Source organism: Streptomyces sp. BBFR2 (assembly GCF_044497305.1).
In the GTDB taxonomy this organism is placed as follows: Bacteria; Actinomycetota; Actinomycetes; order Streptomycetales; family Streptomycetaceae; genus Streptomyces.
Window position 1 is genome coordinate 2,296,842 of sequence record NZ_CP172415.1, and the last position, 56,830, is coordinate 2,353,671.

The following is a 56,830-nucleotide window of genomic DNA, read 5'->3' on the forward strand; positions in this document are numbered from 1 at the left end:
GGCGGTCATGGCGGGGGCGCCGGGCGGGGCGGTCGCGGGGGCGCGGCCCGCTAGATGCCGACGACTTCGGAGATCTTGTCCGCGATGGCGTTCGCGATCTGACTGCCGAAATCCGTGGTGGACAGCACCAGGACGATCGCCACGACCACCGCGATGATGCCGAGGTACTCGATCGAGGTCTGCCCCCGGTCGTCGTTCCCCACAATCCGCTTCGCCATCGTCTTCTCCTCCATGGGCCCCCGTACCGCTCTGGTCCGGCTGGGCAGTCCCCGTGGTGTCGGCGCGTAGTCCCGCGGTCACGACACGAGAAAAGTACGCCGGGAGAGCCCTCCCGGAACAGGGAATCCTTACCCCAACCTGTTCGGAGGACACGACGGAGGCCCGGAGCGAAAGAATCCGGCCATCCGGCGTGCGTGGCGGTGGCGACGCCGCTCGCACTGCGTTCACCCCCGATCCGCCTGCGGTCCCCACGCGGGACACCCCGTACCCCGATGGCGGCTCCACTGTGACACAACTCGTTGCTGGAGCGAAGGAGTTGGGGACAAGCGGCCGCCGTCCGCGCACGGTTTCGGACGCGTGCCCACATCCGGTACGGGGCGCTCCGCCGGGGGCGGGGCGGAGCGGACGGACGGGGTGCGCGGCGGCGCGCGGCCCGGGGGTGCGGGCGGCGGTGGTCATCTGCCCGTCAGGGCGCCGAAGTCGGTGCCGGAGCCGAGGAAGAATCCGGCGAGCAGCAGGATCATGGTGGCCGGGACCATGAAGGTGGTGACGACCATGGTGGCCTTGGGGACGGCGCGGGCGGCCCGGCGACGGGCGTTCTGCGCGTCGGTGCGCCGCATGTCGTCGGCGATCTGGATGAGCGTGTCGACGATCGGCGCGCCCAGTTCCTCGCCCTGCTGGAGGGCGGTGACGAACTGGGCGACCTGCTCGGAGTCGTTGCGTTTGCGCAGTTCCTCGAAGGCGGTGCGGCGGCTGACGCCCATGTCCATCTGGCGCAGCGTGATGCGCAGTTCGTCCGCCCAGGGGCCTTCGTAGCGGTCGGCGACGCGGTCGAGTGCCTGGCGGAAACCGAGCCCCGCGCTGACGACGACGGCGAGGACGTCGAGGAAGTCCGGCAGGGTCCGTTCGATGGTGTCCTTGCGCTGGCGGATGGCGGCGCGGATGCCGACCTCGGTCCAGAAGCAGGCGAACAGCACCATCAACACGCCGAGCAGCGGCTGGCCGCGCAGGAACATCACCAGCGCGCCGAACAGTCCGAGCGCGCCGTAGACCGCGCGGCGGGCCGCGTACCGGTCGACGGTCAGTCCGCCCGGGTTGCCCGCCAGATCGATGCGGCGGCGCAGCCGGGAGACCCGGTCGGGGCCCATCAGCCGCAGCACCAGCGGGGCGTAGCGCATGCCCGTACGGTCCACGGCGGAGCCGACGGCGGTGGTGCGGCGGGCGCCGACCTCCAGGGAGAGGGCGAGGTCGGGCGGGAGTTTCGCCTCGCGGCGGTAGAGCGCGAGACCGCCGCAGACGCCCGCGACGGACAGCGCGCAGAGCAGCGCCAGCAGGATTCCGATTCCCATGGGGTCCCTAGACGTCGATCTTGGAGAGCCGGCGGATGAGGAAGAAGCCCAGCCCGTAGAGGACGAAGGCGGTGACGACGGCGAGTTGGCCGAGGAAGGAGGAGGTCATCCGGTCGATGGCGCCGGGCGCGATGCGGTTCATCAGCAGCAGGGTGCCGACGCCGAGCAGCGGGACGACGTACGCGGTGACGGTGACCTGGGAGAGCTGGGTGCGGACCTCGCGGCGGGTCTCCTTGCGCTCCTCCAGGGTGCGGGTGAGGTTGCGCAGGGAGCCGACGACGGTGCCGCCGGCGCGGTTGGCGAGGACGAGGGTGGTGACGAGGACGACGAGTTCGCGGGAGGGAAGGCGTTCGGCGAGTTCCCCGAGGGCTTCCTCGACGGAGTGGCCGACGGCGAGTTTGTCGGACACCTTGGCCAATTCCTGACCCGCCGGTGCCTCCAGTTCCTCGGCGGCCATCCCGAGGGCGGTCCGCAGCGCCAGACCCGCCTGGGTGGCGTTGGCGAGGATGCGGGACAGCTCCGGGAGCTGGTTGATGAACTTCTCGGTGCGCTTGCGGCGCTGCCAGTCGAGGAAGGCGAACGCCGCCCAGACGGCGGTGAGCGCGGCGATCGGCCCGAAGAACGCGGCGAGGACGGCGTGCGCGATCAGCCAGAGTGCGACGACCGTCCCGGCGAGGTACGCGGTGAACTCACCCGGCGTGACGTCGAGCCCGGTGGCGGCGAGCCGTTTCTCCAGCCGCCGGCCGTAGCGGGTGGCGCGGACCGTGCGGTCGAGGGCGGCGAAGCGGCGGCCCCGGCCGGTGACCGGCAGCCGGTCGTCGGCGAGCCGGTCCACGACGGCGCGGCGCCGGTCGCGCCCGGACGCGTAGAGCTGGAGCCCGGCGACCGCGAGGACGCAACTGAGCAGGGCGGCGCCGACGGTGAGGAGCGCGGGGTCGAGGGCGCGCGTCATCGGGCCTCCCGGGTGGCGAGCTGATCGTCGGTGGCGGCGACGCCGAAGGCGGGCGGCACGGATTCGCCGGCCATCCGCAGCCGTTCGGCGGTGCGGCGCGGCAGCGGGAAGTGGCGGACGCTCCCGTGGACGCGCCGGTCGGCGGTCATCGGTTCGGTGTCGAAGCGGCAGACGGCGGCGAGGCGGTACGCCTGGTGGCCGCGGGAGTCGAGGAGGGCGACCTCGGTGATGCGGCGGGCGCCGTCGGCACCGCGTCCGAGCTGGACGAGGCAGTCGACGGCGCTGTTGATCTGGTCGCGCAGCGCCTCGAACGGGATCTTGACGTCGGACATCGAGGCGAGTGTCTGGAGCCGCATCAGGGCGTCCTCTGCGCTGTTGGCGTGGACGGTGGCGAGCGAGCCGTCGTGGCCGGTGGACATCGCCTGGAGCATGTCGAGGGTCTCACCGCCGCGGACCTCGCCGACGATGATGCGGTCCGGCCGCATCCGCAGCGAGTTGCGGACCAGATCGCGGATGGTGATGCGGCCCTTGCCCTCGACGTTGGGCGGGCGGGACTCCAGGCGGATGACGTGGCTCTGCTGGAGCTGGAGTTCGGCGGCGTCCTCGACGGTGATGATCCGCTCGCCGTCCGGGATGAGTCCGGAGAGCGCGTTGAGCAGGGTGGTCTTCCCGGCGCCGGTCGCCCCGGAGACGACGATGTTGAAGCGGGCGCGGACGAGGGCGGCGAGCAGCAGCAGCGTCTGTTCGTCGAGGGTGCCCATGCCGAGGAGTTCGGCCAGGGCGTACGCGCGGGGGAAGCGGCGGATGGTGAGGACGGCGCCGTTGAGGGCGAGCGGCGGGATGATGACGTTGACGCGTTCGCCGGTGGGCAGCCGGGCGTCGACCATCGGGTTCGACTCGTCGACGCGGCGGTTGACGGTCGAGACGATCCGCTCGATGGTCTGCATCAGTTGCTCGTGCGAGGCGAAGCGGACGGGTACGGGCTCGACGCGGCCGTGGCGTTCGACGTAGATCCGGTCCGGGCCGTTGACCATGATCTCGGTGATGGAGGCGTCCTCCAGGAGCGGTTCGAGGACGCCGAGACCGAGCGCCTCGTCCACCACGCGGCGGATGAGCAGATCGCGTTCGGCGGTGGAGAGGACCGGGCCCTCGCGGCTGATGATGTGGCCGAGGACGCGCTCCAGACGGGAGCGGCGTTCGGCGGCGGTCAGCGCGGACATCTCCGCGAGGTCGATCTCCTGGAGCAGCTTGGCGCGGTAGACGGGCACCAGGCGTCCGTCGGAGCGGGCCTCGCCCTCCGGTTCCGGGGCGGTGATCCGGCCTTTGAGGCTCATGGCGCGAGGGCTCCTTCGGGGGCGGCGCCCGGTGCGTGCGCGACCGCGGGGCGGGGCATGGTGGCGCTGCGGCTGACGGAGCCGAGGGAGACGCCGGGGATGAGGGACGGCAGGGAGACGGTCGCGGTGGCGCGGACCGCCTCCCCCGCCCCGGCGACGCCGATCCGGGCGCGGTCGGCGACCCATCCGGTCATCGCGGCGCGCCCGGCGGCCGCCGGATCGCGCTGCCGGTCGCGCGGGTCGAGCGAGGCGGTCCGGGCGGCGGCGCGCGCCCCCGTACCGGCCTGCTGCACGGTGAAAGCGGCCAGGCCCAACTGGACGACGGCGAGCGCGACGATCAGCAGCAGGGGAAGGAAGCCGAGGAATTCGATGGATGCCTGGCCACGGTCGCGGGCGGCCGGACGGGTGCGGGGACGGGCGGGGGCGCGGAGGCGGGCGGCACCCACGGGGCCGAGGGGCGCGCGGCGGCGCGGGGCGGGCGGCCGCGCGCAGGGAGCGGAGGCGGAACCGGGGAGCCGAGCCGCGCCGGACGCGTCGCAGGCGAGGCCGGTGCCCGGCCCGGTGCGCCGGGTCCGGTCCGTACGGTGCGTCCCGTCGTACGTGGCCGCGCTCATCGTCCCTCCTCGTCGACGGCTCCGGCGGTGCCGCTGACCGTCCAGGGGAAGGCGGCGGAACCCGGGAAGAGGACCGGGACCTTGAGCTGTACGGTCGCGCGCCACAGCCCGGAGTCGGTGGCGCAGGAGGCGGTGGCGGCGGAGCGCCAGGCGGCGGGCAGCTCGTCGGTGGCGGCGGTGCGGCAGGCGCCGGGGCCGCCGCCACGCAGGGCGACGGCGGCCCGCGCCCCCCGGTCGGCGGCGTGCGCGGCGAGCGAGAACGTGTAGCCGACCAGCACGAACTGCCACAGCAGGACGAGGACCAGCAGGATCAGCGGCAGCATCCCGGCGAACTCGACGGTGACCTGACCGCGGTCCGGGGCGCGCCGGGCACGGTCACGGCGGCGGGGCGACGCCGCTTCGGCCGCCACCGCCCCGCCCCGCCCCGGGCACCGGTCGGCCCCGGGCGCGCGCTCCGCGCTCCCCGGGCCGCCGCGTACCGCGTCCCTCGGACGCCGCCCCACCCCGTCAGCCCTCCTCGTACGGGCCCGCCGGGGCCGCGGGGGCGGACGTCGGGCCCGGGGCGGGCTGCGCGGCGGGGCCGGCGGTCAGGGCCTTGCGGCGGCGGCCGGTGAGGGAGGGGCGGGTGCGGTGGCCGGACTTGGGGCGGGGGGCGGCGGGGGCGCCCGCCACCAGGCCCAGTTCGCCGGCGAGCGCCCACAGGGCGGCGCGGACGGTGGAGCGGGCGTCGAGGTCCTGCATCCGGCCGGAGTCGACGCAGGGCTGGAGTTCCTTGAAGGCGGCGGGGACGGTGGCGGCGGCGACCGCGGTGCCGGTGGCCTTGGCGATCAGCGGCGGCTGGATCTCGGTGTGCCGGGTGAGGCGGTTGACGACGGTGAGGGTCGATCCGGCCTTACGGATCCGCAGCCGGTCCCAGAGCCGTACCTGCCGTTTGGCGGCGCGTACGGCGACGACGTCGGGGGTGGTCACCAGCAGGGCGGTGTCGGCGAGTTCGACGGCGGCGGCGTTGGCGGACTGCATCTGGGAGCCGCAGTCGGCGATGACGACGTCGTAGCGGGCGCGCAGCGCGGTGACGATCTGCCGGGCGGCCCGGTCGTCGACCTCCTCGCCGCGCTCGCCCTCCTCGGGCGCGAGCAGCAGCGCGAGGCCGGTGGGGTGATCGTGTATGGCGTCGGCCAGCACGCGGGCGGAGAGGTCGGCGATCCCGGCGAGGTCGACGACCGAGCGGCGGAACTGCACGTCCAGGTACGAGGCGATGTCACCGGACTGGAGGTCGAGGTCGACGAGGGCGACGCGGCGGCCCGCCTGACGTGCGGCGAGGGCGAGTTGGACGGCGGTGACGGTGGTGCCGGTGCCGCCCTTGGCGCCGGTGACGGTGACCAGCGTCCCGGCCGGTCCGGGCGGGTGCTCCCGGCCGCCGCCGAGGTGGACGCGGACCCCGGCGGCCCACTGGGCGGCGGCCCGTACCCGCGCGGTGAGTTCGTCGTGACCGAGCGGCAGCCCGGCGATGCCACGGGCCCCGGCGTCCATCGCGGCGGAGTACAGGGCGGGCCCGGCGTCGGCGGTGAGCAGGACGACGCCGACGGCGGGGAAGCGGAGCGCGACCTCGCGGATCAGGTCGAGGGCGGGCAGCGGCCCGATGCGTTCGTGGACGAGGACGACCTCGGGCAGCGCCTCCACCGCGGCGGGCCCGGCGGCGTCCGGCGGCGCGGCCCCGGCCAGCGCGTCGAGGAGCGCGGCGGAGTCGGCGACCGGCGGCACGGCGGCCGCGTCGGGCACCTGGGCGAGCAGGGTGCTCAGGGCGCGGGCGGCGTCGGGGTCGCCGGCCGCGGGCAGGATGCGGATGGTCACCGGGGCCTCCGGGTCACTTGTCGCCGTCGAGGGTGTAGGTGCGCTCGCCCGGCGGGATGGCGCGGTCGGAGCCGGGGGCGAGCAGGGCGAGGCGTACGTGGGAGGCGAAGGACTCGGCGTAGGCGACGCGTTGGGCGTCCTTGGTGTCGAGCGAGAAGGTGATCGGGACGGCCTCGCCCTCGCGGCGGGCGGTGGCGGTGTCGCCGGGGTCCTGCGCGGCGAGCGGGGTGAGCTTGCCGACGTCGATGACCTGGGCACCGGCCACGATGACCTTGGAGACCGGCTTGTCCTCGGGGCGCTTGCCCTCGAAGGTGGCGTAGATGTTGACCCGGGCGCCCGGGGTGATCTTCCCGGCGACACCGGTGGCCGCGTCGATCATGATGGCGATCTCCTGGCGGCCGGGCTGGAGCGCGGGCCGGGCGACGATCATGTCGTTCTGGAGCAGCGAGCCCTTGTGCAGCGGGGTGACCGCTATCTTCCCGCTGAGCGCGTCGAGGTCGGTGACGGCGGTCGGCGGCAGCCACCGCTCGGGCATCGCGACCTTCTCGAACTGCCCAGGATCCAGCGGCGTGTAGGCCGCCACATCGGCCTTCAGCCGGTACGCGGTCCGTTCCGGGCCGACCTTCGACTCGACGTTACGGATGACGGAGAGCACCCCGGCGAAGGCGCCGGCCGCGCACAGGACCGACAGCAGGAGCAGGATCAGGCCGCGGCGCTGACGTGCGTTCATGGGTGGGGGACCTCGATCGGGGCGGGACGGGGCTGCTGCGGACGGGGCACGCCCCCGGGCACGCCGGGCGGCGCCACCGGGGAGAGCCCGAGACCGTACGGGGGCCCGGCGGGCGGCGGAGGTACGGCCGGACCGGCGGGCGGCGGCCCGGCGAACGGGCCTCCGGGGCCGGGGGCCGGGCCCGGGAACGGCGGGCCGCCGGGGAGCGGACCGGAGAGGGGCGGCCCGCCCGGGAGCGCCCCCGGGTGGTGCGGGCCCACGGGCGGTGCGTCCGGCGGCGACGGCGCGGCGGCCGCCGGCGGCGCTCCCCCGGGCGGGACCGCGGCGGGCGCCGCCGCGGCGGGCGGCGGTCCGGGCAGCGCCGGCGGGCCGCCCGGCGGCAGTGCGGCCGGGGTGCTCCGGGTGCCCGTCGCCCCGCCGGTCACCGCGCGTCCACCTGCGGCGACGGGCTCCCCGGCGCGTCCGGGCGTACCGCAGAACGCGCAGCGGTCGCCGAGGAGTTCCAGGCCGCACCAGGCGCACTCCTCGCGGCGGACGGAGGAGACCAGGCGGTGCAGCAGGGCCGGGTCGGGGATGGCGGCGGCGAACTCGACGAGCTTGCGGGTGCCCCACCAGTGGGCGGACTCGGCGGGCAGCGGGACCTCCTCGGCGCCGCGCACCTGCCAGGCGGGGGCGAGGACGGAGCCGACCCAGTCGCCGGTGAAATGCCCCCTGGCGAGCGCCAGTTCCGTGGCGTACGAGGGGGCGGGAAGGCCGACGTCGGTGCTGTGGCGTTCGACTCTGACCAGGTGCGGCGCGGGGGCGGCGAGGACCGCGAACTGCACGCCGGGCAGCCAGGACGCCATATGGGCGCGGAGATCGACCTCGACGCGGTCCAGTCCGCCGACGGTGGCGAGCAGCGCCCCGGCGTGGATGTAGTGCGCCAGCAGCCGGGCGGCGCAGGCGAGGACGCCGGGGCTGAGCGCCGAGCGGGAGAGTTCCCGTAGCTGGCGGGCGAGGACGGCGAGCCCGAGCGGCGGCAGGTCGACCTTGACCAGGGCGATGCGGTCGCTCTCCAGGAGGGCGCGCAGGGTGTGCAGCCGCCGTACGTGCTCCGCCGGGCAGGCGTCGGAGTAGAGGACGACGAGGTGGCCGTGGTGTTCGAGGACCGCGGCGGTCCGCGTCAGCGCCTCGTCGAGGGGCTGGAGGTGCGGCGCGGGGAGCACCACCGCCGCGGGGGTGGTGCGGTCGGCGGCGGGCAGCGCGAGATCGGAGCCGGTGACGGCGATCGCGGTCGGCACGCGCTTCCCCCCAACTCCTTCCGGCCTCCGGGGGCCCCGGGGCCGCGGATCGGCACTGCTCGCGCTCCCGCGGTCGCTCCGCTGCTCCCTCACGGGCGCGCGGGGCGGCCTCTTCGGCGCCGTACGTCCAGCACTTTATCCGCGAGATACGCCCGGGAGAACACGTTCCGGACCACTCGCCCCGGGCCTGCGGCCCCCGCGGAAGGGCCACTTCACCTCCCCGCCATCGTCACGCCCGCCACCCGCACGGGGCAACGGGTGGCGTCGGAAACCTTGACAGAGGCATTGGTCTGGACCACGTTGTACGGCAGCGCAGGGGCCCCTGAGCGCGCATCCGCACCCCCCAACTCCCCCACAGACGGAGGCAGTCGTGGTTCGCGCACCATCGAGGAACGTCCGATCCCGTACGACGAGGAAGACGCTGCTGGCCACGGCCGCCGCGACCGCGCTGCTGGCGGCCGGCGCGCTGTCGGCGGGCACCGCCCAGGCGGCGCCGGCGAGCCACCGGGCGCCCGCCCCGGCCGCGGGCGCGTCCGCCGTCGCCAAGCACGCGGTGACCGGTTACTGGCAGAACTTCGACAACGGCGCCACCGTCCAGAAGCTGAAGGACGTCGACGACGCGTACGACATCATCGCGGTCGCCTTCGCCGACGCCACGGGCAAGCCGGGCGAGCTGACCTTCCACCTCGATCCGGCGCTCGGCTACGGCTCCGTGGACGATTTCAAGGCCGACATCAAGGCGAAGCAGGCCGCGGGCAAGTCGGTGATCCTCTCCGTCGGCGGGGAGAAGGGGTCGGTGTCGGTCGCCGACTCCGCCTCCGCGGACGCCTTCGCCGCGTCGCTGAACAAGCTGATGGACGAGTACGGCTTCAACGGTGTCGACATCGACCTGGAGAACGGCCTGAACTCCACCTACATGTCCCAGGCGCTGAAGGCGGTGCACGCGAAGCACCCCGATGTGGTGGTGACGATGGCGCCGCAGACCATCGACATGCAGTCGCCGCAGAACGAGTACTTCAAGACGGCGCTGGCCATCAAGGACTTCCTGACCGTCGTCAACATGCAGTACTACAACAGCGGTTCGATGCTCGGCTGTGACGGCAAGGTCTACTCGCAGGGCACGGTGGACTTCCTGACCGGGCTGGCCTGCATCCAGTTGGAGAACGGCCTCGACCCCTCGCAGGTGGGCCTCGGCGTCCCGGCGTCCTCCAGCGCGGCGGGCGGCGGCTACACCGCGCCGTCGGTGGTCAACGACGCGCTGGACTGCCTGACGAAGGGCAGCGGCTGCGGCACGTTCAAGCCGTCGAAGACGTATCCGGGGCTGCGCGGTGCGATGACCTGGTCGACCAACTGGGACGCGAAGAACGGCAACGCCTTCGCCACCCAGGTAGGCGGCCACGTGCACGGGCTGCCGTAGCCACCCGGCGCGCGGGCCCGGATGCGGCGGGCCCGGCGCCACCCCTCATACGGGCCGGGCCCCGCGTAGCGTGCGCGCGGGGCCCGGTCCTTTCGCGGGTGTCAGCCTTGCCGCAGGTGTCAGCGGCGGACGCCGGACGGCTTGGGCAGTTCACAGCCCGAAGCGTTCAGGTCAAGCTTGTTCCCGGCGGTGAAGCACTTCGCGATGCCGTAGGTCTCCTGGCCGTAGGGCGTGCCCTTGTGGACGGAGACCTGGCCGTTCTCGTCGACCTCGCACGGGTTGTTCATCGTGCACTTCTCACCGTCCTCGTTGACGGTGTTGTTGATCGCGGTGACCTTGCCGGTCTCCTCGTCGATGACCGGGGAGCCGGAGGTGCCGCCGATGGTCTTGCAGTCGGTGGTGTAGCGGACCGAGTCCTTCCAGGTCCAGTCGCCCTCCTTGAGCTGGGGGACGAAACCGTCGATGGAGCAGGAGTAGGTCTGCTTCCAGTAGCCCGACACCACGGTGATCTTGTGCCCGTCGGTGGGGTGCGCGGTGTCCAGCTCCAGCGGCTCGATGCCGTACTTCTGCTGGATGTCGGCGTAGCTGGAGCCGGTCTCGTAGAGGGTGACGTCGGTGTCGGTCATCGTCGCGTAGACGACCTTGGTGGCCTTGAGGGTGCCGAGGTCACCGGCGTTCGCGTCCAGGACGGTGAAGCCGCGGCTGGAGGGCTGGTCGGTGATGACCTCGCCGGCGCCGGGCATCCCGGACTCCAGGCAGTGCCCGTTGGTCATGACGAGCGCCGGGTCGGTGTCCTTGGACGTGGGGAGCTTGATGATCGAGCCCGAGCAGTTGTCGAGCGCGACGGTGCCGGCGAAGTTCGCCGTCTTCGTGTGGACGCCGGACGCCGCCGGGGCGGATATCGCGCCGGGCGCACGGAACGTGCTGGTGGCCTCCGTGCCGGACCGCGGGGCGGCGCCGGCCGTCCCGGCGGTGCCCACCAGGGCGGCGGCGCCCAGGACGACGGTGGCGAGGGTGCCGACGAGAGGTCGGTTCATTGTGGGGTCCTCTCACGCTGCGTACCGCAGGGCGAACAGCCCTTCGGTTTGTCGTGCGCATTGTTGGCGCACGGAGGCCCCAGGGCAATGAATCGGTCCGGATCAACCGGAAGTTGACGTACCGTGCCCCCTTGTGGCGCCCGGAGTGGCGGGGTTGTCCGGGTTGTTCCGGGGGCGCCGTGCCACGCTCCCCGGACGCGGGAAGGCGGCGGCACGCACCCCGTACGGAAGCACCCGCCGCCTCCGGGCGGCCCGCCCGGACCGCTACACGACCAGGCTCACCAGCGCCGCCACGGCGAAGCCGGCGACCGAGAGGACGGACTCCAGGACCGTCCAGGACTTGAGGGTGTCGCGTTCGGAGATGCCGAAGTACTTCGCGACCATCCAGAAGCCGCCGTCGTTGACGTGCGAGGCGAAGATCGAACCGGCGGAGATCGCCATGATGATCAGCGCCAGGTGGGGCTGGGAGAGGCCCTGGTCCTGGACGAGGGGGAGGACGATGCCGGCGGTGGTGACGATGGCGACGGTCGCCGAGCCCTGGGCGACGCGCAGGACCAGCGAGAGCAGCCAGGCCAGCACGATGACGGGCAGGCCCACGCCGTGGAAGGTGTCGGAGAGGGCGGTCGCGACGCCGCTGCCCTGGAGGACCGCGCCGAAGACCCCGCCGGCGCCGACCACCAGCAGGATGTTGCCGATCGGCTTGAGCGAGGCGGTCGAGACCCGCTCCAGCGACTTGCGCGACCAGCCCCGGCGGATGCCGAGCAGGTAGTACGCGGCGAACAGCGCGAGGGTCAGCGCGACGAACGGGTTGCCGAAGAACTCGATGACGGAGCGGAGCGTGCTGGGGTCCAGCACGATGGACGAGAACGTCGACAGCAGGATCAGCACCAGCGGGATCGCGATGATCGTCAGGACGGCGCCCAGGGAGACCGGCTTCTCCCGCGGGGTGACGCCGGCGGCGCGCTGTTCGGCGAGGACCGCCGCCTTCGCCTCGTCCGCCGCCTCGGCCATGTCCTGCGGCAGTTCGACGAAGATCCGCTTGCCGATCCAGGCGGCCCACGCCCAGGTGGCGAGGACGGCGGGGATACCGCAGATCAGGCCCATGAGGATGACCCAGCCGAGGTCCACGTGGAAGAGTCCGGCGGCGGCGACGGGGCCGGGGTGCGGCGGCAGGAAGGCGTGGGTCATCGACAGCGAGCCGAGCAGCGGCAGGCAGTAGAGCAGCATCGACTTGCCGCCGCGCTTGGCCGCCGCGTAGACGATCGGCGCGAGGACGAAGATGCCGATGTCGAAGAAGACCGGGATGCCGAAGAGGAGGCCGGTCAGGCCCATGGCGAGCGGGGCGCGCTTCTCGCCGAAGAGGTTGAGCAGGCGGGTGCTGAGCACTTCACCGCCGCCGGAGACCTCCAGGATCGAGCCGAGCATGGTGCCCAGGCCGATGATGATCGCGATATGGCCGAGGGTGCCGCCCATACCGCTCTCGATCATGGACTTCACGTCGGACTTCTGGACGGTGCCGAAGAGTTCGGTGACCGAGAGTCCGGCGCCGAGGCCGACCGCGATGGAGACGGTGAGCAGCGCGACGAACGGCTGGAGCCGGAACTTGATGATGAGGAGCAGCAGCAGGGCGATGCCGAGGACGGCGACGGTCAGCAGTCCCGGGGTGCCCGGTATGAGGGCGAGCAGCCCGCCGGTGTGCGGAGGCGGTGGCGGCGCGGGGGCGGTGGCGGCGGCGAGGAACATCGTGTGACTCCGTTGTCGGCGGGGGCCCGGAGGCTCCCTGGAATGCGTCTCGGGGCAGGGCGGACCGCGGCACGGCGCCCCTGCGGTACGGGGCGCCGCGCCGTGCGGCGGGTGGTGCGGGTGGAGGCTCTTTAAGGGCAAGGCGGTTGCTCGTGGGGGTGGTGCGACCGGGCGGCCCCTGCGGCGGGCTTCCGGGCGCGGGCCCCGTACGGCGTCCCTGCGGTGGGCGCCGTACGGGTGGCCGGCGGGCCCGGTGCGGGCGGGTGGCCCGCACCGGGGCGGACGGTGGCCGGATGGCCGGGCCCGTGGGCTCAGCCGAGGACGGCGAGCGCGTCGATCTCGATGAGGAGGCCCTTGGGCAGGCCGACGTAGACGGTGGTGCGGGCGGCGGGCGGGGCGGTCAGGCCCTGCTCCTCGAAGTAGGCGTTGTAGATCTCGTTCATCTCGGCGAAGTGGTCCACGTCGGTGAGGTAGACGCGCATCATCATGACGTCGTCCCAGGTGGCGCCGCCCTCTTCGAGGATCGCCTTGACGTTGGCGAAGGTCTGGAGGGTCTGCTCGCGCAGGGTCGGACCGGCCGGGGTGGGGGCCTGGCCCTCGACGGCGGGCAGGAAGCCGACCTGGCCGGCGACCTGGAGGATGTTGCCCTTCTTGACGCCGTGCGAGAACTTCGCGGGCGGCGTGGTGTGGGTGGCCGGGGTGAGCGCGGTCTTCTCGGTCATGGTGTTCAGGCTTCCTGTGCGGGGCCGGCGGGGGGCCGGGGGATTGCTGTTCCGGAGTACTCCCGGCTGATGGCGTCGGCGGTGCGGCGCAGCAGCGGCAGGAGGGTGAGGAGTTCGTCGGCGGTGACGACGACGTTCGGCGCGGAGACCGACATCGCGGCGACCACCCGGCCGTCGGCGCCGTGGATCGGGGCGCCGACGCAGTTGATGGACTCCTCGTGGCCGCCGAGGTCGGTGGCCCAGCCCTGTTCGCGTACCTTCTCCAGCTCCCGCAGGAAGGCGGGGGCGTTCGGGGTGGAACGGGGCGTGTAGAGGGGGTAGTCGAGCTTCTCCGCGAGGGCGCGGCGCTCGGGTTCGGACAGGTCGGCGAGGAGCAGTTTGGCGACGGCGGCGACGGTGATCGCGACGGGCTTGCCGATCCGCGAGTACATCCGCACCGGGTAGCGGCTCTCGACCTTGTCGATGTAGAGGACCTCGTTCTCCTCGTAGACGGCGAGGTGGACGGTGTGTCCGCAGCTCTCGTTGAGGGCGACGAGGTGGGGGTGGGCGATGTCGCGGATGTCGAGGTTCTCGACGGCCTGCTGGGCGAGGGCGAAGAGCCGGGCGCCGAGGCGGTAGCGCTGGTCGGGCTGGCGGTAGACGATGCCGTGCTCGTGCAGGGTGCGCAGCAGCCGCAGGGCGGTGGATTTGTGGACGCCGAGGCGGACGGCGACCTGTTCGAGGCCCGCCGGTCCCTCCGCGAGCAGCGGCAGGATGCTCAGTGCGCGGTCGACTGTCTGGCTCATGTCTGGGGGACCTCCACCCGTGCGTCGTGCGGCTCCGCCGTCCAGCCGGGGCCGAGTCGCAGTCTCCCCCAGTCCTCGGCCGGGAGGGCGGCGAGGCGGTCGGCGAAGGCGCGGCGCGGCGGTGCGGCGAGGTCGCCGGGGACGGTGAGGGCGGCGGCGGCCATGAGGTGTCCGTGCCGGATCCGGTCGAAGACCGGCAGCCCGCGCAGCGTCCCGGACAGGAACCCGGCGGCGAACGCGTCCCCCGCCCCGACCGGCGCGACGACGTCGACGGTGAGGGCCGGGGCGTAGGTGACGGTGTCGGGAACGGGCGTGTCCGCGGCGGGGCGCGGGCCGGGCGTGCCGGGGCGCGCGCCGCCGCCGGAAGCCGCGGCGGCCCCGGAAGCCGCGGCGGCCCCGGAAGCCGTGCCGCTCCCGGCGGCCGCCCAGCCCTCCCGGTGCAGCACCGTCACCCCTTCCGATCCCTGCTTGACGACGAGGACGGCGGGCTCGGGCAGGGCCGCGCGGATCGCCTCGGGCCCGTGCAGGTCCCAGGCGGCGGCGGCCTCGTCCTCGCCGACGAAGACGAGGTCGGCGCCGCGGGCGAGGTCGAGCAGGATCTCCGGGCCCTGGGGGCGGCCCTGCCACAGCCCGACGCGGTAGTTGACGTCGAAGGAGACGAGGGGGCGGTGCGGGGTGCGGCGGGTGAGGGTGCGCAGCAGGTCCAGGCAGGTGTCGGAGAGGGCGGCGGTGATGCCGGTGAGGTGCAGGATCCGGGCCCCGGCGAGGGCGTCGGGCTCCGGGGCGCCGGGCGCCATGGCGGAGGCGGCGGATCCGGCGCGGTGGTAGACGACCTCGGCGGTGCCGGGCTCCTCGCCGTCGGCGCCGGTGGCCCGCTCCCCCGCCGTACGGAAGTAGATGCCGGTGGGGCGGTGCGGGTCGCGGGCGACGTGGCCGGTGTCGACGCCGTGGGCGGCGATGGCGTCGAGAAGGTGGTCGCCGAAGCCGTCGGTGCCGACCCGGGAGACCCAGCGGGCGCGGTGTCCGGCGGCGGCGAGCACACAGGCGACGTTGGACTCGGCGCCGCCGATGGCGCGCTCGAAGGAGGGGACGTCGGCGAGGCGCCCGGGGCGGGTCGGCAGGAAGGTGACCATGGACTCGCCGAGGCAGACGACGTCGGCGGGGCCCGCGGGGAGTCCGGAGCCGCCGGCCGGGAGCCCGGAGCCGTCCGCCGGGAGCGCGGGACCGCCCGCCGGGAGCCCGGTGCCGTGCGGGGCGGCGCCGCCTTGGCCTGCGGTGCCGCTGGCGTTCGAGGGCCTGGTCACGAGGGTGGTGCTCCTTAGCTGTGCCGTGTGGGGGGGAAGCCATGGCGGTGCCGGATGCCGGGGCGGTCCGTCCGGCGCGCGTCGCGGTGGGGACGGTGCCGGGCGGCGGCTCGGGGGGGGACGAGGCCGGGCGGCGGTTCGCGGCGCGTGCGGGCAGGAGTGCCGGGGCGCCGGCGGCGAGGCGGGGCGGACCGCCGCGACCTCCGGTTTTCCGGCCCGGGTCCGGCGCGTGCCGGTGCCGTTCCGGCCGCCGACGCTCACCATTGACCCGGTGCTGGCTCGGATGTTAGACAGCATTAAGCGATATACGCAATGGGTGTTGCAGAATGCGCAACGCACCCAGCGGCGCCCGGCCCGTATCGCCCCGGCATCCGCCTCGTGCACCCCCGCACCACCGCCCCGGTACGCCGCGACGCAGCCCGCGCCCGGCGCCCATCCTTCGAGGAGGCCCCATGGCCGACGACCGGCTCACCGACCGGCCCGCCGCGGACCCGCACACCCCCGCCCCCGCGGCGGCCACCCGGGCGCTCGCCGACGAGCGCGTCGATCACCGCTTCAAGGCGCTCCCCCCGGACGCCGAGGGCCGCACCGTCGGTGAGCTGGCCGCCGAACGCCGCAACCTCTTCGACGGCGGTTTCACCACCCCGGTCCTCGCGCTCTCCGCCGAGTCCGTGGAGCACAACCTCGCGCTGCTGGAGACGTACGCGGAGCGCCACGGTCTGGCGTTCGCGCCGCACGGCAAGACGTCCATGGCGCCGCAGCTCTTCGACCGGCAGCTCGAACACGGCGCGTGGGGCATCACCGCCGCCGTCCCGCACCAGGCCCGTGTCTACCGCGCCCACGGCATCGCCCGGATCTTCCTCGCCAACGAGCTGGTGGACCCGGCGGCCCTGCGCTGGCTCGCCGCCGAGCTGGACGCCGACCCGGAGTTCCGCTTCGTCTGCTACGTCGATTCGGTGCGCGGTGTCGCGCTGATGGACGAGGCGCTGCGCGCCGCCGGTGCCCGCCGCCGGGTGGACGTCGTCGTGGAGCTGGGCGCGGGCGAGGGGGCCCGCACCGGCGCCCGGACCGACGGCGAGTGCCGCCGGGTGGCCGACGCCGTCGCCGCGACCGGCACGCTGCGGCTGGTCGGTGTCGCCGGTTACGAGGGTGAGGTCCCGGACGCCGACCACGGCCGCGTCACCGCCTGGCTGCGCCGCCTCACCGCGCTGGCCCGCGCGTTCGACGCCGAGGGCCGGTTCGCCGGGCTGGACGAGATCATCGTCAGCGCCGGCGGCAGCGCCTGGTTCGACGCGGTCGCCGAGGTCTTCGCGGAGATTCCCGAGCTGTCCGCCCCGGTGTTGAAGCTGCTGCGCTCGGGCGCGTACGTCTCGCACGACGACGGCCACTACCGCCACCTCACCCCGTTCAACCGCGTGCCCGAGGAGGGCGCGCTCCAGCCCGCGTTCCGCCTCTGGGCGCAGGTCGTCTCCCGGCCGACCGCGCACCAGGCGTTCGCCAACGCCGGGAAGCGGGACGCCGCCTACGACCTGGACCTGCCGCAGGCGCAGGTGATCCGTTCCGTCCGGGACGGCGCCGAGCGGCCCGCCACCGGCGTCACCGTCACGGGCCTGTCCGACCAGCACACCTGGCTGGCCACCGAGGACGCCGGTGCGCTGGAGGTCGGCGACTGGGTCGGGATGGGTCTGTCGCACCCCTGCACCTCGTTCGACAAGTGGCAGCTCATCCCCCTCGTCGAGGCGGACGGCACGGTCACCGACTTCATCCGCACCTTCTTCTGACCCGCGGCCCCGCCGCCCGGCGGCCCGCCCCCGGCCCCCGGTGGTACGCACCGATCCCCCGCGACGCGTACCACCGGGCCCCCTTCTCTCCCCCCCCCGACCGGCGCACCGACCCGGACACCGGCCGCACGCGGCGACCGCAAGGCCGACGTACCGAAAGGCAGCCCCTCATGGACACCGTGTTCCGCGACGTACGCGTCATCGACGGCTCGGGCGGCCCGTCCTACCGCGCCGATGTCGCCCTGGACGGCGGCCGGATCGCGGCCGTCCACCGCGAGGGCGACGCCGGTCCGCGCCCGTCCGCCCGCCGCACGGTGTCCGCCGACGGGCTCGCGCTCGCCCCCGGCTTCATCGACATGCACGCCCACAGCGACCTGGCGCTGCTGCGCGACCCGTCGCACGAGGCGAAGGCGGCGCAGGGCGTCACCCTCGAAGTCCTCGGTCAGGACGGCCTGTCGTACGCGCCGGTGGACGACCGCACGCTGGCCGAGGTCCGTGCGCAGATCACCGGGTGGAACGGCGACGGCGGCGACATCGACTTCTCCTGGCGCTCCGTCGGCGGCTATCTGGACCGCCTCGACCACGGTTTCGGCGGCGCCGGCATCGCCGTCAACGCCGCGTACCTCATCCCGCAGGGCACCGTCCGGATGCTCGCCCTGGGCTGGGACGACCGCCCCGCCACCGACGCCGAACTGACCCGGATGAAGCAGCTCGTCGCCGAGGGCCTTCAGCAGGGCGCCGTCGGCCTCTCCTCCGGCCTGACCTACACACCCGGCATGTACGCCTCGGACGCCGAACTGACCGAGCTGTGCCGCGTGGTGGCGGCGTACGACGGCTACTACTGCCCGCACCACCGCTCGTACGGCGCCGGTGCGCTCCAGGCGTACGAGGAGATGGTGGCGCTCACGCGCGAGGCGGGCTGCGCCCTGCATCTGGCGCACGCCACCATGAACTTCGGCGTGAACAAGGACCGCGCCCCGGAGCTGCTGGCCCTGCTCGACGCGGCGCTGGAGGGCGGCGCGGACATCTCCCTCGACACGTATCCGTACACGCCCGGCTGTACGACGCTGGTCGCGATGTTGCCGAGTTGGGCGAGCGAGGGCGGGCCGGAGGCGATCCTCGCCCGGCTGCGGGATACGGAGGTGGCCGCCCGCATCCGGCACACGATGGAGGTGGAGGGCGCCGACGGCTGCCACGGCGTCCCCATCGAGTGGGACACCATCGAGATCTCCGGGACGACCGATCCGGCGCTCGCGGCGTACGTGGGCCGGACCGTCGCCCGCAGCGCCGCCGAGCGGGGCGAGGAGCCGTGGACGGTCGCCCGCCGCCTGCTGATCGAGGACCGCCTCGGCCCGACGATCCTCCAGCACGTCGGCCATGAGGAGAACGTCCGCCGGATCATGCGCCACCGCGTCCACACCGGCGGCTCCGACGGCATCCTCCAGGGCGCCAAACCGCACCCGCGCGCCTACGGCACCTTCCCGCAGTACCTCGGCCGGTACGTCCGTGAGCTGGGCGTTCTCTCCCTGGAGGAGTGCGTCGCCCACCTCACCTCCCGCCCCGCCGCCCGCCTGCGGCTCCCCGACCGGGGCCTGATCCGCGAGGGCTACCGCGCCGACCTCGTCCTCTTCGACCCGGACACCGTCGCCGCGGGCTCCACCTTCGCCGCCCCCCGCACCCTGCCCACCGGCATCCCGCACGTCCTCATCGACGGCCGCTTCGTCATCGAGAACGGCCGCCGGACGGACACCCTCGCGGGCCGGGCGATCAGGCGCGCAGCGCGTCGGTCCTGACCGCCGTGACGAAGCGGCCCCAGGCGCCCGCGCCGAAGATCAACGTGGCGCGGGCGCGGTCCTTGGTGTCACGGACGGGGATGATGCCGGGGAGGTCGTCTCCGACCTCTGTTCAGCCGCCGCCGTCGCCGTTGGTGTAGGTGCTCATACGCCGCACGGCATCGGTCAAATCAATTCCGTTGCTTGCCGTTCCGGAAGTCCTCTGCCGTTGCCTGGATCATCTCCAGGGACGCCGCCGGTGGCAGCGCGGCGGCCCTCACCAGGTCATATGCCTTGAGGTACTGGTCCACGATCTCCGGATCATCGATAGTGTCACCGCTGTACGCGGACTCGATATAGATCAAAGGCGGCTCGTCCCGGAACCGCATCGTCTTGACCGAGCCCATCATCAGCGGGTGTGGCGCGCTATTACACGGAAGGATCTGTGTAACGACCCGACGACGCCGACCCAACTCCGCGATGTGATTCAACTGTTCCGCCATCTCACCCAGCGGCAGCAGGGGATGGTTCAGTACGGACTCGTGCAGAATCATCCAGTACGCCGGAACCTTGTGATCCGCTTCGAAGAGCTGCGCCCTGTCCAACCGCGCGGAGACTTTCTCCTCCACTTCCTCTTCGGTCGAGAGCGGATTCACCCCCAACACCAACGCCCGTGCATACGAGGCTGTTTGCAGCAGCCCCGGAACGAGGCCGGGATACCACTCCTCCATACCCGTGGCCTTCCCTTCCGCCTCCAATGCCCGCTCGAAGTAATGGGCATGGCCGCCCCTGCGCGACCTCCGGACGTCGTCGCATCGCCGCGTGAAGAATCCGTCCGTGCCGAGTACACGATCCACGTGCAGGGCCAATTTCCGCGGCATCCGCCGGTATCCGCGCTCGATCTCGCTCAGATAACTCACCGAGAAGTAGCAGTCCTTCACCACATCTTTGAGGGTCAGGCCCGCCTGCTCCCGCTTGTAGCGCAGCTCCGCGCCGTAGAAAGCGAGGACACTCTCCGAACCATCAATTTCGTTGCTCACCGGCATAGTTCACCGCTCCACAGATTCCGCACCGAAAGGGAAGGGGCTTCCACGCTACGCCGATCAGCGCCACTCTGTGCATGGCCCGTCACAGAACGCACAGAAAACCGACGCCCATGCCGCACGCCTACCACTGCCCCCGCCACGACGACATCGACGACTGCCTCACGGAACTCCGCACCGCGCTCGCCGCGCACGGCATCACCCTCCCCTCGCTCGGCATCGATCTGCCGTCGTACGCCGGGAGTTACACCGCCCCGCTCGTCGCCCTCGGCAACTGCAACACCGCCACCGCCCGGCGCCTCTCCACCGTCCTCCACCAGGCCGTTTCCGGGACGGGTACGGAACGGTGACCGCCGAGCGGAACGGGGAACGCGCCCCGAAGCCACCACCGCCCGGCCCCGAGGACACCCGCCGGGCGGAGCTGGCCGAGGACGTCCGGCGGCTCAACCGCTGGTCGTCCGGCGGGGGCGGGCGCCGCTGCAGCGCGCGCCCCGTACGCCTCGGTGCGCGGGGGCGCGCCCGTCACTCCGCGTGAGCATCGCCCTCGGCGGCGCGGCGGCGCGCCGCCTGCGTCTCATCGATCCAGTCGAGCAGCGTCCCGGCCCGGTCGGTCACGCCGAGCGCACCGACCTCGGCCGCCCGCCGCTGCCGCTCGGGGGTGACCTGTCCGACGAAGAAGCCGATCGGGCCGTCGTACAGCCCCTCGTCCCGCAGGCGGCGGGCGAGGGCGAAACCCGCGTCCGGGTCGCCGTCCCGGGTGGCGTCGGAGAGGAGCAGATCCACCCGGCGGGCGGCGACCCGCGCCAGCACCTCCGCGTCGGTGGTCACCACCTGGAGGTCGGCGCCCCGGCGGCGCAGCTCGGTCATCCCGGGCAGCGCGTCGGGCTCGTCGTCCACCCACAGGACCGCGAGGTCCAACTCGGGAACCTCGGGCGGCGGCGGGCCCGTCAGCGGGAAGGGCGGGCCGGTACTGGGCTGAGGAAGGGGGAAATTCCTGGTCAGGGCCGGATCCGGAGCCGGGAGAGGGAAGTCGCCCGCCGGGCCGTCCCCGGGGCGGTTCGCCGCGCGCCACCTCTGGTACAGCTCCTCGTCGTATCCGGCGGGCGGCTGGTCCGGTTGCCCCTGCCGGCCCATGGTGCGGCGCCGGTCCTCCAGAACCTCCAGCACCAACTCCCGCAGCCTCGCCTCCTGATTGGTGAGACCGGCGCCCAACGACGCGGCCCGGTCCTCCCGTTCAGGGCTCTGCCGGATCGTGTAGAAGATCACCGGCCCGCTGTACAGCCCCTCCGCCTGGAAGCGCTCGACCATCGTGAACCCGGCGGTGTGATCGCGGCGGCGGCTGATGTCGGAGATCAGCAGATCGGGCTTACGTGACCGCAGTTCGGCGACCGCCTCCCGGCTCGACTCCGCGTGCCGCACCCGCACCCCTCCCAGGTTCCGCAGCACCGTCGTCACCTCGGCCTTGCGGTCGGGCTGATCGTCCACCCACAGCACATCGAGCGGCGGCCAGGGACGCCCGGCTTCGCCGTACGCCCCGGGCCTGGCCCCGAACCGCTGCCCCCGCCCGTCCGACGCCCCCTGCCCCTGCGGCACGGCACCCGGGCCGGCGCTCCCGTAGGGGCCGTCGTCCCGGTACGCCGCCGCCCCGGGGTACGAGGCCGATCCCGGCCGGAACGGCTCCGGCCGCTGCGCCACCCGGAACTCCGGCGGCAGCTCCGGATACGCCGCCCCCTGTTCCGGGACGGCGTCCGGGCGCCCGCCCTCCGGCGCCGTCACCGGCCAGGCCAGCGGCGATCCGTCGGCGTCGAGCCCGTCCCGCATCCCGGCCAGCACCTCCCGCAGCGGCTCCCAGGCGGCCGACATCCGGGCCGGGCCGTCCCCGGAGAGCACCGGGCCCTCCCGCAGCCGCAGCAGCAGCGCGGCCGCGTCGTCCAGCCCGGTCAGCTCGTCGATCAGCGAGGTGAACCCGGCGTTGAGCACCAACTCAGGGAATTCGCGCGGGAGTTGATGCTCCAGCGCGGCAAGCGTCTCCGGCCCGAGCGTGTCCGGCCCGTCCGGCAGCACCAGGTCGTACCGGGCGACGAACTCCGCCGCCTGCGCCGCCTCCTCCTCGGGCACCGACCCGCGCGGCGTCAGCAGCGTCCGCCGCACCTCCCGGTACGTACGGAACTCCGCGACCACGTCGCCGTCCACCGTCCCCGACGGGCCGGTCATCATCCGGTAGAAGTCCGGATAGAAGTACTGGAGCAGCAGCGTGCGCAGCACCGCGTCCGGCCCGAAGTCGCGCCAGACCGGGTTCAGCGTCGCTTCCAGCACGAAGCCGTTGACCAGGCGTTTGATCCGTCGCGGATTGCGTGCGCTGCGCTGCGCCAGCAGCTTGACCAGCGCGTCGTCCAGCAGCGGCGCGACACCCGCGGTCCGCGCGCACCAGCGGATGTACTCCTCGACGCCCCGGCCGTCCGGCGCCGGGATCCGGAAACTCGTCTGGAAGATCTTCTCCATGAACGCCGACCCGGCGGGCGACAGATCCCGCAGCAGCCCGTTCGGCCCCATCGCGGACCGGTCGCAGCCCACGACGAACGCCAGCCCCGGCACGTCGAGGTAGACCTTCACCGCCTCGCAGACCGCGAGCACCGTCTCCTCCGAGCAGCGGTCCAGGTCATCGATGAACACGACCAGCATCCGCCGCAGCTCGCCGGGGCGCTGCGCCCACTCCCCCACCAGCTCCCCGATGGCCGTCCGCATCTCGTTCCGCGCCTGCGAATTGACCGACAGGCTCTTCCACAACTCGTCCACCAGCCCGGCGACACCCAGCGGCCCCGCCGCGACCGTCGTGACCGCCCGCACCGCCCGCCACAGCGCCCGCTGCTCCGTCGCCCGCTGGAGTCCGCGCCGCAGCACCCGCCGGTCGAACCGCATCAGGACCGACTTGATCAGCCCCTCCAGCGCGTCCGCGCCGGTCGACGTCCACGCGTTGTACCAGACGGTGTGCACCTCGGGCTGCGCCGTCAGCTCCGCGTCCACCAGCCGCATCAGACTGCTCTTGCCCATCCCCCATCCGGCGTCCACCGCCAGCGTGAACGGCGTCGCCGGACGCGAGGCGACCAGCAGCCCCGCCAGCCGCCGCGCCGCCGCCTGCGCCCCGAGCAGATCCCCGCCCGCCTCCATCACCGGCTCATCGCTGAGCAGGGAGAACGGGGTGGCCCCGCTCCCCGGGAGATCGCCCCCGCTCCCCGGACGACCGCCCCCGCCGTCGCCGCTGCCGCCGTTCCGCCCCGCCGCCATTCCCGCCCCCGTACCGCTGTGCCGTACCGCTGTGCCGTACCGCTGCCACGTCCGCCCCGCGCGCCCGTACCCGTCCACCGCGCTCCGCGCACCCGGCCGGGCGCCCCGCCGCCGGAGCCCGGAGCGTACCGCCGGACCGGCCCGCCCGCCGCCACCCGACGAAATCCGCAGGTCAGCGACGGCCGGACGGAGCCCGCCGCCCCGCCCGGCCCCTTCTTCCCCACTGGCCCGAACGTGGGCAAGAACACCGGGCGGCCGCCCCCGGGCGCCCGTAAAGTGGCGGACATGCAGGTCATCCAGTCAACGAAGCTCGCCAACGTCTGCTACGAAATCCGCGGCCCGGTGCTGGAGGAGGCGATGCGGCTGGAAGCGGCAGGCCACCGCATCCTCAAACTCAACACCGGCAACCCCGCCGCGTTCGGCTTCGAATGCCCGCCGGAGATCCTGGAGGACATCCTCCGCTCCGTCGGCACCGCCCACGGCTACGGCGACGCCAAGGGCCTGCTCTCCGCCCGCCGCGCGGTCATGCAGCACTACCAGACCAAGGGCATCGAGGTCTCCGTCGACGACATCTACCTCGGCAACGGCGTCTCCGAGCTGATCCAGATGTCCATGCAGGCGCTCCTCGACGACGGCGACGAGGTCCTCGTCCCCGCACCGGACTACCCGCTGTGGACCGCCTCGGTCTCCCTCTCCGGCGGCACCGCCGTCCACTACCGCTGCGACGAGCAGGCCGACTGGATGCCCGACCTCGCGGACATCGAATCCAAGATCACCGACCGCACCAAGGCGATCGTCGTGATCAACCCGAACAACCCCACCGGCGCGGTCTACGACGAAACGCTCCTCAACGGCATCGCCGAGATCGCCCGCCGCCACCACCTGATCGTCTGCGCCGACGAGATCTACGACAAGATCCTCTACGACGGCGTCACCCACACCCCCTTCGCCGCCCTCGCCCCCGACCTGCTGACGCTCACCTTCAACGGCCTCTCGAAGGCGTACCGCGTCGCCGGCTACCGCAGCGGCTGGCTCGCCGTCTGCGGCCCCAAGGCCCACGCCACCTCGTACATCGAGGGCCTGACGATCCTCGCCAACATGCGCCTCTGCGCCAACATGCCCGCCCAGCACGCCGTGGCCACCGCCCTCGGCGGCCGCCAGTCCATCAACGACCTGGTCCTCCCCGGCGGCCGCCTCCTCGAACAACGCGACACGGCCTACGACCTGCTGACCCAGATCCCCGGCGTCACCTGCGTCAAGCCCAAGGGCGCGCTGTACGCCTTCCCCCGCCTGGACCCCAAGGTCTACAAGATCACCGACGACCGCGAACTGGTCCTGGACCTCCTCCGCGCGGAGAAGATCATGATCGTGCATGGGACCGGGTTCAATCACCCGACGCCGGATCACTTCCGGCTGGTGACACTGCCCAACAAGGACGATCTGACGGAGGCGGTCACGCGGATCGGGGCGTTTTTGGAGGGGTACGGGAAGTAGGCGTCGGAGGCGGGCTAGGCGGAGAGAAGTCGCAGGTCGGGGAGGGTGGGGCCCGCGGGTGCGGGAATGGCCCCTTCACCGTTTGCTTCGGCGGAGGGTGGCAGGCGCGGGGCCCGCGTGTGCGGGCATGGTCCCGAGTGCTGGTGGCTGACCTCGTCGGCCGAGGGTGTCCCCGCGTACGCGGGAATGCCCCCTACCAGATCCGCGTCGATCAGGAGAGCTTCGAGCACACCCGCGATCGCGGGGATGCCCCCCACTGCAACGCGTTCGTCATCGTCGACGAGGCATGCGCCCCGCGAGACGGGGAGGGGCCGAGCAGGTCGCCGGGCCGGAGTGGAGACACCGTACGCCCCGCGACGCGGGGGTGGACCCGCCTCGCCACCGGTCTCCGGCTCGGCCCGCAGGTAGGCCCCGCGACGCGGGGATGCCCCGTGAGTGCCGTATTCGTTCACGGTCTTCACGAGACGCCCCGCGGCCGCGGGGATGCCCCCGACATCGCGGCCCTTCGCGGTTCACGGTTGGTCCGCGCCCCGCACCCGCGGGGGCCCCGGCGAGGCACGGCGGGCCACCGCTCTCTACCGCACCACCACCAACCCGCACCCGTACGCCCGCCCGTGCCCGATCCCCCTGGTCAGGACGGACACGAACGTCTCCGGGTCCGTCACCGTCAGCTTGCCGCGAATTTCGGCGCGGGTGAGGCGGAGGCCCTTGTGGGGGGCGGGGCTGGAGATGCGGGGGAGCATGCGGATGGCGAGGGTGTCGGGGTCGGTGTCGGCGCCGATGCGGGTGAGGCCGTCGGGGGCGACGGGCGGTTCGCCGACGGGCTGGAGGCGGCGGGCGAACCACTTCCGCACATGGTCGGGGCGCGTGTGGGCGACCCGTACGCCCCGGGTCTTCGGCGGTGCGCCGGGCGGCGGCGGCTTGCTGTAGACGGGGTTGACGACCGTCCGGAAGCCGACCGTCTCGCCCGCGCCGAACGTCCGGTCCAGCGTCAGCGTCTCCGGCTCGGCGGCCAGCGCCTGCCGGGGGATGCGGCTCCAGTCGCCGGGGACCTGCGACTGCACGACGAGGGCGAGCCGTGCCTCGCGGAGGTTCAGCGTCCAGGTCGAGAGGATGCCCATCTGGGCGCGGGGATCGCGGCTGCCGTCGTCGACCCAGCCGGGGAATCCGCTCATGACCGTACGGTGCATGTCCTGCGCGTCGATCAAGGACTTGGCGGCGTACGGGTGCCTGGCGTCGAGCGTCAGCAGGGTCTGGGTGGCGACGAACCGGGCCGCCGCGGGGCGGGGCGCGTTCACGGGATGATGTTCCAATCGCGGGCGAGCGGGTGGATGTCGACGCGGGTACGGGTCTCCCAGCGCGGGGCGTGCCGCGCGCCGTCGGCGTGGAAGTGCACCGGCTGGTCGGCGACGGGCGCGGCGCCCGGCAGCGGGGTCCGGCTCTCGGTCCAGGCCCACGGCCGGTCGTCCCGCAGCCGCGCGGGCGCCTCGGTGGGCGACGGCAGCAGCGCCACCGACGCGAAGACCTCGGCGAGGGTGCCGGGCACGACGTCCAGCGTGATCTGGCCGGACGGCGGGCAGGACTTCCGGCCCAGCCACAGCAGCCGCGCGGGGTGCTCCAGCGCGTGCCCGATCCGCTCCAGCCACGTACGGTCCGGGCCCTGAAGGCCCACCAGGAACGCGGCGTCGGCGAGGTACCAGCGTTCGGTGATCATCGCGTTCCGGCGGAGTTCGGCCGAGACGAGCGCCCCGGACCGCGGATCGGCGGCGATGCGCTTGGGCGCGCCGTACCAGCCCTCGATCTCATGGTGTCCGAACGCGTCACCGGTGCCGGCGTCCGTCGTGGGCGCCGCGGCGGCCGCACGGCGGTGGTCGGTGACGAGGTCGCGGGGGCGCAGCGGATACCGCCCGGCGCCGACCGTGTGGTAGTCGCGGACCGGCTTGCCCGGATGGTCGGCGCGGACGCCGAACAGCAGCGGCGCGAGGCCGGACAGCGGGTCCGGCTCGCCCGGCGGTGCCTCGCGCGGCAGGCCCAGCGCGGCGGCGCACATCCCTATGACGCCCGACTTCGTGGGCCGGGAGTGGGTGTCGCGCCGCCAGAACCGGCTGGCCACGCCCCACGACTGCAACGGCGCCGCGAGCCGCAGGAGCAGCACATGACTCACGGCGTCAGCTCCCCGATCGACGCGACGGAATCCACGCCCGCGGCCGTCAGCACGGCGTCGATCCGCGGGTCGTACGTGAGGAAACGGGCCGTTTCCAGATCCCGGCGGCGCGCGCTGACGAAGGCGTGGTGGTCGAGGAGCCGCCGGACCGCCGCCGGACCCGCCGGGCCCTCGCCGCCAGGGCTCTCGTCGATGGGGAACTGGAAGGCGGCGGCGTAGTTGTAGGGCCGGTCCCCCTCGAAGGCGAGGACGAGTGCGGGCAGCGACCCCGTCGACGCCGTGGAATTCTTCTTCGCCTCCGGAAAAGCCTCCACGAACGCGTTGACGAACTCCTTCTCCGCCGCCCCGGCCGCCTCCTCCGCCTCTTCCCGCGCCATTCCCGCGGCCCGGAGATTGTTCCGCAACTGGACGCGGTCGAGAACGGCGTGCCGGTAAAAGGTCCCGGAAATCAGCGACTGGTAACCGGTCATTCCGGCCCCGGCGTCATCGGCGGAATCGAGAAATGCCAGAGCATCGCGCTTCCGTTCGAGCTTGGCATCATCAGCCGCGGCGTAGAAGTCATCCATCTGCTCCGCCTCGTGAACGGTGAAGGCGTGCCCGCTCTGCACCGCGCCGTCCACGTTCGGAGAGTCGGCGATCTCGGCGAGGAACCGCCCATAGAGAGCGATATCGATGGCGTCGCGCGGCGCGATGGCGAGAAGAACGGCATCACGGTGCTTCTTGGGCAGCGCGGGAAGGGCGGATTCGGCGCCCCCGGACGCCTCCTCCGGCTCCGGTTCCGCCTTCCGCCCTCCCTTACGCGCCGCCTTCTTCGCCAACTCCCCCTGGGCACGCAGATACCCGTCCCGCCACTGCCGTACGTCATCGGCGTGCGCGTGCACATGGGCGGCGATCCGGTCGCCGGCGTCGTCCGGCGCGAAGAGCAGCACCTTCGTCAGGTTCGCGACCGTCTTCTTCGCCGGATCACCGAACTTCAAGCCGGTCGCCTCGATCACCGCGCGGGTCGTGGCGACGGCCTCGTCCCGCTCCCAACCGTGCGCGCTCTGAAGCGCCTTCGCGGCGATGAGCGCCCACTCCCGGGTCCGCAGTCCGGTACTCCGCCCCTCCAGCGCACCGATTCCCGCATTGGCCCGCTTCCGCGCATGCACCCGCTCGGCCCGCCGCCGCGCCTGACTGCTGATCATGTGCCGCTCCACCCCGCCGTACACGAAGCTCTTCGGCGACCCGTTCTCGTCCCGCACAGGCAACACCGCGACCAGCGTCTCCAGCAGATGCAGCGAGAGAAACTGGCGGCTGCCGCTTCGGGGTTCCTCGGTCACGTACTCGCGTCCTTCCATGTCGTCCTCACGTCGTCCATCCGGGGGCGCCCGTTCCGCGCCAGGTCACGGGCCCGCGCCGGGCCACGGCCCCACGAGGGTCACGCCCCCGCGCACGCGCACACCCACCGCGCCACGCCCGCCCCGTCCCCCCGCTACGTGCCCGCCCCGCTCCGGGCACCGGGCCCGCTCCGCCGCCGCCCCTGCGGCTCGTGGAAGTCCACCGACCACCCGTAGGCGACCCGCGCCCGGCGGTCGTACCAGCGCGTCAGATCATCGGTCAGCCGCGTCCAGGAAGGCGGCGCCTGCTCACAGGAGCGCAACCGGGTCACCGCGTGCTGAAGGTGCCGCCACGGAATACGCCGACTCGCCACCACCCGCGCCAACAGCCGCTGCGCACCGGGGTTGTCGGGCCCGCGCCCCACCCCGTCCCCGATCCGGCGCGCCGCCGCCCCGAGACTCCCCGAACCGTACGAGGGAACGGAACGCCCCTGGTGATAGACCCCGAAGAGAAACGCGACCTTCTCGAAGACCTCACGCTGCCCCTCCGGCGCGAACCACCCGGCCCGGATATGGGCATCGGTCGGCCGGGTCCGCCGCAGGTCGGCGAGTTGGCCGTATTCGCGGTTGTGCACGAGCGCCATGAGCCAGGCGGTGAGCTGCGCGGCACCCGGCTGCTCGGATACGTGCTCGGTCCATTCCGTCATGCGTTCACCTCTCCTCGGAGCTCGGGTGGGGCCTTCGGGGAGGCCATGTCGGCATGGAACCGCATCTCGGCCCGGGCACGGGCACGCAGTCCCTGTTCATTGCGCTGCAGAGAATCGAGACGATTCCTGAGGAAGTCCTCCGCCATGGGCCGGAGTTCGCCCGCGTAATCCAACAGGGAGAGCGGTACGGGGTCCCCGCAGGAGGTCGCTTCGAGCAGTTGCAGGAAGGGCTCCTCCGCCGCCGGCCAGAATTCCCGCCGGGCGTCGAAACGGGCTTGCTGCGCGGGGCGGTCGGCAGGCTTGGGATTCGGGTAGATGACCTTCCAGCACACATATGCCGCCCGCTCCAGCGCCCGCGCCACGTATTCGGCGATGGCCGATCCCCGTCGGGACGCCACACACAGCTCCTCCCCCATGCTGGGGGCGTACGGGAAAGCTCCGTCCGTCCATCTGGTCGCGAGGGTTTTGTTGGCGATGAGCCCCACAGCCCACAGCACACAGGGCGGGCCGCCCCCCGTCGGCGGGAAGGTGAGATGCCGGAGCCGCCCGAACAGCCCCGATTCCTCCTTCGCCGCGGCGCTGTAGAGCGCGTGGGCGTCACGCCAGAGAGCCCTGGAGGGCGAGGGCCACAACGGCTTGCGATGACCGTTGAGCTGCTTGAGGAGAACGGCGTCCTCAAGGTCACGTTCGGGGTCGAGAGCGAGGAGTTCGCCGGCGCCGACGAGCACCCGGTCGACGGTGACCTCACCGTTCTCCGCCACCGGCCCCGGGCGCAGCAGCACGGAGCGCCCCAAATAGCTGTGCAGATCCGCCGGGCCGGACGTCGCCCGCCCCGGCGGCCGCGTGTCGAACTTCCGGCGTTCGACACCGGCGCTCGTCCAGGTCCGGTTGAACCGTCCGGCCCGCCCCCCGGCCGGAGGGTAGAGGTTCATCCGCAAGGTGTCGCCGACCGTACGGCCCTGGACCACGACACGGATCCGCCCCTGGAGCCGCCCGGCGGACAGGTTGGTCAGCTTCGGCCCCAGTTCCTTGCCGGAGAGCCTTGCTCTTCCGGCGAGCCCGTAGACGTGCTGGGTCAGCAACGCCCGGAACGCCTCAGCCGCAGGCAACGGCTCAAAGCGCTCAAGGTGGTGGTGATCGAAGAACTGGCTGTAGTCACCGACGCGCTCCATGACCAACTGCGCCGGCCCTGCGCCGTGTTCATCCATCAAAGAGGCCAACAGACTGTTCTGGCCCAGTGGCCTTTCCGGGTGGAAGAGGTCCCACTCGTCGTCCGGGCACCCGGCGAGCCACTCCGCCGCCTTCCCGAGACCACGCTCCTCGGCGACCGAGGCCCGCCACTCTTCAACAGAGGCTGGAAACACCCCGGCCGCGAAGCAGATCGCCAACAAGTACTCGGTGACAGCCACGGTCTCGCCCGGGGTAGAACAGAAGACCGCGCTCAACTCTTCGGCCCGGGAGAGGACATCGAGGAGAGAAAGCTCCTCCCTCTCGCCCCGCAGAGTGATAACAGTTACGCAGGGCTGACGCCTCGGGTCCCACGTGGGGCGCCCCTCCACGAAACAACACTTGTCAGTCAATCCGGTTTACCGCTCTCACTGGAGACCCACACGGAGTAGTCCCCGCGACGCTAGCAGCGAACCGGATTTCCGCGGGACACATCGCCAAACCTCCCCTGCCAAGGGGGAATGAGAGCAGCCACCCCCGCCCACGCGGGGAATTCTCACGTGCCACCACGAGCGCCCATGACGGGCCATTCCCGCCATTGCAGGATCCGCCGACCATACAACCCATGGTCTCAGGGCCGTGCAGGCACGCTCCCTCGAGGCGCCACGCGGCCTTCGTCGGCGCTCCGGCATCACTCACCGAAACCTGCGCCCCGACGAGGTCGGAATCCGGCTGATCAATGGCCGAAACCGTTACCCCAGGAGCCGCAGCTCCACTTCACGCCGCGATACCGCCCGTCACCGTCATGGTGAACCACCGCCTTACCCACTCCGGGCACCGCACATGGCCGGATGGGATACACACAGCCACTCGGCGTCAACACGATGTTGATACCGTCCAAGGAAAAGCAGAACTCAGGGGGCAAGAGAGTTGTCGAAGATATCCGTCGATCCGGGAGAATTGCGCGCTGCCGCTCATGCGGAGGACTCCATCTCGGAAGACATGAAAGAGAAGAACAACAAGGCGATCAGCACCGCCAAGGACGCGGGGGCGTCCCTGAAGGGCTGGTCACTGTCTCAGGCTCTGCTGACCTTGGCCAACACCTGGGAACCTGCTCTCGACGGCATGCGCCGACGCGCCACGGCAGGCGCCGCCAACCTCAGGACCTGTGCTGATGGGCACGAGTGGAACGATGCCACGGTGTCCAAGGACTTCGAGGCCACGGACGCCCGGGCCGAATCGGCACCGCAGACCATGACCGCATTCGGCGGGCCGGGAGGCGTCGGTTCGGAAGGGCGGCACGCCACCCCGGGGGCCGAGTCGCTACGCGCCGGCCTTCAGCCGGATTCCGCCATCGGTGGCCCCGGAGCAGTCGGTTCCGAAGGGCGGTCGGCGATGCCCGGAGCCGCATCGCTACGCGACGGCCTCTCCGACCCCCTTGATCCCGGTACCCCCGGCACAGTGGGATCCGAAGGGACGTCACCGGTGACAAACCCCGCATTCACAGGCCGCGAGGACGCGCCGTATACCGGACCCGACCCCCGCGCGGAATGGACCATCGACGAGATGCAGAATGCGAGGCCTACGCAGGAACCGGCCGGCGATTCCCCTTTCGGGTGAGAAGCAATCGGTAACGTCAACCACGGGGGAGGACCAGAAATTTGACCAGCGACTACCTGCGTCTCCTGAAGCAGGATTTCTCAAGCTGCGATGAGGCGACGACCGCCTGGCATCGGCTTTCCATGCATATGGACGAGTCCGACGACCGACACCGGACAAAGGTCACCGGACCACTCCACGCCAACTGGTCCGGGGAAGACGCCAGCAGCGCACTTTTCTACCTGGAAGACCTGGAAAGCCGGTTCGGGATCGTCCGCACGGAAGCAATGGCGATATCCGAGACCATCAGGAACGCAACATCCAGGATGCTAGCCGCGCAGATTCGTTTGCGTAGCATCGTCAAAGACCTGGAGAGTGACGGCCTGCAGGTGGATGACGAGGGGACCGTCCGACCACCCTTGGGACCGGCATACCCGAGCGGGGGCGAAAACGGCGCGACCGACTCGTCCAGCGCACTGTTCATTTACCAGCTTGACATCAAGAATTGTGTGCAACAGGCGCAGGAGGCAAGTGACGAAGCCGCCAAGGCGCTGGGTCGCCTCAGCGGTGACATCCTGTCGGGCGACATCTCCGATCGGGCGGGAGAGGCGCGCGAGGATGTCAAGCAGGTCTCCAAGGACCTGCACACCGACATCGGAAAGCCTCACCCACCGAATGATCCCAAAGCTGCTGCGGAATGGTGGAAGCTCCTTCCGGAGGACACCCGGGAATCCTATGCCGCTCTGCACCCTGAGATCGTCGGCCGAACCGACGGCCTGCCTTCCACCGTCCGTGACGATGCCAACCGTCTCGCTCTGGAGCAGGAGCTGAGCGCGATGGATAACTACCAGTACCACAACAAGTACTCCGAAGATGACTACAACAAGCGGTTCAGTAATCTGCAGATGCTGCAGAAGGAACTGGATAAGCGCGACGGAGTCACCGGGGAAAAGCAGCTCTACGTCCTCGGGTTCGACTCCGAGGGCGACGGAAAAGCAATTATCGCCATGGGGAATCCCGATACCGCAGACAATGTCGGAGTGAGCGTCCCCGGGACGTCCACAAGCATGGAGTCCACGGGCGGGCAGTTGAGCCGGATCGATCGCCTGCAGAATGCCGCGAAAATCGCCGACGGAAATTCCAGCACGTCCATGGTCTACTGGCTCGGTTATGACGCTCCCGAAATCCCTGTGTCCCAGGCGGGAAACCTTGATGTCGCCGGGACAGAACGCGCCGAGGACGCCGCGCCCGCTCTGCGGAACTTCACCCATGGGCTACGGGCTTCGCACGAGGACGGACCGGCGAACCTCAGCGTCATCGGGCACAGCTATGGCTCAACGGTGGTCGGAGCGGCGGCATCGGAGGGCGGCGGTCTGGACGCGGACAACATTGCCGTGGTCGGCAGCCCTGGAATGACCGTCAAAGGTGCCTCGGACCTGAATATCGATCCCGACCATGTGTATATCGGACGCGCCGAGGACGACGGAATCAAGGCAGCAGCCGGCGCCACCCTCGGGCCCGATCCGATGCAGGAGAGTTTCGGGGGACACCGGTTCAAGGTGGACACTCACACACACAGTGGGTACTGGGACGAGACCGACCACGGCCCGAGCCAAAGCCTCCTCAACCAGGGAAAAATCATCGCAGGGGTCGCACCCACCCCTGCCCCGAAGCAACCGGTGGACAACCCCGATGTCCCCGATGTGCCGATGGGGCCGCACCCGTAGCCGAGGAAAGACCCCTGTATGAAGCACTTCCGATCTCTCGCGCTGATAGCTCTGACCATCCTGCTCACGGGAGCCTGTATGTCCCAGCCTGATGAAAATCCCAACGCGCCGCTGCCACGCAAAAGCCGCGCGGACACCTTGGAATGGGCCAAGCGGTACACCTCGACCATGGCGCGATACGCGCAGGTGGACATCGCCGATGATCCCGCGCCCCAGACGCACTTCGAGGATTGTGTCGGCAAAGGCGACGAGGTGGCGGACGACGGAAGGTTCACCCTCACCTATGCCGCCTACGCCCGTATACCCGCCCATGAGCACATCGCAGCAGTCAGGAAGCTACGCGGTGCGCTGAAGAAGCACGGAGTGGACGTATCTGATTACACGGAGGATCCGAGTCGGCCCACGGTCACCCTGTACGCCAAGAATCGCGCGGAGCGCTTCCTCATCACCGCCGACAACACCATTAAACCGGCGAACACGCTTCTCCTGTCGGTCAGCACCAGTTGTTTCCTGCCCCCTGGCGCCAAGCAGCAGCATTTTTAGAAGCGACCCGCACGCGACGCCCTGAGGGCGTCGCGTGCCGGGCGTGACCGTCCCTATGAGACCGAAGCCACCCACTCTGCAAGGTAGTTGCCCACGTGAGTGCCGAGGGACGAGACCACGGCACTGATCAGCACAAAGCTCAGCGCGTACTTCCACGACGCCAAGCCTTGACCTGCGCCGAGCCCATTTTCCTCCTGGCGCTCTTCCTTCCGGCATCCCTTCACAGGAATTCCCCTCACGTAGCTCCTCGCGCACTGAGCTCGGCGAGCCCGGTGCTGACAACTGTGTGCGAGAACCCGGTCGCCCGGCTGCGGCGCGCTCACCGAACACGGGAGGTTGCGCCGCACGAGTTAGCTATCGGTGCTCCTACGAGAAGCAAGCATGAATTGGCATGGGGAATTCACCCCCGCCCCTTCCCCACCATGATCCGCAAGGTTGCCCGGGCGTCGCGGCGGCGGTCCGGGGCCGGGGCGAGGACGGAGGTGAGGGCGACGGCGGCGAGGGCTGCGGTGTAGGTGGCCGTTCCGGCGGCGGCCAGGGTCGTGGCGTCGTGGAGGAGGGTGGAAAGGACGGACATGGTGAAGCCTTTCGGTTGCGCCCGGGGTTCGTCCGCCGGGCTGTGGCATCACTTTGGCCGCCGAGGAGGCCCGTCCTCCAGGCCGTATCTCCTCGCCTCGTTTTGAAGTTCGCAGGTCAGAGCGGTGCGCCGGACGCATGGTGAACTGCAGATGAACAGAAGTGGGGGAATGGTGAAGGCATCTGATCTGTCCGAGGAGCGGCAGCAGGTCGTCGCGGAGTGGGGCATCGCGCGGTTCCTGGCGGCGCCCTTCAGCGGTGAGGCCGAGTTGGCGGCCACCCGGGCGTTCATCCGTGCCGAGGACGGTGACGGGCCCTCGTACCTGTGGTGGCAGGGGCCGCCCGGGGCCGGGAAGACGGCCCTGTTGAGCCGGGCCGCGGTGGGACAGCCACCTGAGAACGTCGACGTCGTGGCCTTCTTCCTCTCCGCGGCCGAAGGCCGGGACAGCGCCGGTGACTTCGTACGGGAGATGAACCGGCAGTTGACGAGGCATCTGGGAGGGCGGGCGCCCGACACCCCGGGGGGCATTTCCCCGCGAGCGCTCCAGGTTCTGTACAGGCAGGCAGCGGCGCGTTCGGCTGCTGCGGGGCGCACCTTGCTGATCGTGGTGGACGGGCTGGAGGAGGACGCCGCGTGGCGCGAGGGCGTTCCCGACGGCGAGCGTCCTCGGCACAGCATCGCGGCGCTCCTGCCTCACGTCCCGAAGGGGGCGGCGGCCGACAGAAGTGCGGGCGCGATCCGCGTCCTGGTCGCCGGCCGTTCCGCCGCGCGGCCGCCCGCAGATGTGCCGAGGCCGCATCCGTTGCGCAGGCCGGGGGCCGTACGCCTGCTCAACACCCGGGAGTCCGAGGCCGGCGCCGTTCACGCCGTACGGGAGGCATGGGCCCGGCGGGACATGTCACCGGCGGAGGAGAAGCTTCTCGGGCTGATCGCGGCGGCGGGGCCGGGGTTGCGGGCGGAGGATCTGGCGGAGGCGGCGGGGACCGGACTCGGCGTGGTCGAGCGGCTGTTGCGGGAGGCGGGTGACCGGTATCCGGTGCCGGACGGATCGGGAGCGTGGCCGGGCGGGCCCGGTGCCGAGGCGGCGGTACGCGTCGCACGGGAGCGCACCGGCGCCGGGACGCTCGCTCTCAGTACCGGTCTGCTGCACACCTGGGCGGACTTCTGGCAGGGCGAGCGGTGGCCCGAGAACACACCGCCGTACCTGCTGGGGCCCTACCCGCGTCTGCTGTCCGGCACCGACCGCCTCGCTCCGTACGTCCTCGACCGGCATCGTCAACTGCGGATGGTGGCGCGGGGGCGGGTGGGCGAGGCACTGGCACAGCTCGGGCTCGTGGCGGAGGGAGGCGGCGGTGACCTGGGGGTTTCCTATCAGGTGGCCCTTTCGCGGGCGCTGCTCTCCTCGCGTGCCCGGCGCGTACCGCGGGAGTTCGTCGGTCTGTTCGCGAGTGCCGGTGAGGCGTCCCGGGCGCGGGAGCTGGCACTGTCGGCGCCGGACCCGGTGGACCGGGCGGTGCTGCTCACCGACGCGGCCTTGGCGCTCGGCGACGCGGCGGAGGCCGGGCGGCCGGCCGGGGAGGCCGCCGAGTGGGCGGGCGAGGCGCTGAGGACCGCACCGCTCGGCGCCGAGCGGGACACGCGGCTGGAGGCGGTGGCCCGCGGGGGGTACGCGTTCCGGGGCCGCGGACTGCGGGAGGCGGGGAACGCCGTGCTGCGTGCCGTCGTCGTCTGCGAGGCGATGGCGTGGCGGTCGCGGATCCGCGCCGCGCGGGAGCTGGGTGCGGAGTACGCGGATCTGCTGTCCGGACTTCCCTCGTACGCGGCGGAGTTGGCGGCCCGGGGTCCGGAGGAGCAGGCAGCGGCGCTGGAGATCTGGACGGAGGTGGCGCGGGGCGCCCGGGACGAGGCCGCGATCGCCGCGCGCGACGGCGTCGAGGAGTTCTGTGACGGGCTGGAGCCGCAGACCGATCTCGTACAGATCGGTCTGCTCGCGCTCGGGGCCTGTGCGGTGCTCCCGAACCGGCGGCGGAGGGGGCGCGAGCTGGCACGGGCGGCGCACCGTGCCCTGCTCGCCGCCTTTCAGAACCCCGGAGCGCTGCCGGATGCCGCTCGGGCTCAACTCGCCCTGGAGCTCGGGCCGGTGCTGACGTACGTGGTTCAGGCGATGCACGGGGCGGGCCTGTCCAGCGATGTCCGGCATCTGCTGGAGGCGGTACCGGCCACGGCACGGCGCGACCTGTTCGACGAGGACGCCGTGGCGGAGGCCCGGCGGGCGTCGGACACCGCTCTCGCGGCCGAGGGGAAGGGGAAGGGGAAGGGAAAGGGGAGAAAGAAGGCGCCGGACGACACCGATCCGCCGCCGGAGTACCTGACCCCGAACGAACGGGACTCCCTGCGGGAGGAGTTGGCGAAGCGGCCCGAGGTGGGGCACCGGCTTCTCAGCCACGCTTTCGCGCGCTGGTCCGGTCAGGAACCGGTGGCGGACGCCGCCACCTGGGGTCCGGCCCTGGTCGGCGCCCTCGCCGCGACCGGGCACGCAGGCGTGGCGGTGAAGCTCGCCGGGCGGGCGCGGGGCCCGGCCGGGGCGGCGAGCGGACCGGCCGTCGTCGCGATGCACTGCGCGGTCGGCGGACACCGCGCGGACGCCGGGCGGTACGCGCGGGAGGCCGCGGAGTGGGCCGGGGCCGCTCCCGACGCGGCGGCGTGCGGGCTCCTCGCCCAGGCGTTCGCGTACGCCGGGGAGGAAGCGGCCGCCCGGACGTGGATGGAGGGCATGGCGCGGGCCCCCCGTGACCGGAACGCTCAGGCATGGGCGGCGGTGGCCGTGGGACTCGCCCGGTACGCGCCCGAAGCCGCCGAGGCCCTCGCCGGGGAGCGACCGGCCCCTGCGCGTCCGAACCTGCCGGCGATGCCGGGCGTACCCCGTATGCGGGACGCGGCGCTGCGACGAGTGGCCGCACTGCTGCCCGCGCTGTCCGATCCGCGCGATCCGGACACGCCGGTGCACGCCACACTCCGGGAGGTCTGCGGCGACGCCACGAAGAACCTCCAGGACCGGGACCCCCACACCGCACTTCTCCTCTCCCTGCTCCACGAGACCGGCTGCTGCCCCGGCCTCGTGCCGCAGAGCCAGATCCATGTCTACGAGCGCCACCTGGCCTCCACCCGTCTCGCGAGCGGCCGACCGGTCGCCGAATGGGCGGTGCTCCAGGCCGTCCGTGGCGATGTCGGAGCGGCGCGCGAGACCGCCGGGCTCGCCGGGACGCCGGATGAGCGGGCCGCGGCCCTCGCGGCGGTGGCGACCCACCTCGCGGGCGTCCCCGTGATCGCCCCGCTCGCGGAGGGCTGGTCACCGCAGCGGATCCCCGTCCTCCGCTACCTCGCGATCGCCGGTGCCGTCGGGCCGGAGTCGTCCCGCGACGAGGCCGAGGCCCGGCGCCTCGCGCAGGAACTGCTGGCCGGCCCCCACTGGCGGTACGCGCTCCCGCTGCTGCCCCGGCTGGCCCCGGAGAGCGCCGCGCCGCTCGCGGAACTGGCCCTGGCGCATACGGGGCCGTGAGGACGGAAGGCGGACGGCCGGAACCGTCACGACCGTTACGGATACGGGCGGGGCCTCGCGCGTCACGGAGACGGGCGGGGCCTCGCGGCGCACGGGCGGGGCCCTTCACCGGGGCCACCCGGCCCTCGCCCGATCCACTCCCGAGCCAGGCCAACTTTAGACTCGATCTAAGCTAAGATAGTTTCCTGGACGTATTCAGGAGGCTGTCCCATGTACGAACCGATCCGTTCCAAGTCGGTCCACACCATGGCCGCGGCCGGGGATTTTCCGCACCGTTCGCGGGCGGAGGAGCTGGACATCCGCCTCGCCGGGCATCTGACCGCGCTGCTGACGGTCACCGATGAGCTGCGGGCGCTGACGCCCGGGGCCGACGGGGAGGCGCTGGCGGCGGCGGCCGAGCGGGTCGCCGGGCAGGTAGCGCGGCTGCGTGGCGGGCGGTATCCGCTGCGGGCCGAGCCGACCGGCGGGGATCCGGCGCGGGCGCGGGCGCTGCACCAGCGGGCGTACGCCCTCGCCGGACAGGCGCTGACCGTCGCCATCTCGCGGAACGACGCGGCGGCCACCGCCCTCGCGACCGAACGCCGCGCGGCCCACGCCACCCCGTCGTTGCCGGACCTCGCCACGGCGTGACCGGGCGCCCGCGGCGTCGTAGCTGTTCCGGAACGGCGCCGGGCCCACCACGGCGCCCCGGTGCGGCCGGACGTCCGGCCGCACCGGCCCACGCCCGGCCGGACACGCGCCAAGGCCCCGCCGCAGCGCCACCGCACACACCGAGGGGCCCCGCACCACACAGGTGCGGGGCCCCTCGGTCTGTCACAGCGCGCCGTCACACGACGCCACCGGGATCACCGGCCACCGGCAGGCACCGGGCACCACCTCGGCCGGACCCGGCCGAGGGAACCCCCAGGGCGCGCGCCCCCGGCCCGGCCCCGGTCACCGCTCCGGCCACCGAGGTCGGCGCACCGCCCGGCGGTGCGGCGGCGCTCACCCCAGCCGCTGCACCAGCGCCCGGTACTCGTCCCACAGTTCCTTCGGGGTGTGGTCGCCGAAGGTGTTGAGGTGTTCGGGGATCAGGGACGCCTCGTCGCGCCAGACGTCCTTGTCGACGGTGAGGAGGAAGTCGAGGTCGGCGTCGGAGAGGCCGAGGCCGTCGGTGTCCAGGGCATTCTTCGTCGGGAGGACGCCGATGGGGGTCTCGACGCCCTCGGCCTTGCCGTCCAGGCGCTCGACGATCCACTTCAGCACGCGGCTGTTCTCGCCGAAGCCGGGCCAGACGAAGCGGCCCTTGTCGTCCTTGCGGAACCAGTTGACGTAGTAGATCTTCGGCAGCTTGGCCGGGTCCGCGGACGCGCCGACCTTGAGCCAGTGGCCCATGTAGTCGCCCATGTTGTAGCCGCAGAACGGCAGCATGGCGAAGGGGTCGCGGCGCAGTTCGCCGACCTTGCCCTCGGCGGCGGCGGTCTTCTCGGAGGCGACGTTCGCGCCGAGGAAGACGCCGTGCTGCCAGGTCAGCGACTCGGTGACGAGCGGGACGGCGCTGGCGCGGCGGCCGCCGAAGAGGATCGCGGAGATCGGCACGCCCTTGGGGTCCTCCCACTCGGGCGCGATGATCGGGCACTGGCCGGCGGGGACGGTGAAGCGGGCGTTGGGGTGGGCCGCCGGGGTCTCGGACTTCGGGGTCCAGTCGTTGCCGCGCCAGTCGGTGAGGTGTGCGGGCAGCTCCTCGGTCATGCCCTCCCACCACACGTCGCCGTCGTCGGTGAGCGCGACGTTGGTGAAGACGGAGTTGCCCCACATCGTCTTCATGGCGTTGGCGTTGGTGTGCTCGCCGGTGCCGGGCGCGACGCCGAAGAAACCGGCCTCCGGGTTGATCGCGTAGAGGCGGCCGTCCTCGCCGAAGCGCATCCAGGCGATGTCGTCGCCGATGGTCTCGACCGTCCAGCCCGGAACGGTCGGCTCCAGCATCGCGAGGTTGGTCTTGCCGCACGCCGACGGGAACGCCGCGGCGACGTATTTCGCCTCGCCCTGCGGCGGCGTGAGCTTGAGGATCAGCATGTGCTCGGCGAGCCAGCCCTCGTCGCGCGCCATGACGGAGGCGATGCGCAGCGCGTAACACTTCTTGCCGAGCAGCGCGTTGCCGCCGTAGCCGGAGCCGTACGACCAGATCTCGCGGTCCTCGGGGAAGTGCGAGATGTACTTGGTGGTGTTGCAGGGCCACGGCACGTCGGCCTCGCCCTCGGCGAGCGGGGCGCCCAGGGTGTGCACGGCCTTGACGAAGAAACCGTCGTCGCCCAGCTCGTCGAGGACCGCCTGGCCCATGCGCGTCATGGTGCGCATCGAGACGGCGACGTACGCGGAGTCGGTGATCTCGACGCCGATCGCGGAGAGCGGCGAGCCGAGCGGGCCCATGCAGAACGGCACGACGTACATCGTCCGGCCGCGCATCGAGCCGCGGAAGACCCCCTGCTCACCGGTGAAGATCTCCCGCATCTCGGCGGGGTCCTTCCAGTGGTTGGTGGGGCCCGCGTCCTCCTCCTTCGCAGAGCAGATGAAGGTGCGGTCCTCGACGCGGGCGACGTCCCGGGGGTCCGACGCGGCGTAGTAGGAGTTGGGGCGCTTGACGGGGTCGAGCTTGGTGAACGTGCCCTTGTCGACGAGCTCTTCGCACAGACGCTGGTACTCCGCCTCCGAGCCGTCGCACCAGACGACCCGGTCGGGCTGGGTGAGGGCCGCGATCTCGTCGACCCAGGCGATGAGTTCCTGGTGACGGGTGAGGGTGGTGGGAGCCGCGTTGTCGCGCGCCACGATCGCTCCTAGATGAGGGTGTGGACGGATGGCCGACGGGCCCGGCCGAAGGCCGCCGGCCCGGGACATCCGCTTCTTTGGTTGATGCCCCTTGGGGGCTGCGACCCGGATGCTTCGTGACCGCTCATCCGGTGCCGACCGCACTCATTTGATCATCCGACCCCGGCGGGCATCTGTCCAGGGGGCCTCGTGGTGACCGTCACCACTCGCGTCCGTACGTACACCCGCGGCGAAAAGCCCTCGTCAAGGGCGTGCCAAGCGCACGTCAAACGCTCCGCCGCGAACCCGCTGCGAGAGGCGCGTACCGGCCGGTCCGTCCGCCCCGGACGGCGCCCGTCCGGCCCCCGGCCCTCACCCGACCGCCCCGGCACCCCGCGCATCCGGGTCCGCCGACCCCTGTCCGCCGGCCATCAGATCCGGAACTTACGGTGGCGTAGTTAGCATGACCGGCATGAATTCCGCGCCCGATGCCGCAGCGAGCCCGTCCCCCTCCGCGCCCGCGGCGGCCGAAGCGGCCCCGGCGGGCCCCGCCGCGGCGACCGCTCCGCTCAAGCCCCGGATGCGGGGCTGGCTGCACGCCGGGATGTTCCCGGCCGTCCTGCTCTCCGGCGTCTTCCTCACCGCACTCGCCGACAGCACCCGCGGCCGGGTGGCCTGCGCCGTCTACACCCTCTCCGCCTGCCTGCTGTTCGGCGTCAGCGCGCTCTACCACCGCGGGAACTGGGGCCCGCGCGCCGGTGGCGTACTGCGGCGCCTCGATCACGCCAACATCTTCCTGATCATCGCCGGTACGTACACACCGCTGACGATGCTGCTCGTCCCGGGCAGCCGCGGGCAGATCCTGCTGTGGGCGGTGTGGGCGGCGGCGCTCGCCGGGATCGCGTTCCGGGTGTTCTGGGTCGGCGCGCCGCGCTGGCTCTACACCCCCTGCTACATCGCGATGGGCTGGGCCGCCGTCTTCTTCCTCCCCGACTTCCTGCGCACCGGCGGTATCGCCGTCCTCGTCCTGGTGATCGTCGGCGGTCTCCTCTACAGCGCGGGCGGTGTGATCTACGGCATCAAGCGCCCCAACCCGTCCCCCCGTTGGTTCGGCTTCCACGAGGTCTTCCACTCCTTCACGCTGGCGGCGTTCGTGGTCCACTACGTCGGTATCTCGCTGGTCGCCTACTCGCACGGCTGACACCGGTGACGACCGACCACGCGGGCGCCGGACCGCAGCCCGCCGTACCGCGCCCCGCCGCGCCCGCCGGGCTGCGGGAGCGGAAGAAGCTCCGCACCCGGCAGGCGATCCGCGACGCCGCCTGCCGCCTCTTCGACGCCGAGGGGTACGACGCGGTCTCCGCCGACCGGATCGCGGAAGCCGCCGACGTCTCCCCCAGCACCGTCGCGCGGTACTTCCCCGCCAAGGAGGACATCGTCCTGCGGGACGGGTACGAGGAACTGCTGGTCGCGGAGGTCGCCGCCCGGCCCGCCGGGGAAGCGCTGCCCGGGGCGCTGCGCGCCGCCGCCCTCGCCGTGGCCGCGCGGCTGTCCGCCCGGGAACTGCGCGAGCTGCGGCGCCGCGCCCGGCTGATCCGCGACGTCCCGGCCGTCCGCCGCCGCACCGCCGACCACGCCGCCCGCGCCACCGCCCGCCTCGGCACCGCCCTCGCCACCCGGACCGGCCGCCCCGCCGACGACCTGGAGATACGGGTGATCAGCGCGGCGCTGGTGGCCGCCCTCCAGGAGGCGCTGCTGCGCTGGGCCGACGGGCCCCGGGCGGCGGGAGCACGCTCGTCCGCCGCCCGGGGCGAGGAGCTGGGGGCGGCCGTCGGGCAGGCGCTGGACGTACTGGCGCGGGGGCTGGTCCTGACGCCGGTGGCCGCGCCGCCGCCGGTGCCTTCGCCCGCCGTCCCGCCGCCATCGCCGTCGTCGTCCTCGCCGTCGCCGTCCTCGTCCTCGTCGGCGTGACGCGGCGCGCCCCCGCGGAGTGAGGCGGAGAGACCCGGCCCCGCCCGCACGGGCGGACGCGGAAACCGCCGCCGGAGAAGCCCTCCGGAGCGCCGCCCCGAAAGTGTGACGGCCCTCCCCGGCGCGGTACCCGCTCCGGAGTGAACGGACCGGCCCGACCTCAGCCCGCCGCCGCGCCCCCGCCGCCCGCCGCGCCGTCCGCGGACAGGGCCTCCTCCACGCCCGCCGCCCAGGCGAGCACCACCGGATCGGAGCCGGGCGGGCCCACGAGCTGGAGGCCGAGCGGCAGCCCGTTCGCGGCACGGCCGGCGGGCAGGCTCACCGACGGCAGACCGGCGTTGCTCCACGGCAGGCACATCACCGACGTACCGGTGGAGGAGAGACCGAAGGGCGCCGGGCCGGTGGCCGCGGGAGAGATCCACAGATCGACGCCGGCCGCCTGCCGGGCCGCCTCCAGCCGCGCGCGGAACTCCGTCCGCCGCTGCCGCGCCCGCGCGTACGCGGCGTCCGTGACGGCGTGGCCCTCGTGCAGCGCGTTCGCGGTCTGCTCCCGGTAGAGGTCGCCGAAGCGCGCGTACCACTCGGTGTGCGCGCGGGCCACCTCGTAACGGTTCATGGTGAAGAGCTGGGTGACGATCTCCTCGAAGTCCTCCATCACCGGCACCTCGACGACGGGGTACCCGGCACGCCGCAGCACCACTTGCTGCGCCCTCAGCGCGGCCAGCGCCTCGTCGTCCGCGCGACGCAGATACGGGCCGACGGGCACGCCCAGCACCGGGGGCGGTCCGGAGGGCGGCGGCCCGGACGGCCAGCCGTCGCAGAGCGCCGAGGCGGCCAGCGTGACGCCCGCGACGTCCTGCGCGTACCAGCCGACGGTGTCGAAGCTGACGGCGTTGGGGATCACCCCGGCGGTCGGGACGCGGCCGAAGGTCGGTTTGAAGCCGGTGACACCGCAGTACGCGGCCGGGCGGATCATCGAGCCGACGGTCTGGGTGCCGAGGGCCAGCGGCACCATGCCCGCCGCGACCGCCGCCGCCGAGCCGCTGCTCGAACCGCCCGGCGTGTGGGCCACATCGTGCGGATTGCGCGTCGGCCCCGGCGCGGTGACCGCGAACTCCGCCGTCACCGTCTTCCCGGCGACCAGCGCGCCCGCCGCGGCCAGCCGGTCCACGACCGCCGCCTGCGGTCCGGCGAGCACTCCGGGCGGCAGCGCGGAACCGGCGCGGGTGGGCAGCCCGTCCGCCCGGATGATGTCCTTCACGCCGACCGGTACGCCGTACAGCGGCGGCTTCGCGGGCGCGTCCGCCCACGCCGCGGCGGTGCGCTCCGCCGCGGCCGTCAGCCGGGTGCGCCGGTCCGGTTCGGGGACGAAGGCGAGGAGGTGCGGTTCGACGGCGTCGATGCGGTCGCAGGTGCGCCGCGCCGCCGCCACCGGGTCGTCCGCGCCGGACCGCAGCGCCGCGGTCTCCTGAACGAGTGATCGATGCCGGAGCAAGCTGTCCACGGCGGCAGGCTACAACCGCACCCGGCCGGGCGGGGCGGAAGCCGCGAGGCGCCCGGAGAGGCGCGGGCGGCCGCCGCCCGACGGCTCACAACTCCACGATCACCGCGCCCGTATGACGTCCCTCGGTCAGCCCCCGCAGGGCGGCCGGGGCCTTCTCGATGCCGTACAGCCGGTCGTGGGGGAAGGTGAACGTGCCGTTCCGCAGGCCCTCGCCGAAGCGGGCGGTCCACTCCGGGATCCGGTCCAGATGATCGTGGAGGGTGACCCCGCGCAGCGTGATACCGCGGCCCAGCAGCGAGAACGCGTCGATCTCCAGCGGGGCCACCGCCTCCCCGGCCATCTGGGCGGCGAGCGCGCCGACGACCGCGATCCGGGCGCCGCGGCGGGCCACCGCGAACGCGGCGCGTAGCTGCTCACCGCCGACGTTGTCGAAGACCGCGTCCACCCCGTCCGGGGCGGCGCGGCGGAGCTGCTCCTCGATCGGCCCGGCGCCCCGGACCACGACGGCGTCGTAGCCGAGGTTCTCGACCAGGTGGTCGGCCTTGGCCTGCGAGCCGGTGCTGCCGATGACCCGGGCGGCGCCCCGCGCCCGCGCGAACTGCCCGGCCAGCGAGCCGACGCCACCGGCCGCCCCGGTGACGAACACGGTGTCGCCGGGCCGCACCTCGGCGCCGGTGACGACCCCCATCCACGCGGTGGGCGCCTGCGAGAGGTACGCGGCCGGATCGGGCAGCACCCCCGGCTCGATGCGCTGCGCGCCCGCCGCGTCCACCAGCGCGTACTCACGCCAGCCGAGCCGGTGCTGCACCAGATCGCCGACGGCCGCCTCACCGCCGGGCGCGGCGACGACCTCGCCGACGGCCGGTCCGTTCAGCGGCTCGCCCAGCGCGAACGGCGTGAGCGGCACATCGCCGGGCTCGCCCATGAGGGTGCGCATCACCGCCGCGACGCTCATCAGGGTGTTCCGCACCAGGAGCTGTCCGGGGGCGGGCTCGGGGACCGGCACCTCCACGATCGCGAAGTGCGCGTCGGTGAGCGGCCCTTCGGGTCGGGCCGCCAGATGGACTTCACGTGCGGTGCGCTGCGTCATGCAGCGATCTCACGCCCGATCACGTACCGGAGTCAACTCCGTCATGAGGCGGAGGACTTCCGACCGAGAAGGCACCGGGCCGCCGGTCTCCGCCGCTCAGCGCACCGTTCCGCGCAGCCACCCGGTCAGCTCGTCCGGGTCCGTCACGGGCCGCTCGCAGGTGAAGTGGCGGCAGATGTACGCGGCCGGGGCACCGTCGACCAGCGGCCGGCCGTGGAGCAGCGGCACGGCGTCCGCGTCGTGGGTGTCCGGCTCGCCGACCGCGACGACCGAGCCGGGCTTGTTGCCGAGCAGCGCGGCGCGGTGCAGCGCCCGGGTGGCCGGATCGTCCGGCGGACCGACGACGGCGATCTCCCGGGGCCCGTCCACCGCCGCCTCGGCGACGGCCAGCCCCCAGCCGATGAACCGCGGCGCCCGCCCGGCCAGCGCCGTCACCACGGTGAGCGCCTGTTCGGCGGCTTCCCGGTGCGGGGTGCTGCCGGTGAGCGCCGCGTACGAGAGCAGCGCCCCGGCGGCGGCCGTCCAGCCGGACGGGGTGGCGTTGTCCGTCGGGTCCTGCGGCCTCCTGATCAGCGCCTCCGCGTCCGCCGCCGTGTCGTACAGCCTGCCGTCCCCGGCGCGGAACTGCACCAGCACCGTGTCGAGGAGGAGGCCCGCGAAGTCCACCCAGACGCCCTCGCCGGTGACGGCGGCGAGGGTGAGGAAGCCCTCGGCGACGTCGGCGTAGTCCTCCAGGACGCCGTTGTTGTCGCCGGGCACGCCGTCCCGCGAGGTGCGGTGCAGGCGCGCCTGGCCGTCCATGTGGACGCGGACGAGCAGGTCGGCGGCGTCGGTGGCCGCCTGGACGAGGTCGGGCCGGCCGAAGTACGCGCCGGTCTCGGCGAGCGCGGCGACGGCCAGCCCGTTCCAGGACGCGACGATCTTGTCGTCCCGCCCGGGCCGCGGCCGCTCGTCCCGCGCCGCCAGCAGCCGCTCGCGCACCGACCGCACGCGCTCGGCGTCCACCGGGCCGACCCCGTCCGGCAGTTGCAGCACCGAGGCGCCCGCCTCGAAGGTGCCCTCCTCGGTCACCCCGAAGTACGTGGCGGCGAACTCCGCGTCCGCCTCCCCGAGGACCTCCCGCAGTTGCCCGGGCGTCCAGACGTAGTACGCGCCCTCGGTGTGGTGCCCCGTCCCGTCGTCGCTGTCCGCGTCCAGCGCGGAGGCGAACCCGCCCTGGAGCGTGCGCAGTTCACGGACCAGGAAGTCGGCGGTCTCCAAGGCGACCCGGCGGGCCGTACCGGCCCCGGTGACGCGCCAGAGGTGCGCGTAGACGCGGCAGAGCAGCGCGTTGTCGTACAGCATCTTCTCGAAGTGCGGGACCGTCCACGTCGCGTCGACCGCGTACCGCGCGAACCCGCCGCCGAGCTGGTCGTAGATCCCGCCGCGCGCCATCGCCTCGCACGTCGCCTCGACCATCTCCACCGCGGCTTCGGAGTCCGTCCGCCCGTGGTGGCGCAGCAAGAACTCCAACACCATCGACGGCGGGAACTTCGGGGCGCCGCCGAAACCTCCGTGGACGGCGTCGAACTCCCTGGTCAACGCCATCAGCGCGCCGGCGAGCCGTTCCTCGTCCGGCGGCGCGGCGGCCGACAGCGACCCGGCCAGGGACCGCCCCGCCAGATCCGCCGTGATCCGCCCGGCGACCTCCCCGACCTCCCCGCGCCGCTCCGCCCAGGCGCTGCGCACCCCCTCCAGCACCTGCCGGAACGACGGCATACCGTGCCGCGGCTCCGGCGGGAAGTACGTACCGAAGTAGAACGGCTCCCCGTCCGGCGTCATGAACACCGACATCGGCCACCCGCCCTGCCCGGTGGCCGCCTGCACCGCCTCCATGTACACGGCGTCGACGTCCGGGCGCTCCTCCCGGTCCACCTTCACCGACACGAAATGCTCATTCATGAACGCGGCCGTCGCCGCGTCCTCGAAACTCTCGTGCGCGAGCACATGACACCAGTGACAAGCCGAATAGCCCACGCTCAGGAACACCGGCACATCCCGCCGCCGCGCCTCCTCGAACGCCGCGGCCTCCCAGGGCCACCAGTCGACGGGGTTGTCGGCGTGCTGCAGCAGATACGGAGAGGTGGCGTGCGCGAGTCGGTTGGCCATGGGGCCATCTTCGCGTACGGGGCGGGGCGGGGGCGGCGGCACCGCGTGCGCATCGGAGTGCGCCGGTACGCGGGAAGGGCGGCATGGGGGATCGGCCGCCGCCGGCCTCACCCCGTCCCCGGACCGGGCCCCGGGCACACGCTCGCCCAGGCCCGGTCAGGGCGTCAGCCGGCTTTCGCCTCCCCCTTGGCGGAGGGGGTGGGGGCGGTCGTGACGCCCTCCCCCTTCTCCTCGAAATCGACGTTCCGCATGTGGCGGTTCATCGACTTCATCAGCAGCCACACGGCGCCGCCGATGACCGCGAAGACGATGAAGCCGAGGATGCCGGGGGTCACCTTGTCCTTGTCGAACGAGTCGGCAAGGGTGACGAAGTGCGTCAGGGCGAGGGTGCTGGTCGCGCTCATCATGGGGTCAATTGTTGCGGATGCCCGCGAAGAGGTCGTCCTCGGGGAGGGAAGTGTCCACGAGCGACTTCGCCAGCTCGTACTCCTCCGTCGGCCAGACCTCCCGCTGGATGTCCATCGGGACGCGGAACCAGCCGCCGTCGGGGTCGATCTGGGTGGCGTGGGCGATCAGCGCCTTGTCGCGGACCTCGAAGAAGTCGGCGCAGGGAACGTACGTGGTCAGCGTGCGCTCGCGCCGCTCGAACTCCTTCCAGCGCTCCAGCCACTCGCCGTAGGGGGACTCCATGCCGCGGGCCAGCAGCGCCTCGTGGAGCGCGATGGTGCGCGGCTTGTTGAAGCCCTGGTTGTAGTAGAGCTTCTGCGGCTGCCAGGGCTCGCCGGCGTCGGGGTACCGCTCCGGGTCGCCGGCCGCCTCGAAGGCCACCATCGTGATCTTGTGGGTCATGATGTGGTCGGGGTGCGGGTACCCGCCGTTCTCGTCGTACGTCGTGATGACCTGCGGCTTGAACGAACGGATCAGCTTCACCAGGGGCTCGGCGGCCGCGTCGACGTCCTGGAGGGCGAAGCAGCCGTCGGGCAGCGGCGGCAGCGGGTCACCCTCGGGGAGACCGGAGTCGACGAAGCCGAGCCACTCCTGCTTGACGCCCAGGATCTCCCGGGCCTCGTCCATCTCCTTCTTACGGACCTCGTGGATGTGCTCCTCGATGTACGGGTCGCCCTGGAGCTTGGGGTTGAGGATGGAGCCGCGCTCACCGCCCGTGCAGGTGGCGACCAGCACGTCCACCCCCTCGGACACGTACTTGGCCATGGTGGCCGCACCCTTGCTCGACTCGTCGTCGGGGTGGGCGTGGACCGCCATCAAACGCAGCTGCTCAGTCAAGACTCGATCCTCAGTGAAAGGCTGGAGAAGATGCCTCCTATAGTGACCGAAGCGAGGGGGCCGTGTATTCCCCGGACGGGAACCCGCGAGGCCGGACGTCTCCCGGCCCCGGTAGCAGGAGGACAGAGCATGACCGCGGTACGCGACGGGCTTCCCGAGGGCCGCTACGGACGGTCCTCCGGCGGCAAGGGGGACCGCGGGCTCAAGATCACCGGCGGGGTTCTCGGGGTGGTGCTGCTCGGCGTCGTCGCCTGGTGCGGGATCTCGTACATCAGCGGGGAGAAGCTCAGCGGCCGCGTGATCACCTGGGAGACGGTGTCGGACAGCGCCGTCGAGGTCCATCTCGAAGTCGTCAAGGACGAGGACGCCAAGGGCGTCTGTACGCTGCGGTCGGTCTCCGCGGACAAGGCCGAGGTGGGCCGCAAGGACGTCACCATCGACCAGCGCGGGAAGCAGATCGACACGGTGGTGACGGTACGGACCACCGGCCGGGCGACCACGGCGGAGCTGGTCGGCTGCTCCTCCCCGGACGGCCGCTGAGGCGGACCGCGGGGCGGCCCCGGTCCGTACGCGGCCGGGAGGCGGCGCGTGGTCCCTGCCCGGCCGTCGCCCCGGGAAGCGGCCCGCGAGTGGCCCGGCGTGCCCGGGCCGTCACCCGGCCGGGGTGCGGCCACCCCTGATGACCTGGGGTTTCGGCGCACATGAGAGTTCCCTGAGGATTTCCCCTTCCCCGTTTTGTGCCGGAATTGTTAGGGTCGTGGTTTCGCCCACCCGTGAAGGCGCAATCCTTCCCTGGTAGGGCGTTTGATTTATCCCCAGTACCGACGAGGAGCACCTGTGACCCAGACCAGCGAAAGCGTCACCTGGCTGACCCAGGAGGCGTATGACCAGCTCAAGGCCGAGCTGGAGTACCTGTCTGGTCCCGCACGCGCCGAGATCACCGAGAAGATCGCGGCGGCCCGCGAGGAAGGTGACCTGAAGGAGAACGCCGGGTACCACGCGGCCAAGGAGGAGCAGGGCAAGCAGGAGCTTCGCGTGCGCCAGCTCACCCAACTGCTGCAGACCGCGAAGGTCGGCGAGGCCCCCGCCGCCACCGGTGTCGTCGCTCCCGGCATGGTCGTCACCATCGCGTTCGACGGAGACCCGGACGACACTCTGGAGTTCCTGCTCGCCTCGCGCGAGTACGCCAGCTCGGACATCGAGACCTATTCGCCGCAGTCCCCGCTGGGCGAGGGCGTGAACGGCAAGAAGGTCGGCGCCGACGCGGAGTACGAGCTTCCGAACGGTAAGAAGGCCAGCGTGAAGATCCTCGACGCCAAGCCGTACTCGGGCTGATCACCGGACATCTCCACGAGGTGTCCCACGACATACGAAAAGCGGTCCGGAGCGTGCGGCTCCGGGCCGCTTTCCGCATGTCAGGGCGGGGAGGGGCGGGGCCCGGTGCTCGGCCCCCGGCCCGCCTACCGCCCGCACCGCGTCCGGGTCCGCCCCCTCACTCCGCTTCCGACACCGTGTACCCCGCGTCGCGCAGTGCCGTGGTGAGTTCGGCGCAGTGTTCGGGGCCCGAGGTCTCCAGTTGCAGCTCCACCTCGACCTCGGTCAGGCCCAGGCGGGGGCCGGTGCGGACGTGGCCGACGTCGAGGACGTTGGCGTCGGCCTCCGAGAGGACGCCGAGCAGTGTGGCGAGCGCCCCGGGGCGGTCGGTCAGGCGCAGCCGCAGGGAGAGGTAGCGGCCGGCGGCGGCCATACCGTGGCGCAGGATGCGCTGCATCAGCAGCGGGTCGACGTTGCCGCCCGACAGCACCGCGACGACCGGGCCCTCGAACGCCCCGGGCTCCTCCAGCAGCGCGGCCACCGGGCTCGCCCCGGCGGGCTCCACCACCAGTTTCGCCCGCTCCAGGCAGAGCAGCAGCGCCCCGGCCAGCGCGTCCTCGGAGACCGTACGGACCTCGTCGACCAGCTTCTCGACGAGGCGGAACGGAACGTCACCGGGGCGCCCGACCTTGATGCCGTCGGCCATCGTGGAGAGCCCCCCGACCGCCACGGGGTGCCCGGCCGCCAGCGACGGCGGGTAGCAGGCGGCTCCCGCCGCCTGCACGCCGATGACCTTGACGTCCGGCCGCAGCGCCTTGACCGCGACGGCGACCCCGGCGGCCAGCCCGCCGCCGCCGACGCCGACCACGACGGTGCGCACCTCGGGGCACTGCTCCAGGATCTCCAGTCCGACGGTGCCCTGGCCCGCGATGATGTCCCGGTGGTCGAAGGGGTGGATGAAGACCGCGCCGGTGCGGTGCGCGTACTCCTGGGCGGCGGCCAGCGCCTCGTCCACCACCTGGCCGTGCAGCCGCACCTCGGCGCCGTAGTCGCGGGTCGCGGCGACCTTCGGCAGCGGAGCGCCGACCGGCATGAACACCGTGGACCGCACCCCGAGCAGCGAGGCGGCGAGCGCGACGCCCTGGGCGTGGTTCCCGGCGCTCGCCGCGACGACCCCGGCCGCCCGCTCCGCCGCCGTCAGCCCGGCGATCCGGACGTACGCGCCGCGGATCTTGAAGGATCCGGTGCGCTGGAGGTTCTCGCACTTGAGGTGAACGGGCGCGCCGACCAGCCCGGAGAGGTACCGGCTGCCCTCCATGGCGGTGGCCCGGGCGACCGAGGAGAGCAGTTTGTGGGCCTCGCGGATGTCTTCCACGGTGAGCCCGCCCGCCTCGTCTGCGGGGGTCGCGGGATGCGGAGGGGGCGTGTGGTCGTGCATGACGTCAGTCTGGCAGTCCGGCGGCCGTCGGACCTTTTCCGGCCAAGGTGCGGACAGGACGGGGGGACCAAGCGCACGCACCGGCCGCGCGGCGGATACGCCGGACCCGGTGTTTCCGCACGTCAGGGCAGGTGACGGGCGGACATCCGGTATGTCCGGACGGGCGTGGGGGCGCGTGCCGGGCCGGACGGCCGACGGGAGCCGTGCCGGGTGGGGGGCACGCCCCGGCGCTGTGCCCGGGCCCGGCATCAGGGCGTACGTCAGGGGCGTGCGGCGGTGTCCCGTACGCCCCTGACGGGCGGGGGCGGTACGGGCCGGTCCCGGCTTTCCGCGGACAGGGGCCGGTCACTTCCGCGTAACCTTGTCCACCGATCCCTCAGCCCCCCATGAAGCGAGCTCCCGACCATGCCCACCTCTTCGGACATGTCGACCCCCACCGACCCCGCCGTTCTGGACGCGTTGCAGCACCAAGTGGCGGTGTTCGCCCGCCGTGCCGAGCAGAGCCGCCTCGGCGGGGTCGGCCAGGCGCGCAACTCCATGGACCGCGCCGCGTATCTGCTGCTCAACCGCTTGGACCAGGAAGGTCCGATGGGTGTGAAGGCGCTCGCCGCCGGGATGGGGATCGACTCCTCGACCGTCACCCGGCAGGTCGCGCCGCTCGTCGAGGCGGGGCTGGTCAGCCGGGCCACGCACCCCGAGGACGGCCGGGCGGTCGTCCTTCAGCTCTCCGAGCGGGGCCGTGCCCGCCTCGATGAGGTACGGGCCTCGCGCCGCGCGCTGATGGAGCTGGTCACCGAGGAGTGGACGGAGGAGGAACGGGCCGTCTTCTGCACGCTGCTGACCCGTTTCAACGTCTCCCTCGCCGCCGTCACCGCGACGATGCCGCCGACGGGCGCGGTCTCCTGACCCCCTGAGAGGGGCCTGCCCCGGGGCGCGCCGGAGAACGGCGCGCCCCGGAACCCGTACGGCCCCCGAGGAGGCCGTGTCACAGGCTCAGCCCAGTGCCTGGGTGAGGTCGGCGAGCAGGTCGTCGACCGACTCGATGCCGACGGAGAGCCGGACGAGGTCGGCGGGGACCTCCAGCGCGGAACCGGCCGTCGAGGCGTGCGTCATCCGGCCCGGGTGCTCGATCAGCGACTCGACGCCGCCCAGCGACTCCCCGAGGGTGAAGAGCTTCGCCCGGTCGCAGACGTCGACGGCCGCCTGCTCGCCGCCGGCGACGCGGAACGACACCATGCCGCCGAAGGACCGCATCTGCTTGGCGGCGACCTCGTGCCCCGGGTGCTGCGGCAGCCCCGGGTAGTAGACCTGCGTCACCTTGGGGTGCGCGGTCAGCAGCTCCGCCACCCGGGCGGCGTTGGCGCTGTGCCGGTCCATCCGGACGGCGAGGGTCTTGATACCGCGCATGACCAGCCACGCGTCGAACGGGCCGGCCACCGCGCCCATCGCGTTCTGGTGGTAGGCCAGCTCCTCGCCGAGCGCGTCGTCGTTCACCACGAGGGCGCCGCCGACCACGTCGGAGTGGCCGCCCATGTACTTCGTCGTGGAGTAGACGACGACGTCCGCGCCGAGCGCCAGCGGCTGCTGGAGGTAGGGGCTGGCGAAGGTGTTGTCGACGACGAGCCGGGCGCCGGCCTCCCGGGAGATCGCGGAGAGCGCCGCGATGTCGGTGATGCCGAGCAGCGGGTTGCTGGGCGTCTCCACCCAGATCGCCTTCGTACGGGGCCGCAGCGCGGCGCGCACCGCCGCCGGGTCGGAGGTGTCGGCGACGGACCATTCCACGCCCCAGCGCTCCACGACCTTGGCGAACAGCCGGAAGGTGCCGCCGTAGGCGTCGTTGGGGATGACGACGTGGTCGCCGGGGGTCAGCAGCGTCCGCAGCAGGCAGTCCTCGGCGGCGAGACCGGAGGCGAAGGCCAGTCCGCGGCGACCGCCGTCGAGGGCGGCGAGGTTCTCCTCCAGAGCGGTACGGGTCGGGTTGGCGCTGCGGCTGTACTCGTAGCCGCCGCGCAGCCCGCCCACACCGTCCTGCTTGTAGGTGGACACCTGGTAGATGGGCGTCACCACCGCGCCGGTCGTCGCGTCGGGCTCCTGACCTGCGTGGATGGCGAGGGTTTCGAAGTGCTGGTGGCGCGGTTCGCGCTGATCGCTCATGGGCACCGAGGGTAGTCGCCACCGGGCGGAGGGATCTGCGGAACTTTCTGGTTCGCTGGGGAGTGGAGAAGGAAGAACGTGCGTACCCCGCGCGTCCTGCCGCTCCGCCCGCCCAGCCTCCGACCGGGACACACCACATGGACGCTCTGCTCGTACTCCTCGCCGCCGCCGCGTTCGGCGGTGTCGTCCTCCTGCCGTGGCTGCGGCGCCGCCGGACCGCGCAGCAGTTCAGGGAGCAGGGCCCGCCGCGGGTCGGCGACCCGGTCGCGGGCTACGGCTTCGTCCCGCTCGACTCCCTCGACGTCCGCCTGCCGGGCCCGGACGAGGAGCTGGAGCACGTCCTCGCCGAGCTGCGGCGCACCCACGACTGGCGGCCGGCTGCGGCGCTGCTGCGGGCCACCCCCGAGGACGGTGAGCGGCGCTGGCAGCGGGTGCAGACGCTGGCGGGCGCGGCCGCGTTCGAGCTGGCCCGGGAGCAGGACGGTCCCGGTGGTGCGCCGGGCGCGCCGCGGGGCGGCGGGGTGTGGCTGCGGCGCTGGCGGCTGGAGGACCCGAAGGACGCCGGGGGCGCGCAGACGCACGCCCAGTTCCTCGTCCTCCAGGCGCTGCGGGACCCGGCGTCGGAGGACTTCCGGATGATCCTGGAGGAGGCCCGGACGGTCTGCGGCGAGGCCGCGCTGCTGGCCCCGGGCAGCCCGATCCCGTACATCATCGAGCTGGCCGTCGCCCGGGGGCTGCACGACCGCCCCGCCGACTACGCCGAGCTGTGGGAGAAGGCCGCCCGCCGCGCACCGCACCACATGGGCGCGCACCTCGCGGCGCTCCCGTACTGGTCGCGGAAGTGGCACGGCTCGCGCGAGGAGGCGGAGGCGTTCGCCGAACGCGCCGCCTCCGGGGCGCCGTCCGGCAGCCTGCTCCCGGCGCTGCCCCTCTTCGCCGTCTACGAGCACCTCCCCGAGGCCAACATGGTGCGCGGCCTCTACCAGAGCGCCGTGATCGAGCGGGCGATCGAGGGCGCCCACTACGCCCTGAGCCAGGCCCCGGCCGACCACCCGATGGCCCCGCACGTCCGCCATCTGCTGATCTGGTTCCTCGTCCGCGCCGAACGCTACGGCGAGGCCCTGGACCAGCTCCGCGAGGTCGACGGCCACGTCGGCGCCGTCCCGTGGTCGTACGGCCACAACCCCGCCGCGGAGTACGCCGCCTACCGCGCCCTGGCCGTGGCGGGATGGGAACGGAGCGGGGGCACGGGAGCCGGGTCCATAGCGCCGGAAGGGTGAGGTGGCCGGGGTTCGGCCTGGTGTGCCTGGGCCGGGGGCTTGGGCCGGGCGGTCGGGGTGCCCCGGGGACGGGCTCGTGCCTGGCGGGCGGGGCTTGGGCGAGGCGCGTGGGCGAGCCTCGGCGTGCGGCGGCCCGGCACCGGGCGGGCCGGGCTCGTACCTTGCGGGCGAGGCTCGGGCGAGACGCGCGGGGGGCCTCGGCGTGCGGCAACCCGGCACCGGGCGGGCCGGGCTCGTACCTTGCGGGCGGCGCTTGGGCGAGACGCGCGGGCGAGCCTCGGCGTGCGGCGACCCGGCACCGGGCGGGCCGGGCTCGTGCCCTTGCGGACGGCCGCCGCCCGGAGCCGGTCGTGCCCCATGACCGGCCGCCGCCGGAATGCCCCCGCCTCTCCCGGCGTTGCCGCTGATGCCACCGTCCTGGTGGCGGGCGGCCGCCTGCCACCACCCGCCGTCGTCCCCCGGAGCCTGATCGCGATGCTGTTCTCCCGCTTCCAGAATCACCTCCCGACCCCCGAGGAAGCCCTCAAGGGCCGCCCCGAGCGGGAGTTCACCGTCCCCGAGCGGCACACCGTCCTCGGCACCTCCCTGCTCGGCCCGTACCCGGAGGGCACCGAGATCGCCGACTTCGGCCTCGGCTGCTTCTGGGGCGCCGAGCGGAAGTTCTGGCAGGCCGAGGGCGTCCACACCACCCTCGTCGGCTATCAGGGCGGCCACACCCCGAACCCGACGTACGAGGAGGTCTGCAGCGGCCACACCGGCCACACCGAGGCCGTCCGCGTCGTCTACGACCCCACCGTCGTCCCGTACACCGCCCTGCTGAAGCTCTTCTGGGAATCCCACGACCCGACCCAGGGCTTCCGCCAGGGGAACGACGTCGGCACCCAGTACCGCTCCGCCCTCTACACCCACTCCCCCGCCCAGCAGCAGGCCGCCGAAGCCTCCCGCGACGCCTACGCCGAGGTCCTGCGCACCCGCGGCTACGGCGCCATCACCACCGAGATCCGCCCCGCCACCGACCTCCCCTTTTACCCGGCCGAGGGGTACCACCAGCAGTACCTCGACAAGAACCCGGCGGGGTACTGCGGGATCGGGGGCACGGGGGTTTCGTGCCCGGTGGGGGTGGCGCCGGCGGAGGGGTGAGGGTGCGGGGCAAGGGCGGGCACCCCTGGCCGCGGCGGGACTGCCGAGGTCAGACCGCCCGCCCCCGCCCCCACAGCTCCTCCGCGTGTTCGGCGAAGCGGTCGAACATGCCGCCGTCGGCCCGGCGGCGGAAGTGCAGCAGCGGGGAGTCGTGGCCGACCAGCCGCGCCAGATGCGGGGTGACCAGCGCGTCCGCGTCGAAGCGGAAGACGGACAGCGAGACGTGGTTCATGGCGTCCACGGCGTCGGAGAACCGCGCCTCGACGCCCGGCGTCCCGGACAGCTTCGCCAGGTGCTCCAGCGAGATCCGGATGCGCGTGGAAACCGACAGGGCCACGTCCTCGATCCGCTCGCGCTCCCGCGTGACCTCTCCTTCCGGATCGCCGAGCAGGAACCGTACGCGGCACCCCTCGTCAGCCTTCCGGCGCAGGGTCTCCACGAACGCGGGCTGCTCCAGCCACAGGAAGTAGTTCGTGTAACCCGCCAGGAAGATGTGCTCCGAGGCGGCCGCGACCCGCTCTCCCCAGACCGACGACGGGCAGGCGGACCGGTACGGATAGCTCCGTACGAGTTCGCCGTCGGTGCCGGTCCCGGCCTTGTTCCGTACGGCCTTGGGCCACAACATCTCTGCCTCAACTCCCAACGCGGCTGC

The 56,830-nt window shown here is 72.7% G+C and carries 50 protein-coding genes (2 of these 50 only partly in view); 17 read left to right on the plus strand and 33 right to left on the minus strand.

The genetic code is table 11. The annotated features are described in order from the left end of the window. The 10 genes from ACGH2B_RS08560 to ACGH2B_RS08605 all read right to left on the minus strand — a co-directional run. Positions 1-9, minus strand: partial view of a pilus assembly protein TadG-related protein gene (locus ACGH2B_RS08560; protein WP_399086536.1) — the 5' end (the start) only. The gene continues 711 nt to the left of window position 1, outside the view; 9 of the gene's 720 nt are visible here — the first part of the coding sequence; its start codon is at positions 7-9; its stop codon lies off the left edge, out of view. Between the two features lie 41 nt (positions 10-50). After that, a complete protein-coding gene (locus ACGH2B_RS08565; protein WP_399086539.1) occupies positions 51-218 on the minus strand; it encodes a hypothetical protein in 168 nt (55 codons plus the stop codon). Positions 219-674: 456 nt separating this feature from the next. Then, entirely contained in the window at positions 675-1,568 is an 894-nt protein-coding gene (locus tag ACGH2B_RS08570) for a DUF5936 domain-containing protein (RefSeq protein ID WP_399086542.1), read from the minus strand. A 7-nt stretch (positions 1,569-1,575) separates the two neighbouring features. After that, positions 1,576-2,520, minus strand: coding sequence for a type II secretion system F family protein (locus ACGH2B_RS08575; RefSeq protein WP_399086545.1), 945 nt, complete (start codon positions 2,518-2,520; stop codon positions 1,576-1,578). After that, on the minus strand, positions 2,517-3,854 hold the full coding sequence (locus tag ACGH2B_RS08580) for a CpaF family protein (protein WP_399086548.1): 1,338 nt from the start codon (positions 3,852-3,854) through the stop codon (positions 2,517-2,519). The genes ACGH2B_RS08575 and ACGH2B_RS08580 overlap by 4 nt, the downstream gene beginning before the upstream one ends. Continuing rightward, on the minus strand, positions 3,851-4,468 hold the full coding sequence (locus ACGH2B_RS08585; RefSeq protein ID WP_399086551.1) for a TadE/TadG family type IV pilus assembly protein: 618 nt from the start codon (positions 4,466-4,468) through the stop codon (positions 3,851-3,853). The genes ACGH2B_RS08580 and ACGH2B_RS08585 overlap by 4 nt, the downstream gene beginning before the upstream one ends. After that, positions 4,465-4,878 carry a TadE/TadG family type IV pilus assembly protein gene (locus ACGH2B_RS08590; RefSeq protein WP_399086554.1) on the minus strand — a complete coding sequence of 138 codons (414 nt, stop codon included), beginning with the start codon at positions 4,876-4,878 and terminating at the stop codon, positions 4,465-4,467. The genes ACGH2B_RS08585 and ACGH2B_RS08590 overlap by 4 nt, the downstream gene beginning before the upstream one ends. A gap of 97 nt (positions 4,879-4,975) precedes the next feature. After that, complete coding sequence (locus tag ACGH2B_RS08595; protein WP_399086557.1) at positions 4,976-6,319, minus strand: AAA family ATPase; 1,344 nt, start codon at positions 6,317-6,319, stop codon at positions 4,976-4,978. Positions 6,320-6,332: 13 nt separating this feature from the next. Then, positions 6,333-7,049 (minus strand): Flp pilus assembly protein CpaB, encoded by a 717-nt coding sequence (gene cpaB, locus ACGH2B_RS08600; RefSeq protein ID WP_399086560.1) that lies wholly within the window; start codon positions 7,047-7,049, stop codon positions 6,333-6,335. Beyond that, complete coding sequence (locus ACGH2B_RS08605) at positions 7,046-8,329, minus strand: hypothetical protein (protein ID WP_399086563.1); 1,284 nt, start codon at positions 8,327-8,329, stop codon at positions 7,046-7,048. Before ACGH2B_RS08605 ends, cpaB begins: the two co-directional genes overlap by 4 nt. Before the next feature lie 370 nt (positions 8,330-8,699). Here ACGH2B_RS08605 and ACGH2B_RS08610 point away from each other — a divergent pair, with 370 nt between their 5' ends. After that, positions 8,700-9,746, plus strand: a complete 1,047-nt coding sequence (locus ACGH2B_RS08610) for a chitinase (RefSeq protein WP_399086566.1) — start codon at positions 8,700-8,702, stop codon at positions 9,744-9,746. A gap of 119 nt (positions 9,747-9,865) precedes the next feature. On the opposite strand, the gene ACGH2B_RS08615 is transcribed toward ACGH2B_RS08610, so the two are convergent. The 5 genes from ACGH2B_RS08615 to ACGH2B_RS08635 form a co-directional block, all read right to left on the minus strand. Continuing rightward, positions 9,866-10,783 carry a serine protease gene (locus ACGH2B_RS08615; RefSeq protein ID WP_399086569.1) on the minus strand — a complete coding sequence of 306 codons (918 nt, stop codon included), beginning with the start codon at positions 10,781-10,783 and terminating at the stop codon, positions 9,866-9,868. Between the two features lie 264 nt (positions 10,784-11,047). Next, positions 11,048-12,526 (minus strand): GntP family permease, encoded by a 1,479-nt coding sequence (locus tag ACGH2B_RS08620; protein ID WP_399086572.1) that lies wholly within the window; start codon positions 12,524-12,526, stop codon positions 11,048-11,050. 311 nt (positions 12,527-12,837) lie between these two features. Then, positions 12,838-13,248 (minus strand): RidA family protein, encoded by a 411-nt coding sequence (locus ACGH2B_RS08625; RefSeq protein WP_399086577.1) that lies wholly within the window; start codon positions 13,246-13,248, stop codon positions 12,838-12,840. Between the two features lie 5 nt (positions 13,249-13,253). Beyond that, complete coding sequence (locus ACGH2B_RS08630) at positions 13,254-14,033, minus strand: IclR family transcriptional regulator (RefSeq protein ID WP_399086580.1); 780 nt, start codon at positions 14,031-14,033, stop codon at positions 13,254-13,256. Beyond that, positions 14,030-15,166: a sugar kinase gene (locus ACGH2B_RS08635; RefSeq protein WP_399096814.1), complete on the minus strand. Its 1,137-nt coding sequence runs from the start codon at positions 15,164-15,166 to the stop codon at positions 14,030-14,032. Before ACGH2B_RS08635 ends, ACGH2B_RS08630 begins: the two co-directional genes overlap by 4 nt. Positions 15,167-15,789: 623 nt before the next feature. Here ACGH2B_RS08635 and ACGH2B_RS08640 point away from each other — a divergent pair. Further along, positions 15,790-17,118 (plus strand): alanine racemase, encoded by a 1,329-nt coding sequence (locus ACGH2B_RS08640; protein WP_399086583.1) that lies wholly within the window; start codon positions 15,790-15,792, stop codon positions 17,116-17,118. Positions 17,119-17,288: 170 nt separating this feature from the next. Continuing rightward, on the plus strand, positions 17,289-18,911 hold the full coding sequence (locus tag ACGH2B_RS08645) for an amidohydrolase family protein (RefSeq protein ID WP_399086586.1): 1,623 nt from the start codon (positions 17,289-17,291) through the stop codon (positions 18,909-18,911). Here ACGH2B_RS08645 and ACGH2B_RS08650 read toward each other — a convergent pair. Together ACGH2B_RS08650 and ACGH2B_RS08655 are read right to left on the minus strand one after the other, a co-directional pair. Beyond that, positions 18,886-18,996, minus strand: coding sequence for a DUF397 domain-containing protein (locus ACGH2B_RS08650; RefSeq protein ID WP_399096817.1), 111 nt, complete (start codon positions 18,994-18,996; stop codon positions 18,886-18,888). The genes ACGH2B_RS08645 and ACGH2B_RS08650 overlap by 26 nt on opposite strands. 85 nt (positions 18,997-19,081) lie before the next feature. After that, positions 19,082-19,936 carry a helix-turn-helix domain-containing protein gene (locus ACGH2B_RS08655; RefSeq protein WP_399086589.1) on the minus strand — a complete coding sequence of 285 codons (855 nt, stop codon included), beginning with the start codon at positions 19,934-19,936 and terminating at the stop codon, positions 19,082-19,084. Positions 19,937-20,046: 110 nt separating this feature from the next. Between ACGH2B_RS08655 and ACGH2B_RS08660 the strand changes: the two genes are divergently transcribed. Continuing rightward, a complete protein-coding gene (locus ACGH2B_RS08660) occupies positions 20,047-20,283 on the plus strand; it encodes a hypothetical protein (RefSeq protein WP_399086592.1) in 237 nt (78 codons plus the stop codon). A gap of 172 nt (positions 20,284-20,455) precedes the next feature. Here the strand turns inward: ACGH2B_RS08660 and ACGH2B_RS08665 are convergent, their stop codons facing one another. Continuing rightward, the gene (locus ACGH2B_RS08665) at positions 20,456-23,218 is read right to left on the minus strand and encodes a P-loop NTPase fold protein (RefSeq protein ID WP_399086595.1); all 2,763 of its coding nucleotides are present in this window, start codon (positions 23,216-23,218) and stop codon (positions 20,456-20,458) included. A 285-nt stretch (positions 23,219-23,503) separates the two neighbouring features. Here ACGH2B_RS08665 and ACGH2B_RS08670 point away from each other — a divergent pair, with 285 nt between their 5' ends. Continuing rightward, entirely contained in the window at positions 23,504-24,712 is a 1,209-nt protein-coding gene (locus ACGH2B_RS08670) for a pyridoxal phosphate-dependent aminotransferase (RefSeq protein WP_399086598.1), read from the plus strand. Positions 24,713-25,287: 575 nt separating this feature from the next. On the opposite strand, the gene ACGH2B_RS08675 is transcribed toward ACGH2B_RS08670, so the two are convergent. From ACGH2B_RS08675 to ACGH2B_RS08695, 5 genes are all read right to left on the minus strand, one after another. After that, positions 25,288-26,010 carry a type I-E CRISPR-associated protein Cas6/Cse3/CasE gene (locus tag ACGH2B_RS08675; protein ID WP_399086601.1) on the minus strand — a complete coding sequence of 241 codons (723 nt, stop codon included), beginning with the start codon at positions 26,008-26,010 and terminating at the stop codon, positions 25,288-25,290. Next, positions 26,007-26,876, minus strand: a complete 870-nt coding sequence (gene cas5e / locus ACGH2B_RS08680) for a type I-E CRISPR-associated protein Cas5/CasD (RefSeq protein ID WP_399086604.1) — start codon at positions 26,874-26,876, stop codon at positions 26,007-26,009. The genes ACGH2B_RS08675 and cas5e overlap by 4 nt, the downstream gene beginning before the upstream one ends. Further along, entirely contained in the window at positions 26,873-28,195 is a 1,323-nt protein-coding gene (locus tag ACGH2B_RS08685) for a type I-E CRISPR-associated protein Cas7/Cse4/CasC (RefSeq protein WP_399086607.1), read from the minus strand. Before ACGH2B_RS08685 ends, cas5e begins: the two co-directional genes overlap by 4 nt. A gap of 152 nt (positions 28,196-28,347) precedes the next feature. Then, positions 28,348-28,899, minus strand: a complete 552-nt coding sequence (casB, locus tag ACGH2B_RS08690; RefSeq protein WP_399086610.1) for a type I-E CRISPR-associated protein Cse2/CasB — start codon at positions 28,897-28,899, stop codon at positions 28,348-28,350. After that, entirely contained in the window at positions 28,896-30,458 is a 1,563-nt protein-coding gene (locus tag ACGH2B_RS08695; RefSeq protein WP_399096820.1) for a type I-E CRISPR-associated protein Cse1/CasA, read from the minus strand. The genes casB and ACGH2B_RS08695 overlap by 4 nt, the downstream gene beginning before the upstream one ends. Positions 30,459-30,996: 538 nt before the next feature. On the opposite strand from ACGH2B_RS08695, the gene ACGH2B_RS08700 reads away from it, so the two are divergent. The 3 genes from ACGH2B_RS08700 to ACGH2B_RS08710 are packed head-to-tail and all read left to right on the plus strand — an operon-like array spanning position 30,997 to position 33,935. Next, a complete protein-coding gene (locus ACGH2B_RS08700; protein ID WP_399086613.1) occupies positions 30,997-31,686 on the plus strand; it encodes a hypothetical protein in 690 nt (229 codons plus the stop codon). Positions 31,687-31,727: 41 nt separating this feature from the next. Then, complete coding sequence (locus ACGH2B_RS08705) at positions 31,728-33,392, plus strand: alpha/beta hydrolase (RefSeq protein WP_399086616.1); 1,665 nt, start codon at positions 31,728-31,730, stop codon at positions 33,390-33,392. An 18-nt stretch (positions 33,393-33,410) separates the two neighbouring features. Next, on the plus strand, positions 33,411-33,935 hold the full coding sequence (locus tag ACGH2B_RS08710) for a hypothetical protein (RefSeq protein WP_399086619.1): 525 nt from the start codon (positions 33,411-33,413) through the stop codon (positions 33,933-33,935). Between the two features lie 400 nt (positions 33,936-34,335). On the opposite strand, the gene ACGH2B_RS08715 is transcribed toward ACGH2B_RS08710, so the two are convergent. Beyond that, positions 34,336-34,512 carry a hypothetical protein gene (locus ACGH2B_RS08715; RefSeq protein ID WP_399086622.1) on the minus strand — a complete coding sequence of 59 codons (177 nt, stop codon included), beginning with the start codon at positions 34,510-34,512 and terminating at the stop codon, positions 34,336-34,338. A 169-nt stretch (positions 34,513-34,681) separates the two neighbouring features. Between ACGH2B_RS08715 and ACGH2B_RS08720 the strand changes: the two genes are divergently transcribed. Continuing rightward, positions 34,682-38,071, plus strand: coding sequence for a hypothetical protein (locus ACGH2B_RS08720; RefSeq protein ID WP_399086625.1), 3,390 nt, complete (start codon positions 34,682-34,684; stop codon positions 38,069-38,071). 210 nt (positions 38,072-38,281) lie between these two features. Further along, complete coding sequence (locus tag ACGH2B_RS08725) at positions 38,282-38,701, plus strand: hypothetical protein (RefSeq protein ID WP_399086628.1); 420 nt, start codon at positions 38,282-38,284, stop codon at positions 38,699-38,701. Between the two features lie 354 nt (positions 38,702-39,055). Here the strand turns inward: ACGH2B_RS08725 and ACGH2B_RS08730 are convergent, their stop codons facing one another. Further along, positions 39,056-40,876, minus strand: a complete 1,821-nt coding sequence (locus ACGH2B_RS08730) for a phosphoenolpyruvate carboxykinase (GTP) (RefSeq protein ID WP_399086631.1) — start codon at positions 40,874-40,876, stop codon at positions 39,056-39,058. A gap of 451 nt (positions 40,877-41,327) precedes the next feature. Between ACGH2B_RS08730 and ACGH2B_RS08735 the strand changes: the two genes are divergently transcribed. Together ACGH2B_RS08735 and ACGH2B_RS08740 are read left to right on the plus strand one after the other, a co-directional pair. Continuing rightward, a complete protein-coding gene (locus ACGH2B_RS08735; protein ID WP_399086634.1) occupies positions 41,328-42,056 on the plus strand; it encodes a hemolysin III family protein in 729 nt (242 codons plus the stop codon). 5 nt (positions 42,057-42,061) lie between these two features. Beyond that, the gene (locus ACGH2B_RS08740; RefSeq protein ID WP_399086637.1) at positions 42,062-42,826 is read left to right on the plus strand and encodes a TetR family transcriptional regulator; all 765 of its coding nucleotides are present in this window, start codon (positions 42,062-42,064) and stop codon (positions 42,824-42,826) included. Between the two features lie 160 nt (positions 42,827-42,986). On the opposite strand, the gene ACGH2B_RS08745 is transcribed toward ACGH2B_RS08740, so the two are convergent. The 5 genes from ACGH2B_RS08745 to mca all read right to left on the minus strand — a co-directional run bounded on the left by ACGH2B_RS08745 (position 42,987) and on the right by mca (position 48,852). After that, positions 42,987-44,330: an amidase gene (locus tag ACGH2B_RS08745; protein ID WP_399086640.1), complete on the minus strand. Its 1,344-nt coding sequence runs from the start codon at positions 44,328-44,330 to the stop codon at positions 42,987-42,989. A gap of 85 nt (positions 44,331-44,415) precedes the next feature. Then, positions 44,416-45,420, minus strand: a complete 1,005-nt coding sequence (locus ACGH2B_RS08750; RefSeq protein WP_399086643.1) for a zinc-binding dehydrogenase — start codon at positions 45,418-45,420, stop codon at positions 44,416-44,418. Between the two features lie 96 nt (positions 45,421-45,516). After that, positions 45,517-47,568, minus strand: a complete 2,052-nt coding sequence (locus ACGH2B_RS08755) for a thioredoxin domain-containing protein (protein WP_399086646.1) — start codon at positions 47,566-47,568, stop codon at positions 45,517-45,519. A 164-nt stretch (positions 47,569-47,732) separates the two neighbouring features. Next, a complete protein-coding gene (locus ACGH2B_RS08760; RefSeq protein WP_399086649.1) occupies positions 47,733-47,975 on the minus strand; it encodes a hypothetical protein in 243 nt (80 codons plus the stop codon). A 4-nt stretch (positions 47,976-47,979) separates the two neighbouring features. Further along, entirely contained in the window at positions 47,980-48,852 is an 873-nt protein-coding gene (gene mca / locus ACGH2B_RS08765; protein WP_399086652.1) for a mycothiol conjugate amidase Mca, read from the minus strand. 129 nt (positions 48,853-48,981) lie between these two features. On the opposite strand from mca, the gene ACGH2B_RS08770 reads away from it, so the two are divergent. Together ACGH2B_RS08770 and greA are read left to right on the plus strand one after the other, a co-directional pair. Then, on the plus strand, positions 48,982-49,392 hold the full coding sequence (locus ACGH2B_RS08770; RefSeq protein ID WP_399086655.1) for a DUF4307 domain-containing protein: 411 nt from the start codon (positions 48,982-48,984) through the stop codon (positions 49,390-49,392). A 297-nt stretch (positions 49,393-49,689) separates the two neighbouring features. Further along, positions 49,690-50,187 (plus strand): transcription elongation factor GreA, encoded by a 498-nt coding sequence (greA, locus tag ACGH2B_RS08775; RefSeq protein ID WP_345089889.1) that lies wholly within the window; start codon positions 49,690-49,692, stop codon positions 50,185-50,187. Between the two features lie 157 nt (positions 50,188-50,344). Here the strand turns inward: greA and ilvA are convergent, their stop codons facing one another. Continuing rightward, on the minus strand, positions 50,345-51,604 hold the full coding sequence (ilvA, locus tag ACGH2B_RS08780; RefSeq protein ID WP_399086659.1) for a threonine ammonia-lyase: 1,260 nt from the start codon (positions 51,602-51,604) through the stop codon (positions 50,345-50,347). Positions 51,605-52,009: 405 nt separating this feature from the next. Between ilvA and ACGH2B_RS08785 the strand changes: the two genes are divergently transcribed. Then, entirely contained in the window at positions 52,010-52,510 is a 501-nt protein-coding gene (locus ACGH2B_RS08785) for a MarR family winged helix-turn-helix transcriptional regulator (RefSeq protein ID WP_399086662.1), read from the plus strand. 87 nt (positions 52,511-52,597) lie between these two features. Here the strand turns inward: ACGH2B_RS08785 and ACGH2B_RS08790 are convergent, their stop codons facing one another. Further along, positions 52,598-53,758: a cystathionine gamma-synthase gene (locus tag ACGH2B_RS08790; RefSeq protein WP_399086665.1), complete on the minus strand. Its 1,161-nt coding sequence runs from the start codon at positions 53,756-53,758 to the stop codon at positions 52,598-52,600. 137 nt (positions 53,759-53,895) lie between these two features. Here ACGH2B_RS08790 and ACGH2B_RS08795 point away from each other — a divergent pair, with 137 nt between their 5' ends. Both ACGH2B_RS08795 and msrA read left to right on the plus strand, forming a co-directional pair. Beyond that, on the plus strand, positions 53,896-55,038 hold the full coding sequence (locus tag ACGH2B_RS08795) for a hypothetical protein (RefSeq protein ID WP_399086668.1): 1,143 nt from the start codon (positions 53,896-53,898) through the stop codon (positions 55,036-55,038). 474 nt (positions 55,039-55,512) lie between these two features. Further along, entirely contained in the window at positions 55,513-56,178 is a 666-nt protein-coding gene (gene msrA, locus ACGH2B_RS08800; RefSeq protein WP_399096823.1) for a peptide-methionine (S)-S-oxide reductase MsrA, read from the plus strand. A 49-nt stretch (positions 56,179-56,227) separates the two neighbouring features. On the opposite strand, the gene ACGH2B_RS08805 is transcribed toward msrA, so the two are convergent. Then, positions 56,228-56,830, minus strand: partial view of a DUF5919 domain-containing protein gene (locus tag ACGH2B_RS08805; RefSeq protein WP_399086670.1) — the 3' portion only. The gene runs 123 nt beyond the window's last position; 603 of the gene's 726 nt are visible here — the last part of the coding sequence; its start codon lies beyond the right edge, outside the window; it ends in the stop codon at positions 56,228-56,230.

Coding starts and splice junctions, on each gene's coding strand:
- ilvA (WP_399086659.1), bottom strand. CDS start 51,604: ATGCACGACCACACGCCCCCTCCGCATCCCGCGACCCCCGCAGACGAG.
- ACGH2B_RS08770 (WP_399086655.1), top strand. CDS start 48,982: ATGACCGCGGTACGCGACGGGCTTCCCGAGGGCCGCTACGGACGGTCC.
- ACGH2B_RS08575 (WP_399086545.1), bottom strand. CDS start 2,520: ATGACGCGCGCCCTCGACCCCGCGCTCCTCACCGTCGGCGCCGCCCTG.
- ACGH2B_RS08660 (WP_399086592.1), top strand. CDS start 20,047: ATGCCGCACGCCTACCACTGCCCCCGCCACGACGACATCGACGACTGC.
- ACGH2B_RS08635 (WP_399096814.1), bottom strand. CDS start 15,166: ATGGTCACCTTCCTGCCGACCCGCCCCGGGCGCCTCGCCGACGTCCCC.
- ACGH2B_RS08795 (WP_399086668.1), top strand. CDS start 53,896: ATGGACGCTCTGCTCGTACTCCTCGCCGCCGCCGCGTTCGGCGGTGTC.
- ACGH2B_RS08645 (WP_399086586.1), top strand. CDS start 17,289: ATGGACACCGTGTTCCGCGACGTACGCGTCATCGACGGCTCGGGCGGC.
- casB (WP_399086610.1), bottom strand. CDS start 28,899: ATGACGGAATGGACCGAGCACGTATCCGAGCAGCCGGGTGCCGCGCAG.
- ACGH2B_RS08565 (WP_399086539.1), bottom strand. CDS start 218: ATGGCGAAGCGGATTGTGGGGAACGACGACCGGGGGCAGACCTCGATC.
- ACGH2B_RS08735 (WP_399086634.1), top strand. CDS start 41,328: ATGAATTCCGCGCCCGATGCCGCAGCGAGCCCGTCCCCCTCCGCGCCC.
- ACGH2B_RS08785 (WP_399086662.1), top strand. CDS start 52,010: ATGCCCACCTCTTCGGACATGTCGACCCCCACCGACCCCGCCGTTCTG.
- ACGH2B_RS08725 (WP_399086628.1), top strand. CDS start 38,282: ATGTACGAACCGATCCGTTCCAAGTCGGTCCACACCATGGCCGCGGCC.
- ACGH2B_RS08790 (WP_399086665.1), bottom strand. CDS start 53,758: ATGAGCGATCAGCGCGAACCGCGCCACCAGCACTTCGAAACCCTCGCC.
- msrA (WP_399096823.1), top strand. CDS start 55,513: ATGCTGTTCTCCCGCTTCCAGAATCACCTCCCGACCCCCGAGGAAGCC.
- ACGH2B_RS08570 (WP_399086542.1), bottom strand. CDS start 1,568: ATGGGAATCGGAATCCTGCTGGCGCTGCTCTGCGCGCTGTCCGTCGCG.
- ACGH2B_RS08760 (WP_399086649.1), bottom strand. CDS start 47,975: ATGATGAGCGCGACCAGCACCCTCGCCCTGACGCACTTCGTCACCCTT.
- ACGH2B_RS08640 (WP_399086583.1), top strand. CDS start 15,790: ATGGCCGACGACCGGCTCACCGACCGGCCCGCCGCGGACCCGCACACC.
- ACGH2B_RS08750 (WP_399086643.1), bottom strand. CDS start 45,420: ATGACGCAGCGCACCGCACGTGAAGTCCATCTGGCGGCCCGACCCGAA.
- cpaB (WP_399086560.1), bottom strand. CDS start 7,049: ATGAACGCACGTCAGCGCCGCGGCCTGATCCTGCTCCTGCTGTCGGTC.
- ACGH2B_RS08630 (WP_399086580.1), bottom strand. CDS start 14,033: ATGAGCCAGACAGTCGACCGCGCACTGAGCATCCTGCCGCTGCTCGCG.
- ACGH2B_RS08620 (WP_399086572.1), bottom strand. CDS start 12,526: ATGTTCCTCGCCGCCGCCACCGCCCCCGCGCCGCCACCGCCTCCGCAC.
- ACGH2B_RS08670 (WP_399086598.1), top strand. CDS start 23,504: ATGCAGGTCATCCAGTCAACGAAGCTCGCCAACGTCTGCTACGAAATC.
- ACGH2B_RS08625 (WP_399086577.1), bottom strand. CDS start 13,248: ATGACCGAGAAGACCGCGCTCACCCCGGCCACCCACACCACGCCGCCC.
- ACGH2B_RS08720 (WP_399086625.1), top strand. CDS start 34,682: ATGGTGAAGGCATCTGATCTGTCCGAGGAGCGGCAGCAGGTCGTCGCG.
- ACGH2B_RS08580 (WP_399086548.1), bottom strand. CDS start 3,854: ATGAGCCTCAAAGGCCGGATCACCGCCCCGGAACCGGAGGGCGAGGCC.
- ACGH2B_RS08715 (WP_399086622.1), bottom strand. CDS start 34,512: ATGTCCGTCCTTTCCACCCTCCTCCACGACGCCACGACCCTGGCCGCC.
- ACGH2B_RS08665 (WP_399086595.1), bottom strand. CDS start 23,218: ATGGCGGCGGGGCGGAACGGCGGCAGCGGCGACGGCGGGGGCGGTCGT.
- ACGH2B_RS08585 (WP_399086551.1), bottom strand. CDS start 4,468: ATGAGCGCGGCCACGTACGACGGGACGCACCGTACGGACCGGACCCGG.
- ACGH2B_RS08710 (WP_399086619.1), top strand. CDS start 33,411: ATGAAGCACTTCCGATCTCTCGCGCTGATAGCTCTGACCATCCTGCTC.
- ACGH2B_RS08755 (WP_399086646.1), bottom strand. CDS start 47,568: ATGGCCAACCGACTCGCGCACGCCACCTCTCCGTATCTGCTGCAGCAC.
- ACGH2B_RS08655 (WP_399086589.1), bottom strand. CDS start 19,936: ATGCCGGTGAGCAACGAAATTGATGGTTCGGAGAGTGTCCTCGCTTTC.
- ACGH2B_RS08615 (WP_399086569.1), bottom strand. CDS start 10,783: ATGAACCGACCTCTCGTCGGCACCCTCGCCACCGTCGTCCTGGGCGCC.